Raw genomic sequence first — 57,671 nt, forward strand, 5'->3', positions numbered from 1 at the left:
GAGCTTGAATCACATCAGATCGATTTTCCAAACAGGCTCTAAGGATTATGATATATATAAGATTCTTATATAGAAACAATTCTCAAAATTGTCTCGATATTAAAGCGAATGCGTTCTGCCTGAGCTGTTTCGGACATTAGTTCCCGTTCGAAAATGATTGAACCCGTGTACTGGTTGGTGAAGTAATAGTAACTGACAGCTGCGATGGTGATATTGAGCTGTACCGGGTCAACACCGTCTCGGAAGAGTCCTTGTGTCACCCCGCGCTTCAAAATTTTGTCGACCAGACCAACAAACCGTCGGCTAACAATTTTGACAGGTTCTGAGGTCTTGAGATGTCGGGCCTGAGCCAGGTTTTCGCTGTTCACCAGTGAAATGAATTCTGGATTCTGGATGTAATAGTTCCAAGTGAAGCGAACGAGTCTTTCAAGAGCGTCTCTTGGGTCCAGACTATCCAGATCCAGCTTTTTTTCGGATTCCCGAATGTCGAAATAGGCGTTTTCCAGCACCGTCTGGAAGAGTTTCTCTTTGCTTTCAAAATAGTGGTAAATCATGCGCTTGTTGGCATTGGCTTCCAGCGCAATCGCATCGACGCGCGCGCCCTCGAGGCCGTTGCGTGCAAATTCCTTCTTTGCAGCATCAAGGATACGGCCCTTGGTGGCTTCGGCATCCCGGATACGGGGACGGGCGGGCTGTGTGTCTGTGGGCTGTGCGCTCAACGGAGGGTCTCGCTTTTGCTGGAACGGGCCGGAAGTTTTCCCGCTTTATGGCGAGAAATGATCAGACGTCAAAACATCACATAAAAAATCACATAGAAAAGCGATTTATATATCACTATAACGTGATTTATGAGATTTTCCGTTATGCGCTACCAAAGTAACCAGTCGGTGCAAAAGGGAGTTTCCCTTCCAGGAGCGAGAAGGAGGAATTCGACGGGCAAGATGGAAGCAATATCCCAGAGCAGAAGTTTTTTCTGAAACATTCTGGGTTGAACGGCTTTCCTCTGGAGAGGCCCGTTTCCGGATATCGCCCGTCAATGAAGCGTCCCTTTTTGAAGCCGTTGGTGTGAAGAACGTTCAAGAGAATCTGTAGCGTTAAAGATTTTGAGCTGATGACCGTCTTCTCACAGCAGAAACTGAAACGGCGATGTGTCTGCACAATCGCCAGAAAGACAGGGAGAAGCCGTCCATGAACAAGATGGCACAGAAACTGGCTCCATCCGGAGTTGCTCGTGACTTTGGATTTTTCATCGATGGTGAGTGGCGCCACGGACGTGAGATGTTCGAGCGCAAATCTCCCAGTCATGATGTTGTAGTCACGCGGATTGCACGTTGCACGGAAGAGGATCTGAACGACGCAGTGGCTGCTGCCCGCCGTGCGTTTGAAAACGGCACATGGGCTGGTCTGGCAAGTTCGGAACGTAGTGCGATCCTGTTGAAGACGGCAGAACTGCTGAAGCAGCGCCGCGACGATATTGCCTTCTGGGAAGTGCTGGAAAACGGCAAGCCGATCTCACAGGCCAAGGCCGAGATCGACAACTGTATTTCCTGTTTCGAGATGGCTGCGGGTGCCGCACGTCTTCTGCATGGAGACAGCTTTAACAATCTTGGCGAGAGCCTGTTCGGCATGGTTCTGCGGGAGCCGGTCGGGGTTGTTGGCCTCATTACGCCCTGGAACTTCCCGTTCATGATCCTGTGTGAGCGCGTGCCATTCATTCTGGCATCCGGCTGCACAGTTGTTGTGAAGCCAGCGGAAGTGACCAGCGCCACCACGCTGATGCTCGCCGATATTCTGACAGAAGCTGGCCTGCCAAAGGGCGTCTATAACGTCGTAACCGGCACGGGCAAAAGCGTTGGGCAGGCCCTGACGCAGCATCCGGATGTAGACATGCTCTCCTTCACCGGCTCCACCGGGGTTGGCCGGTCCTGCATTCATGCGTCCGCAGACAGCAACCTCAAGAAGCTTGGCCTGGAGCTTGGTGGCAAGAACCCGATCGTCGTCTTCGCGGATAGTGATCTGGAAGATGCGGCCGATGCGGTGGCCTTCGGGATCAGCTTCAACACCGGGCAGTGCTGCGTCTCGTCCAGCCGCTTGATTGTCGAAGAGTCCGTGGCCGACAAGTTTGAGAAGCTGGTTGTCGCCAAGATGGAAAAGATCCGCGTGGGTGACCCGTTCGACCCGGAAACGCAGATTGGCGCCATCACAACGGATGCGCAGAACAAAACCATTCTTGATTATATTGAGAAGGGTAAGGCCGAAGGCGCGCGCGTTCTGTGTGGTGGCAACAAGGTCGATCTGGGTCGTGGGCAGTACATCGCGCCAACGCTCTTCACGAATGTGAAGCCGGACATGTCGATTGCGACAGACGAAATCTTTGGTCCTGTGCTGTCAGTCTTCCGGTTCGGCACCCTTGAAGAAGCGATCTCCCTGGCCAATGACACGGCTTATGGTCTGGCGGCGTCTGTCTGGACGAAGGACATCAGCAAGGCCCTGAAGGTGACACGCAAGGTTCAGGCCGGGCGCTTCTGGGTCAACACGATCATGGCTGGCGGCCCCGAAATGCCGCTGGGTGGTTTCAAGCAGTCCGGCTGGGGCCGTGAAGCGGGGATGTACGGAGTGGAGGAATACACCCAGATCAAATCCGTTCACGTCGATCTCGGTAAACGGACGCACTGGATCTCCTGATATGACTGGTTTCGATTACGTTGTCGTTGGTGGCGGCTCGGCAGGATGTGTTCTTGCCGCCCGTCTTTCCCGAAACCCGGCGGTGCGCGTCTGCCTGATTGAAGCAGGCAAGCGTGACACCAATCCGCTCATTCACATGCCGGTTGGTTTTGCGAAAATGACGACAGGTCCCCTGACATGGGGGCTTGTCACCACACCGCAGAAACACGCCAACAATCGCCAGATTCCGTATGTGCAGGCGCGTGTTCTGGGTGGTGGGTCTTCCATCAATGCCGAGGTCTTCACGCGTGGTCACCCGTCCGATTTCGATCGGTGGGAAGAGGAGGGGGCAGACGGCTGGGGATTCAAAAACATCCAGAAGTACTTCATTCGCTCCGAAGGAAATTCTATTCTTGCCGGATCATGGCACGGAACGGATGGTCCACTTGGCGTGTCGAACCTGGATTGCCCGAACCCCGTCAGCCGCGCCTTCGTGCAGAGCTGTCAGGAAATCGGTATTCCGTACAACCCTGACTTTAACGGTCCAGTTCAGCAGGGCGCTGGTATTTATCAGCTCACTGTTCGCAATAACCGCCGCTGCTCCACGGCCGTTGGCTATTTGCGTCCAGCCCTGAAGCGGAAAAATCTGACGGTCATTACTGGCGCAACGGTTCTGAAGATTGTCTTTGAAGGCAAGCGGGCCGTTGGCGTTCAGTACGTGGCTGACAGGCAGGTTCATACCGCCCGTGCAGAGCAGGAAGTGCTTGTCACGTCCGGTGCAGTCGGAACGCCAAAGCTGATGATGCTGTCTGGTGTTGGTCCCGCTGCGCACCTGAAAGAACACGGGATTCCGGTTGTTCATGATCTGCCAGGTGTCGGCCAGAACCTTCAGGACCACTTTGGTGTCGATATCGTCGCCGAGCTGAAAGGCCATGACAGTTTCGACAAGTACAACCAGTTCAAGTGGATGATGTGGGCTGGTCTGCAATATTCGCTGTTCGCAAGTGGCCCCGTTGCCTCGAACGTCGTGGAAGGGGGAGCCTTCTGGTACGGCGATCCGGCTGCAAGTTGCCCGGATCTTCAGTTCCATTTCCTTGCAGGTGCAGGCGCGGAAGCGGGTGTGGCCTCCGTGCCAAAAGGAACGTCAGGTATTACGCTCAACAGCTATACGCTCCGTCCAAAAGCGCGCGGGTCCGTCACGCTGCGTTCATCAGATCCGCGGGAAGCGCCGATTGTGGATCCGAACTTCCTTGGACATCCGGATGACCTGCGGACCACGGCAGAAGGCGTTCGCCTGAGCTATGAGATGTTCGGCAGTCATTCGCTGCAGAAATACATCCGTAAAGTCTGCCTGCCAGAAGGTGGTGGCCGCACGATCAAAGCTTATGAGGAGTATGCCCGACAGCAGGGGCGCACATCCTATCATCCGACCTGTACCTGCAAGATGGGCCGGGACGAGATGGCTGTGGTTGACCCGCGACTGCATGTGCACGGTCTGGAAGGCATCCGGATTTGTGACAGTTCGGTCATGCCCTCGTTGCTCGGGTCCAACACCAATGCGGCAACAGTCATGATTGGTGAACGAGCGGCGGATTTCATTCTGGGGAATGCCTGAAGACAATGTTTTCAGGCGCTTCCTCGCAAACGACATATTTTTACGCGACCAAAAGTAACTAATAAGATAGTTATATTGGATCAGAGGCAATGACCAAGACCAGAACCGCAGCAGAAGCCGTCAGTCTCATCAAGGACGGGGTCACCATCGCAATCAACGCGTCGTCCGGCCTCCTGTGCCCCGATGACGTTTTGAAAGCTCTTGGTGAGCGTTTCGAAAAAGAAGCCGCGCCGAAAAACCTGACGACAATCCATCCGATTGCGACGGGGGACATGTTCGGAACAAAGGGCGTGGATCACCTTGCCCAGCCTGGCATGATCCGGAAGATCATTGGTGGGTCTTACCCGTCTGGTCCGAGCAATGCGGAGCCACCGCTCATCTGGCAGCGCATTCTGGCCGAAGACGTGGCGGCTTATAATCTCCCATCCGGCGTTATTTTCGACATGCTGCGAGAAGGTGCGGCACTACGTCCCGGTGTGCTGACGAAGGTTGGCCTCGATACGTTTGTAGACCCGAAACGGGAAGGCGGTGCGATGAATGCGTCCGCACGGGCTAACCCGATCGTGCGTCACATGGACTTCGAGGGCGAAGACTGGCTGTATTTTCCGGCGCTGAAACCGGATGTGGCAATCATTCGCGCTTCGACAGCGGACGAAAATGGCAACCTGACATTCGAGCAGGAAGGCGCCACGCTGGGCGCGATGGAAATGGCATTGGCGGCTCATAATAACGGCGGCCTAGTCATCGCGCAGGTTCGCTGCGTAGCAGAGCAGGGCACGCTGAAACCGCATGATGTCAAGGTACCGGGTATTCTCGTGGACGTTGTCGTGGAAGCCCCCGATCAGCTTCAGACGACTGCCACGCCTTACGACCCTGCAATTTCCGGCGAGATTTTCCGGCCTCTATCGTCCTTCGCCATTCCGGACTTCAACCCGGGCAAGGTCATTGCACGACGAGTAGCGCAGGAACTGAAGGATGGCTGGGCCGTCAATATCGGGTTCGGTATTTCCGCGAATGTGCCGCGCATCCTGCTGGAGGAAGGCCTGCATGGCAGCGTGACGTGGGTCATCGAGCAGGGACCTGTCGGTGGTGTTCCACTGCTGGACTTCAAGTTCGGCTGTGCGAGTAATGCCGAGGCGTTCGTCGCCTCTCCCCATCAGTTCAGCTACTTCCAGGCTGGCGGCTTTGACTGCTCCCTGCTGTCCTTCCTTGAGATCGGGGCTGATGGATCGGTCAATGTCAGCCGCCTTGCTGCCACGCCGCATCGCACCGCGGGCGCAGGCGGGTTTGTGGACATTACGGCACGCGCCAAGCGCATCATCTTCTCAGGCAATTTTAATGCCGGTGCCAAGATGTATATCGAGGACGGTCGGCTGGTGATTGATCGGGAAGGCAAGATTTCCAAGATCGTGCCGGAAGTGGATCAGGTCAGCTTCTCGGGGCCTAGAGCGACTGAAACAGGGCAGGACGTGACGTATGTGACGGAACGCTGTGTTCTCAAGCTTCTGAATGGTGAACTGACGGTTACGGAAATCGCACCGGGCATTGATCTGCAGAAAGACGTGCTCGATCAGGCTTCTACGCCGCTGAAGGTTTCTCCTGAACTGAAGGAAATGGATGCCGTTCTGTTCAGGGATGCCGTGATGGGTCTCCGGCTCTGAACGCGCCGGGCCGCATTTTCCGTGAGTGGAGTCTGAAAGAAGTCATGACAGTCGACGATCACAGTTTCCTGACAGGTCTGTTCAATGCAGCCATTACCGCCGCGGATGCAGACCTTATACTGGCTGCCAATCTGCCAGAACGCCCAAAGGGCAAGACGGTGGTGGTTGGAGCCGGAAAGGGCGCAGCCCAGCTCGCCGCAGCGTTCGAGCGCGTATGGGGTGGTCCGCTGGAGGGGGTGGTCGTCACCCGTTATGGCTATGGCTACCCCACGAAACAGATCCGTGTTCTGGAGGCCGCTCACCCCGTCCCGGATGAAGCTGGTCTGGCTGCGACGGCTGCCCTGTTCGAAGCTGTGCGGGGACTGGGTCCGGATGATCTGGTCGTCGCTCTGATCTGCGGTGGTGGGTCGGCGTTGCTGCCGAGCCCACCAGAAGGCTTTACGCTGGAAGATGAAGCAGAACTCAGCCGGGTTCTTCTGTCATCTGGCGCGCCGATCTCCGTCATGAACATCATTCGAAAGCAGTTTTCGGGCATTAAGGGCGGCCGTCTGGCTGCTGTCGCTGCCCCGGCAAAAGTGGTCTCACTCGTGGTTTCGGATGTCCCGTTCGATGATCCGGCGCAGGTTGCGTCCGGCCCAACAGTGCCCGACACAAAGACCCGTGAAGATGCAAGGCATATGGCCAAGGCCTGGAAGCTGGCTCTTCCGCCAAAGGTGCAGGCCTGGCTTGACGGGGACCTCGGACAGGCGCCCCGGCCTGATGATCCGGCATTCGCCGGGCATGAAGTCCGGATCGTGGCGTCGGCTCATCTGTCTCTGGAAGCAGCGGCAGCGGCGTCCCGGAATCTCGGCATTCCCGCCGTTATCCTGTCCGATGCGATCGAAGGGGAAGCGCGGGATGTCGGGAAGGTTCATGCGGCGATTGCCCGTGAGGTCAGTATCCGCAATCAGCCTTTTCAGAAGCCGGTCGTCATCCTGTCGGGTGGCGAAACAACGGTGACCCTGCGTGGGCGCGGGCGCGGCGGACGCAATACAGAGTTTCTTCTGTCCTTTGCGCTCGCGGCTGAAGGCCTGCCTGTTTCCGCGCTTGCGGCGGATACGGACGGAATTGACGGGTCTGAGGATAACGCCGGGGCCTTTGCAGATGGGGAGAGCATGGGGCGGCTAAGGGAGCGTGGGATCAACCCGTCCGTCCTGCTGGCGGAAAACGATGCCTATACTGCTTTTGAGGCCTTGGATGATCTGTTTGTTCCAGGTCCAACGGGAACAAACATCAATGATTTTCGCGCTATTCTGCTGAGGTAGAAAAAGATGGCGAAGTAAAAACTGTTGTTGAGCGAGAACGAATTCATTCTGGTTATTACGACTATCAAGTTCTTTTGATTTCATAATGCAGAATGGCCTTGAAAACAGATTAGCCAACATACTAACTAACCGGTTAGTTATCAATTAAGGGAATCGGGTTATGTTTCTCAATGAAATTCAGGAGCAGGTTCGCGAAACCACGCGGTCTTTCGTGGATGAAGTCATTCGTCCTGCTGCTGAGGCCCTCGACCGCGAAGAGCGTTTCCCGGCCGAAATCTATGAAGAAATGGGCCGTCTGGGCCTGTTCGGCATTGCTGTTCCGGAAGAGCTGGGTGGGCCTGGTTTCGATACCCTGACCTATGCCGTCGTGATGGAAGAACTGTCCCGCGGCTACGCCAGCGTTGCCGACCAGTGCGGTCTGGTGGAACTGATTTCCACACTGCTGGTGCGTCACGGCACGGATGAGCAGAAAGCCCTTTTGCCAGACATTCTCTCCATGAAGCGCAAAGTCGCTTACTGCATCACCGAGCCGGAAGCTGGCACAGATGTGTCCGGTATCCGCACCACCGTAGAGCGGGATGGAGATGGCTGGGTTCTGAATGGCGGCAAAATCTGGATCCATAATGCTCCGGTAGCGGATCTCGGGTTCGTTCTGGCTCGGACCGACAAGGAAGCCGGCAACCGTGGCATGTCCATCTTCATTGTGGACCTGCACGCCAAGGGTGTTGAGCGCGGCCCGAAGGAACACAAGATGGGCCAGCGCGCGAGCCAGGTCGGTGCGCTTGATTTCACCAATGTGCGTCTGGGTTCTAACGCCCTTCTGGGCGAGATGAACCGTGGCTTTCACATGATGATGAGCGTGCTGGACAAGGGGCGCGTTGGTATTGCAGCGCTCGCCGTTGGTATTGCACAGGCTGGGCTGGAAGCTGCTGTGGATTATGCCGGAACGCGTAAGCAGTTTGGCAAGCACATCTCGGAATTCCAAGGCGTTCAGTGGCTTCTGGCCGATATGGCCAAGGACATCGAAGCTGCCCGTCTGCTGGTCCATTCCGCAGCTGTGAAAATTGACAACGGGCAGGATGCTACACGCTCCTGCTCCATGGCGAAGTGCTTTGCCGGTGACATGGCGGTGGCCCGTACGGCCGATGCGGTGCAGGTTTTCGGCGGGTCTGGCTATATCCGTGGCTTTGAAGTCGAGCGCCTGTATCGCGACGCCAAGATCACGCAGATCTACGAAGGCACGAACCAGATCCAGCGCATGATCATCGCGCGTGAACTGCTCAAGAAGGGCGCCCGTGCATGAAACAGGTCGCTCTCGTCACCGGCTCTTCACGCGGGATCGGCCTGGCCGCTGCGGAAGCGCTCGCTAAAGAAGGCTTTTCTTTAGCGGTCAACGGTCCGGTTGATGATGCAGAACTGCGTGCCGCTGTCGCCCGTCTGGAAGGGCTTGGCGCAAAGGTTGTGGCTGCCCCGTTCGACGTCTCCGACATCAGCGCCCATGAGGGTGTTCTGGCGCGGATCGAAGACGAACTCGGCCCGCTGACAACGCTGGTGAACAATGCGGGCGTCGGCGTCCTCCAGCGGGGCGACCTGCTGGATGTGTCGGAAGCAAGCTGGGACCGGTGCCTGACGATCAATGCGAAGGCGATGTTCTTTCTGTCGCAGGCTTTCGCCAAGCGTCTTTTGGGGCGGGAACGGTCAGCGGATGCGTTCCATTCGATCGTCAATGTCACATCGTCGAACGCGACGGCTGTGGCAGTGCAACGGTCTGAATACTGCGCGTCAAAGGCTGCGGCGGCCATGGTGTCCAAGGCTCTGGCCGTTCGGCTCGGGATCGAGAATATCGCGGTCTATGACGTTCAGCCTGGCCTGATCGCTACAGAAATGACGGCTGCCGTGATCCAGCACTACCGCCAGCGCGCGGAAGAGGGACTGACCCTGCTTCCCCGTGTTGGAGAGCCCTCGGACATGGGGCGCATCATCGCGGCCCTTGCCACCGGGAAACTGCCTTACACCACAGGCCAAGTCATTTCGGCGGATGCCGGAATGCTTGTGCCGCGCTTCTGAGAAACGGTTATGAAGATCATCCTGCCCGACGAAACCGGCCGGAAGATGGATTACCATCTGATCGGTACTCCTGTTCCTCGCAGTGTCCTTCCTGCCAATCCGGCCCGGATCGTCTACTCGGCGGCCCATGTCGTCGCAGATCCGTTTACGGATAATGCACCCTCCGGCCGCGCCACGATTGACTGGAAGAAGACGCTTGAGTTCCGTCGCTATCTCGTCGGTATGGGCCTTGGAATTGCGGAAGCCATGGATACGGCCCAGCGCGGCATGGGGCTGGACTGGCCCGGCGCGCTGGATCTGATCCGTCGCACCAAGGCCGAACTGCCGGATGCGATGGTCGTGAACGGCGCGGGGACAGACCATCTGGACCCGAAGGATGCACGGTCCGTCGATCAGGTGCTCGCAGCCTATCTGGAACAGGTCGAGGCGATCCAGAAGGTTGGCGCACGGGTCATCCTGATGGCCAGCCGTGCCCTCGTTCGCGTGGCGTCCAGTGCTGAGGACTATAAGCGGGTCTACCGCGAAGTGCTCTCTGCCTGTGATGAGCCTGTCGTTCTGCACTGGCTGGGCAAGGATTTCGATCCGGCTCTGGCAGGCTATTGGGGCACGGATGACTTCAGTGAGGCGCTGGAAACAGTGCTGAGCATCATTGAAGAAAACGTCTCGAAGGTGGACGGCATCAAGATTTCCCTTCTCGACAAGGAGAAGGAAATCATCATGCGTCGACGCCTGCCCAAGGGCGTGCGGATGTATACGGGTGATGACTTCAATTACCCGGAACTGATCGCCGGTGACGAGCAGGGCTACAGCCACGCGCTTCTCGGAATCTTCGATCCGATCGCGCCACTGGCGGCACGGGGGGTAAAACTGCTGGGTGAAGGCAATGTGAAAGGGTTTCACGACGCGCTTGATCCGACTGTTCCGCTGGCTCGCGTGATCTTTCAGGCTCCCACGCAGTACTACAAGACGGGTGTGGTGTTTCTGGCCTGGCTGAATGGCTTTCAGGATCACTTCGTCATGCTGAATGGTGCGCAGTCCATGCGGTCCCTCCAGCATTTCACGGAGATTTTCCGTCTGGCGGATGGCTGCGGCCTGCTGCGGAATCCAGATCTGGCCGTGCACCGCATGAAGTCGCTTCTGACGATGTACGGGGCCTGATCATGCGGGACTTTCGCCACGATCATTCGGCTCTCGCCCTCAATACCGCAACGCTTGGCCATAATGTACCGGGTGTCGGGGCAGGGTGGTCACCGGAACAGACGATCGACGCCTGTGCCGAACATGGCATTGGCGGGATCGTGTTCTGGCGGCGGGAGATCGAAGGCCGGGCTGCGGAAATCGGAGACCGGGCGCGCCAGGCTGGCGTGAAGGTTGTCGGCCTGTGCCGGACGCCGTTTCTGGTCGGGCCGCTGGGTCTTCAGAGCGAAGAGGCGATCCTGTCGGACTTTCATTTGTCCATCGACCAGACGGCTGCGCTTGGAACGGATGTTCTGACCATCGTTGTCGGTGGAGTGGAAACTGGCACGAAGGGCGTAACCCGCAGCCTGGACATCGTGGCGGACCGGATGGCGAAAGCCATTCTTTATGCTGAGGCCTGTGGCGTGAAACTCGCGCTGGAGCCGTTGCATCCGGCTTATGCCGGAGACCGATCCTGCCTCACGACTACCCGTGACGCCCTGGATCTGTGCGACCTTCTGGCGTCGGACAGCGTGGGTGTGGCGATCGATATCTACCATGTGTGGTGGGACACGGACCTGCCACGCCAGCTCGCTCGTGCGGGAAACCGCATTCTGGGCTTTCACCTCTGTGACTGGCTCGTTCCCACAACCGACATCCTGCTTGATCGCGGGATGATGGGGGACGGCGTTGCAGACCTGCGGGGGATCCGCAGGGAGGTGGAAGCCGCCGGATATTCCGGCTTCTGCGAGGTGGAAATCTTTTCCGCGAATAACTGGTGGAAGCGCCACCCGGCTGACGTGCTGGACACGATGGTCGAACGCTTCCGCACTGTCTGCTGACCCATCGGAGGGCATCATGAAGATCCTCGTCCCTGTCAAACGTGTCGTCGATTACAACGTCCGCATCCGCGTAAAGGGTGACGGCTCTGGGGTCGAGCTTGCGAACGTCAAGATGTCGGTCAATCCGTTTGACGAAATCGCCATCGAAGAAGCGGTCCGTCTCAAGGAAAAAGGCATCGCCACGGAAGTGGTCGCTGTCTCTATCGGTGTGCCGCAGGCGAAGGAAACACTGCGAACCGTGCTCGCCATGGGCGCGGACCGCGCCATTTTCGTTGAAGCCACGACGGATGTGAATGTGGATATCGAGCCTCTCGCCGTCGCCAAACTGCTGGCAAAGGTGATCGAGGAAGAGAAACCGAACCTCGTCATCGCGGGCAAGCAGGCCATTGATAACGACATGAACGCGACCGGTCAGATGCTCGCCGCCCTGCTGGGCTGGGGGCAGGCCACGTTCGCGTCGTCTGTCGAGATTGAAAACGACAGTGCAACCGTCAGCCGTGAGGTTGATGGTGGCCTTCAGACCATCCGCGTGAAGTTGCCTGCGATCATCACGTCAGACCTGCGCCTGAACGAACCGCGCTATGTCGCGCTGCCCAACATCATGAAGGCCAAGAAGAAGCCGCTCGAAGAACGCAAGGCGTCTGACCTTGGCGTGGATATTGCGCCCCGTCTGAAGGTCATCCGTACGGCTGAACCGCCTCAGCGTCAGGCCGGTGTGAAGGTCAGTTCCGTTGATGAGCTGGTTTCGAAACTCAAGACTGAAGCAGGAGTGATCTGATGTCTGTTCTGCTGCTCGCTGAAGTGGCCAATGGCCACCTCGCTACCGATACCGTTGCCAAGGCCCTTTCCGCTGTCAAAGCGCTGGGTGATGTAACGGTTCTCATTGCCACCCAGAACGGTGCGGATGCTGCTGCTGAAGCTGCAAAGCTCGATGGTGTGTCCAAGGTTCTGCTGGCGGATGACGCGTCTCTGGCCCATGAACTGGCTGAACCTGTCGCCGCCCTCATCGTGTCTTTGGCATCCGGCTATAGCCATATCGCTGCGGGCTCGACGGCGTTCTCCAAGAACGTTCTGCCACGCGTTGCGGCTCTGCTGGATGTCATGATCCTGTCAGACGTAACGGCCGTGAAGGATGCCGAGACGTTCGATCGCCCGGTTTACGCCGGCAATGCGATCCAGACCGTTCAGTCTTCCGATCCGGTGAAGGTTTTCACCATTCGTACGGCGGCTTTCTCGGCTGTTGGGGAAGGTGGTTCTGCCAATGTGGAAAATGTCTCCGTTCCGGCTGATCCGGGTCTGTCGTCCTGGGTGGAAGACAAGGCAGTTGAATCCGAACGTCCGGAACTGACGGCAGCCAAGAACATCGTCTCAGGTGGCCGTGGCGTCGGATCGAAAGAGAACTTCGACACCATCGCCCGGCTTGCGGACAAGCTGAATGCCGCCATCGGCGCCAGCCGTGCTGCTGTGGATGCCGGATATGCGCCGAATGACTGGCAGGTCGGGCAGACGGGCAAGATCGTGGCGCCTGATCTGTATATCGCGGTCGGTATCTCCGGGGCGATCCAGCATCTGGCGGGCATGAAGGATTCCCGGGTGATCGTTGCCATCAACAAGGACGAAGACGCTCCGATTTTCCAGGTCGCGGATTACGGACTGGTGGGAGACCTCTTCACCATCCTTCCCGAACTGACGGCAAAACTCTGACAGGCCAGCGGCCTGCAGGGAGGAGAAAGACCATGACTACGATCGAACGGGAAAGCATGGACTATGACATTGTCATCGTCGGCGCTGGCCCTGCCGGTCTCTCCGCGGCGATCCGGCTCAAACAGAACGAGCCAGACCTCTCCGTGGTCGTACTGGATAAAGGGTCTGAAGTCGGGGCGCATATCCTGTCAGGCGCGGTCATTGATCCGTGCGCGCTGGATGTGCTGCTCCCTGACTGGCGGACCATGGACGCGCCCATCACCGTGCCGGTGAGGGAAGACAATTTCTTCCTGCTGACGGAAAAGAGCCAGATCCGCCTGCCGAACAGCATGATGCCAAAACTCATGGACAACCATGGGAATTACATCGTCTCGCTCGGGAACGTCTGCCGCTGGCTGGCACAGGTTGCGGAAGGTCTGGAGGTGGAAATCTTCCCCGGCATGGCGGCGAGCGAGATCGTTTATGACGATCAGGGTCGGGTCGCGGGGGTTGTGGCCGGAGAGTTCGGCAAGAACCCGGATGGAACGCCGGGTAATGCCTATGAACCGGGTATGGAGCTTCGCGGGAAATACGTATTCTTCGCGGAAGGGGCACGGGGGTCACTGGCCCGTCAGTTGATGGACCGGTTCGCGCTTTCCGAAGGTAAAGACCCGCAGAAATTCGGGCTGGGCCTCAAGGAAATCTGGGAAATCGATCCCGCCAAGCATCATGAAGGCACGGTCACGCACACCATGGGCTGGCCGCTGAACAGCAAAGCCGGTGGCGGGTCCTTCATCTACCATCTCGACAACAATCAGGTCTGCGTCGGGTTCGTCGTCCATCTCGGCTATGAAAACCCGTATCTGGACCCGTATCGCGAGTTCCAGGAGTTCAAGCATCATCCGATGGTGGCCGAACTGCTGAAGGGTGGAAAGCGTGTGGCCTATGGGGCTCGTGCGCTTTCGGAAGGCGGTTGGCAGTCCATCCCCAGGGTGACTTTCCCTGGTGGCGTCCTGCTTGGCTGTTCCGCCGGGCTGGTGAATGTCCCGCGCATCAAGGGAAGCCACAACGCCATTTTCTCCGGCATCGCGGCTGCCGATGCCGCGCGGTCTGCTCTGGCTGCGGGTAGGGCACAGGATGAACTGACGGCTTATGAAGACGAACTCCGCAACGGCCCTGTTGGCGCGGACCTCAAACCTGTTCGCAACGTCAAACCGCTGTGGGAGCGTTTCGGGCTGATCGGGGGCGTCGCACTCGGTGGCCTTGATGTGTGGGTGACCAGCCTGATCGGGTATTCCCCGTTCCGGACCCTTCACCATGGCAAATCCGATGCCGCAGCAACGGGGCTGGCCTCACAGTTCAAGCGGATCGACTATCGCAAACCGGACGGCGAACTCAGCTTCGACCGGACGACCAACGTGGCGTTCTCCTTTACGAACCATGAAGAACGCCAGCCATGTCATCTGCCACTGCGTGATCCTTCTGTCCCGGTAACGGTCAATCTGCCGCTCTATGACGAACCGGCCCAGCGATATTGCCCGGCGGGTGTTTACGAAGTTCTGCGGCCGGAGGGCGAGCAGCCACGCTTTCAGATCAACTTCCAGAATTGCGTGCACTGTAAAACCTGCGACATCAAAGACCCGAGTCAAAATATCGTCTGGACAACGCCGCAGGGTGGTGATGGTCCGAACTATCCGAACATGTAAAAATTAAATAAAGAGAAATATAAATAGTCTCTTTTATTTGATTTTACCTGTTAGGATAACACTAGAACATGAATAATTAAAGGCTGTTCCCCTAATTGGAACCTGAAGAAGAGGAACAAGGCAATGAGTGGCATCGACCTTTCGGCATCGCCGCCAGTGTCCCTGAATGGTAAAAGTGTTCTGACCGCAATTCTGGCTGCGGTCGCGGGGCTGATGTTCGGCCTCGATCTCGGTGTGATTTCAGGCGCCCTGAAATTCATCGGTCAGGAATTCAACGTGACGGATTTCGGCAAGGAGTGCATCGTCTCGGCCATGATGGTCGGGGCGGCGCTGGGCGCAGTCTCCGGCGGGCGGCTCTCTTTCCTCTTCGGCCGCAAACGCCTGCTGCTGTCTTCCGCTTTTCTGTTCGTTTTAGGCTCGCTGCTCTGCGCGCTGGCAACGTCCGTCACGTTTCTCATCATCGGACGAATGGTGCTGGGTGTGTCTGTTGGCATCGCCAGCTTTACCGCTCCACTTTACATCTCCGAAATCGCCCATCAGCACTACCGTGGGTCCCTGATCTCGGTTTATCAGCTCATGATCACGGTCGGGATTTTCGTAGCGTTCATCTCCGATGCGCTGCTGGCTTACTCCGGTTCCTGGCGCTGGATGCTGGGTATCGTGGCCATTCCCGGCGTGGTCTTCCTCCTGGGCGTGCTCCTGCTGCCGGACAGCCCGCGCTGGCTGGTTCTGCGCGGCCGTAAGGACGAAGCCTTCACGGTCCTGCATGAACTCCGTGGACATGAGGGAGAAGCACGCTCTGAAATTGCAGACATTGAGGAGCAGCTCGCACAGATCGAAGGCGGTTACGGTCTTTTCAAGGCCAATGCCAACTTCCGTCGTTCCGTGTTCCTCGGGATTCTGCTTCAGACCATGCAGCAGTTCACTGGCATCATCGTGGTCATGTACTACGCACCGCGCATCTTCGAAGTCGCAGGCTTCGGCGATAATGCGGCCATGTGGGGTACGGCGATCGTTGGACTGGTGAATGTGCTCTCCACGTTCATTGCCATTGGCTTCGTGGACAAATGGGGCCGCCGTCCGATGCTGATCGCCGGTTTTATCATCATGACGATCGGCATGTTCACGGTTGGCACGCTCCTCTACTTCGGAACGGGTGACAGCGAACTGGCCCGTTATGGGGCGGTTACGATGCTTCTGGCCTTCATCGTGGGATTCGCGTTCTCCGCCGGGCCGCTGGTGTGGATCCTGTGCTCGGAAGTGCAGCCCATCAAGGGACGTGACTTCGGCATTGCCTGCTCCACCTTCACCAACTGGGTCACGAACATGATCGTTGGCCTGACGTTCCTGACGCTCCTGAACACGATCGGCAACGCTCAGACCTTCTGGATGTACGCCGCCTTCAATGCCTTCTTCATCTACCTGACCCTGAAATTCGTGCCTGAAACACGCGGCGTGACGCTCGAGCAGATCGAGCGGAATCTCATGGCCGGCAAGCCCCTTAACCGGATCGGCCTGTGACACCGCGTTCTGACATCACTTCTGGCAAGACGGTCCCGGCGCTCTCACGCCTGCCGGGACAATCCGCTGCCGTGGCTTCTTCCCAGCAGTGGTTTTCCCTCACGGAGACCCAAGACAATGACAGTAAAGATCGCCATTAACGGCTTCGGCCGTATTGGCAGACTGGCCCTTCGCAGCATTGTGGAAAGCGGTCGGAGCGATGTGATCCCCGTGGCCATTAATGGGCCAGGCTCCATCGAAGACAAGGTTCACATGCTGGTCTATGACAGTGTACATGGACGGATGCCGGGAGATGTTCACCTGGAGGGTGACATGTTGACCATTACCCATAATGGCCACACCTACGGCCCGATCCGGATTTCTTCAGAACGTGATCCGTCCAAAGTTCCGTTTGCTGGTGTGGACGTAGCAATGGAATGTTCGGGTCTTTTCACGACCAAGGAAAAAGCCTCCACCCTGCTGGAAGCCGGAGCCAGAAAGGTTCTGATTTCTGCTCCGGGAACGGACGTCGATGCGACTATCGTTTACGGCGTGAACAACGACATGCTGACGCCTGACATGACCGTAATTTCCAACGCGTCCTGCACCACAAACTGCCTCGCCCCATTGGTGAAGGTGCTTGATGACAATTACGGTATCGAGTGCGGTTATATGGTTACGATCCATTCCTATACGGGGGATCAGCAGATCGTGGACCGTCGTCACCGGGATCTGCGACGCGCACGCTCCGCTGCCCTGAACATGGTCCCGACCTCCACAGGAGCTGCCAAGGCGATTGGTTTGGTGCTGCCTCATCTGAAGGGCCGTCTGGATGGAACGTCCATCCGCGTCCCGACACCGAATGTCTCGCTGGTTTCGCTGGATTTCCTGTCGAAGCGACCTCCCGAGACGGCGAAAGAGATCAATCGCGTCATACAGGAAGCCGCGACAGGATCCCTCAAGGGGGTTCTTGCCTATAGTGATGCGCCTCTGGTCAGTAGCGATTTCAATCATTCTCCTGCGTCATCCAATTTCGACGCCACGCAGACGGCCATCATGGAATGTGGCCGAATGGTCCGGGTCTGCTCATGGTATGACAATGAATGGGGCTTCTCGAACCGGATGATTGATACTGCCGTGCTCTTTGGGTCTCTCTAACGTGCTGACAAGTTTGTTTCGCTCTGTGAATCGGAGCATAAAAGCACTTTCCTGACTGGAGAGTGCTTTTCATGATGTCCCGTCTGAGACTTCTGGCCGCAATGGCGTGTTTTGCCGCCCCTGTTTCGGCACTCGCGCAAGTTTCTGCGCCTATGCCCGCGACCTGCGACAATTCCAGATTCCTGAACGACCAGCAGACGTTTGAACAGCGTGGTGCAACACGTACAGACCTTCCCGAACATATCTGCGGACGTGTTATCGCCGTGGCACAGCGGGCGCAAAGGACACGCAGCGGCTGGCATGGTTATTTCTACGTTGATGTCGGGCAGGGTGTCTCGATCCGGATCGTCTCCGGGCTGGACGAGATGAGTGCTCCTCAATGGCCATGGGTCCAAAAGGGCGACACTGTTGAGGTGCAGGGCCGGTATTACTACGACAGCCTGCGCAAGCAGGGCATCGACTGGACGCATCATGGCACGAGCCGCAAATGGCCCTGGGCCGGGTACGTAACTGTCAACGGACATCGCTACGAATAAAAAAAGCCCCGGAGGATCGTCCTCCGGGGCTTTCTCCTGACGAGACGACTCAGTTCGTCGCTTCGTCTTTTTTCTCGGTAGCGTCTTCGCTTTTGACGTCCGAGCCTTCGATGATCTCGAAGTCCAGCGCGTCGTTTTTCAAACCGATCTTCACAGCGCCACCCTTTGCCAGTCGGCCGAAGAGCAGCTCTTCCGCCAGTGGCTTCTTGATGTGCTCCTGAATGACGCGGCCCAGAGGACGTGCGCCATACAGGCGATCGTAACCCTTCTCGGCCAGCCATTCCTTGGCGGCAGAGGAGATTTCGATCGTGACGTGACGGTCCGCCAACTGGGCTTCGAGCTGGAGAATGAACTTCTCCACCACGCGACCCACGGTTTCCGGCGTCAGGTTGGCGAACGGAATAACCGCGTCCAGACGGTTACGGAACTCAGGAGTGAAGGTGCGCTTGATCGCCTCTTCATCCTCGCCCGAACGGCTGGTGCGACCAAAGCCGATCGCTTCCTTGGACAGGTCCGCCGCACCCGCATTCGTGGTCATGATCAGGATCACGTTGCGGAAATCGACAGTTTTGCCGTTGTGATCCGTCAGACGGCCATGATCCATGACCTGAAGCAGGACGTTGTAAAGGTCCGGATGGGCCTTTTCGATTTCGTCCAGCAGCAGGACCGCATGGGGATGCTGGTCAATCGCATCCGTCAGCAATCCGCCCTGATCAAACCCGACATACCCCGGAGGTGCACCGATCAGACGGGAGATCGAATGACGCTCCATGTACTCGGACATGTCGAACCGGATCAGCTCAATGCCCAGAGACGAGGCAAGCTGCTTGGCCACTTCCGTCTTGCCGACGCCCGTAGGGCCGGAGAACAGGTAGTTGCCAATCGGTTTCTCCGCATCACGCAGACCCGCACGAGACAGCTTGATCGCTGCGGCAAGCGCATCAATCGCCTTGTCCTGACCGAACACCATGTTCCGCAGATCCCGCTCCAGATGGCGCAGGGTCTCGCGATCATCCGCCGTGACAGCCTTGGGCGGAATACGCGCAATCTTGGCGATGGCGTCTTCCACATCCTTCAGTGTCACGGTCTTGCGGCGCTTGTTCTCGGGAACCAGCATCCGGGCTGCACCGACTTCATCAATCACGTCGATGGCTTTGTCCGGCAGCTTGCGGTCATGCACGTAACGGGCTGCCAGTTCGACGGCGCCACGCAGGGCCTCGTCGGTGTAGCGAACCTTGTGGTGCTTCTCGTAACTGCCTTTCAGGCCACGCAGGATCTTGATGGCGTCTTCGACAGAAGGTTCCGGCACGTCGATCTTCTGGAAGCGCCGAACCAGAGCACGGTCCTTCTCGAAGTGCTGACGGAACTCCTTGTACGTCGTGGACCCGATGCAGCGCAGCGTTCCCGCCGCCAGAGCAGGTTTCAGGAGGTTGGACGCATCCATTGCTCCACCCGATGTTGCGCCTGCACCAATGACAGTGTGGATCTCGTCGATGAACAGGATTGCACCCGGCGTCTGATCAAGTTCCGTCACGACAGCCTTGAGGCGTTCCTCAAAGTCACCGCGATAGCGCGTGCCAGCCAGAAGCGAGCCCATGTCGAGGGAGAAGATCGTGCTGTCCTGCAGGACTTCAGGCACGTCCTTCTCAACGATGCGCTTGGCCAGACCTTCCGCAATGGCAGTCTTGCCCACACCTGGATCGCCCACATAAAGCGGGTTGTTCTTCGTGCGGCGGCACAGGATCTGGATTGTGCGTTCGATCTCCTGATCACGGCCGATCAGCGGATCAATCCGTCCCTCACGGGCACGATCGTTCAGATTGACGCAATAGGTCGCCAGTGCGCCGTCCTTGGCCGCTTCCTTACGCTCCTCGCGTTCGGACGTCTCCTTGGACGCCGCGGCAGCCTTCCGGCCCGCACCACGGTCCGGAGCCTTTGCAATACCATGTGAGATGAAGTTGACGGCGTCGAGTCGCGTCATGTCCTGCAATTGCAGGAAGTACACGGCGTGGCTCTCCCGCTCGGCAAAAAGTGCAACCAGCACGTTCGCGCCCGTGACTTCATCGCGGCCTGTGCTCTGCACATGGATGGCCGCGCGCTGGATCACGCGCTGGAAAGCCGCAGTCGGTTTCGGCTCTGTCGGACGGTCTGACGCCAGTCCTGCCAGATCCTTGTCGAGGAAGTCCGTCAGGTCGGAACGCAGTTTCTCAAGGTCGATTCCGCAGGCGCGGAAAACCGTCAGTGCTTCGGCATCTTCCGTGAGGGCCAGCAGCAGATGTTCGAGGGTGGCATACTCATGACGGCGATCTCCCGCGAATGTCAGGGCGCGGTGGAGCGTCTGTTCGAGCGTACGGGACAGCATAGGGTGGCGCTCCTCTCGACCTCTCGTGGAAGAGGTATCTTGTCGTGGTGCAACACGTAACGCCAGTCAGAAACGCAAGGCTGAACAAGAAATTGTCCAGTACCTGCATTTCTCAGGCAGGAAAGTCAGTCTTTTTCGATCGTACACTGAAGCGGATGCTGGTTCTGACGTGCCAGATCCATGACCTGAGCCACCTTGCTCTCCGCGACTTCGTAAGTGAAGACGCCGCAGACGCCCACACCCCGCTGATGAACGTGCAGCATGATGGCGGTGGCTTCTTCCCTGTTCTTGGAGAAGAAACGCTCCAACACATGCACGACGAATTCCATCGGCGTGTAGTCGTCGTTGAGCATCAGCACCTTGTACATGGACGGCTTGCGCGTCCGTGTCCGCGGGCGCACGACAACGCTGATCTCCAGATCGTCGTCATCGGGCATGCGTGGACCCGTCGGCTCCTTGGGGGCCGACGGGCCTGGTCCCATCACGGTCGATCCGCAAGCGGACTCGGCTGTCAGACGGGCGGTGGCAGGTGAAAGAAAATCGTAAGAAGACATGACTGGTATGATATGGGACGCTTCCCCCGACTTGAGAAGGGGGTAAGAAGCAGTACATTTCGTGAATATCGCCATGTTCCTGACATGATCTGGTCAGCTTTGCGTCATGCTTACGAAAAATTAAGCAAACTCCCGCAAACCCTGTGGACGGGCGCTTTTTGTTGCGCCTAATGTACTGGGATTACGGACTGTCCTGAGCAGTCTGACCGTCCCCGGCGATAATGTTTGTTCAGAGGCTGCCACATAATGCGCTTACCCTTCCGCAAGGCCCTTCTGTTATGCGCTCTCACGGCAGTGGGTATGGGATCTGCCCGAGCGCAGTATGCGGGCCATATTTCCAGCTTCGTGATGGATGCCCGGACGGGGGCCGTTCTCTCGCAGTCTGATGCGGATCTGCAACGCTATCCGGCATCCCTGACCAAACTCATGACACTCTATCTGACGTTCCGTGCGCTGGAAGCCCACCAGATCACGCTCGATCAGGAAGTGCCAGTATCCATTCACGCGTCCATGCAGGCGCCATCCAAGCTTGGACTGGTGCCGGGAACGCGTCTGACGGTCGAGGAGGGGATTCTCGCACTCGTGACGAAGTCGGCCAATGACGCCGCCTGCTCTCTGGGTGAATTTCTGGGTGGAGGCGATGAAGTCCGCTTCGCTCAGCTCATGACGCAGCAGGCCCGTGCTCTTGGCATGACCAACACAACGTTCCGCAACGCATCCGGTCTGCCAGACCCGGATCAGGTGACAACGGCGCATGATCTCGGAATTCTGGCCCAGCACCTGATCAACGATTTCCCGCAGTATTATCACTATTTCGGTGTGCCTTCCTTCTATTTCCATCGTCATCTGGTTCCGAACCATGATCCGATGCTGAAGATCTATGCCGGCGCTGATGGCATGAAGACGGGTTACACCGATGCTGCCGGCCGCAATCTCGTGACGTCCGCCATTCGTGGCAATGTCCGGCTGATCGGTGTCGTGCTCGGATCGTCTTCCAATGCTCGCCGTTCGATGGAAATGGCGTCCATTCTGGATGATGGCTTCGCCTCAGAAGGTATTGCACCGCAGCCGCTGATGCATCCGGTCGCACCGCGGACAATGATGATCGCCTCGGCCCGCCATGGCGGGCGCTTCGCGCATAGCCGGACGCTGGTTGCGTCCAGCCGCCCGATGGAAGTGGCTGACGCACCGACCAGCCCCCGCCGCTTTGGCCGTATCACGCGCCATGGAGCGTCGGTTCGTATGGTCAGCGCCCATCATGTTGCTACCCATCACAAGGCAGGCCGTCACTCGCGAGGCTGAAAAACTCGCGCCCCTGCCTTGCGGTTAGCGCAGGACAGTCGCATTTTGTCCCGACCTGTAAAAGATTGAGGATCGGGCGGCAGACATGGGTGATAATTCGCGTGGGATTGTTCTTTACGACAGTGAAGACTTCAAACACCTGAGAACGGTCGGGAAGCTGGCCGCAGAAACGCTGGACATGATCACGGAGCATGTTCAGCCAGGTGTCACCACGGAAGAGCTGAACAGACTCATCCATGAATTCACGCTGGCCCGCGGTGCTACGCCTGCGCCTTTGAACTATCATGGCTTCCCGAAGTCCTGCTGCATCTCCATCAACCATGTCGTCTGCCACGGCATTCCTGGTGAGAAGAAGCTTTCCAACGGCGATATCGTCAATATTGACGTGACGTCCATTCTGGATGGCTGGTACGGCGACAGTTCCCGTATGTACATTGTCGGCAAAGCCCCGAAGAAGGCCGAGAAGCTGGTTGAGGTGACGTATGAGTCCCTCATGCTCGGGATCGAGCAGGTCAAGCCAGGCAATACGCTTGGAGACATCGGCCATGCGATTCAGGTCTATGCGGAAAAGAACCGTTTCTCCATCGTGCGTGACTTCTGTGGTCACGGAATTGGTCGTGACTTCCATGCGGCTCCGAACGTGCTGCACTACGGAAAGCCGGGGCAGGGCGTGAAGCTGGTGCCAGGCATGGTCTTCACGATTGAGCCCATGCTCAATATCGGCAAGCCAGACGTGAAAATTCTTGATGACGGCTGGACAGCCGTTACCCGTGACCGCACGCTCTCAGCTCAGTTCGAGCACATGATCGGGGTCACGGAAGATGGTTGCGAAATCTTTACCCTGTCCCCGAAAGGTTACAACAAGCCCCCATACGGAGCTGGCGCATGAAAAAAATCTTTGCCCTGATTGTTGCAGGTCTGACAGGGGGCACGGCGCTGGCTGCCCCCGCATCGACCACCCTGAGTTCCGCTCATGATCCTCTGGCCTTCGGGCCGGATCAGATGTCACCGGGCGTTCTGGCTTCGGGCAAGCACGGTATGGTCGTTTCCGCGCAGCATCTTGCGTCGGAAGCAGGAGCAAAAATTCTTGCACAGGGCGGTAACGCCATCGATGCGGCTGTTGCTGTGGGCTATGCGCTGGCAGTTGTTTATCCGGCAGCGGGCAATATCGGCGGCGGCGGTTTCATGACCATCCGCCTGAAATCCGGGCAGACAGTATTCGTGGACTTCCGCGAACATGCGCCGGGTGCCGCAACGGCAACCATGTATCAGGATGCGTCGGGCAAGGTCATTCCGGATATGTCCACCGAGGGCTGGAAGGCCGTTGCAGTTCCGGGAACGGTCGCCGGACTGGATACGATCCTGCAGAAATGGGGACATCTCTCGCGAGAAAAGGTCATGGCCCCAGCGATTGCTCTGGCGCGTGAGGGTTTCATCCTGAATGAAGGGGACGTTCAGCTTCTGAACACGTCCACGAAGTATTTCCGTCAGGACCCGTATGCCCGACCGGTCTTCCTTCGTCCGGACGGTTCTTCCTTTGAACCGGGCGACCGGCTGGTCCAGAAGAATCTTGCCACTTCTCTTGAACTGATCGCCAGGAATGGCCCCAAAGCCTTCTACGACGGGCCAATCTCTGCTGAAATCGTTCGCGCCAGCAAAGAGGGCGGCGGTCTTCTGGAGCCTGCGGATTTCACGAACTACCATATCCGTTTCATGGAGCCGATCCGCTGCACCTATCGCGGCTACACGATCGACACGGCTCCACCGCCAAGTGGCGGCGGTGTGGCACTCTGCGAGATCCTGAACATCCTGTCCGGCTATGACATGCACGCGCTTGGCCTGCACACGGCGGCTTCTGCACAGCGTGAAATCGAAGCCATGCGTCATGCCTATTCAGACCGGCGCGATCTTGGCGATCCGGCGTTTGTCAAAAATCCGATCGAGCACCTGAATGATCCCGCTTATGCCGCGCAGGTGCGGGCTGGCATTCCGTTGGATCATGCTCTGCCATCCAGCACGCTGCGGGCAGGCGAAGCCCTTCCGGTCAAGGCCGCAGAAGCCGCGCCGGATACGCAGGAAAAGCACGAGACGACCCAGTTCTCCGTGCTGGACAAGAGTGGGATGGCGGTTTCGGCCACTTATACCCTCAATGGCTGGTTCGGCTCGGGCGTGATGGGCGGCAACACCGGCATCTGGCTTAATGACGAAATGGATGATTTCTCGTCCAAGCCGGGGGCGCCGAACATGTTCGGAATTGTCGGGTCCGAGGCCAATGCCATTGCTCCGGGCAAGACGCCGCTTTCCTCCATGTCGCCGTCGATTGTCTCGAAGGATGGCAAGGTGATCATGGTCATTGGCAGCCCAGGTGGCTCCCGTATCCCGACGATTACGCTGTCCGCCATTCTGGGTGTGCTCGATTACGGTCTGGATATCCGGCAGGCCGTGGATCTGCCCCGAATCCACGAACAGTGGGAGCCGTCTGCCGTGGAACTGGAGCCGGGTGCGCTGACGGATGACGTCATGAACACGCTGAAATCCGAAGGATATGCGCTGTCCCTGCACCGTCCATGGGGTGTGGCTGAGGGTATTCTGGCGGATCGTCCAAGCCTGTCCGCGCCCAGGACCGGCCTCCTTTATGGTGCTGCAGATCCGCGTCATGCCGGGGGTGAAGCGGCGGGTGAATGATAGGGGGTTGTCAGACACCCCCATCTCCGTGTTAGGAGAGCGCCGGGAGGTCGGCTTTGGACGGATACCTTGCCAACCCGGTCAGGTCCGGAAGGAAGCAGCCGCAGTGAGTTTTATCCGGGTCAAATGTCCGGCCTCCTACCAAGTGCAGCCTGTGGGCGCGACAGGTTTCCTGTTCTGCGCCCCGGCACAAGGCCGACAGAGAGCGGTCTTTATGTCCCGCTCTGACGGTTTTCCAGTTTCATGACTGACGATAACGACGATCTTCCCCTACCGCCTGAAAGCGGTGGCGGCTTTTTCGGCGATGCGCCTGCGGAGCCTGCTCAGGTTCCCGCGCTCCAAGAAAACAACACGCCCTATCGCGTTCTTGCCCGAAAATACCGGCCTCAGACTTTTGAAGATCTGATTGGTCAGGACTCGCTGGTCCGTATCCTGCGGCGCGCGTTCGAACTGAAGCGTGTGGCCCATGCCTTCATGCTGACGGGTGTGCGCGGTGTGGGGAAGACCACAACAGCCCGTATCATCGCACGCGCCCTGAACTGTGTCGGCCCGGACGGGAAGGGTGGCCCGACGGCTGAACCCTGTGGTGTCTGCGCAAACTGCACTGCCATTCTTGCAGACCGGCACCCCGACGTTCTGGAAATGGATGCGGCCTCCCGCACCGGCGTCGATGACGTCCGTGAAATCATTGAGGCGACCCGTTTCCGCCCGATGCAGGCCCGCATGAAAGTCTTCATCATCGATGAAGTGCACATGCTGTCCCGCAATGCATTCAATGCGCTGCTGAAAACGCTTGAAGAACCCCCGCCGCAGGTCACATTCATTTTCGCAACGACAGAACTGCGGAAGGTGCCGGTTACGGTCCTGTCCCGCTGTCAGCGTTTTGATCTGCGCCGTGTGCCGCAATCCCTGCTGATCGAGCATTTTGGCCGCATTGCGCAGAAAGAAGGTGCGAGCCTGTCCGACGATGCGCTGGCCCTGATTGCCCGCGCGGCCGATGGCTCAGTGCGTGATGGTCTCTCCCTTCTGGATCAGGCGATTGCCCAGGGCGCCAGCGATGCGGATGCCGTGTCCGACATGTTGGGTCTGGCGGATCGTGGACTGGTCTTTGACCTGCTTGAAGCTCTCATGGCGGGTAAGGCGGCAGAGGCTCTGGACCTGACGGATCAGGCCTATGCAAGAGGCGCTGATCTCGGCGTCCTTCTGGCTGACCTGCTGGATCTTCTGCATCTCGTGTCCCGCCTCAAGGCCATGCCGTCTCTGCGGGAAGGCCGGGATCTGCCGGAAGCAGAGCGGACGCGCGGCGGTATGCTGGCGGATCGTCTGTCCACCAGTGTTCTGGGACGTGCATGGCAGATCTTGCTTAAAGGTGTTGGTGAAGTCGAGTCAGCCCCTGACCGTCGTCAGGCCGCTGAGATGGTCCTGATCCGTCTGTGTCATGCCAGCCTCCTGCCGACGCCGGACCGTCTGATCCGCCAGTTGACGGAGGGGGGCGTAGACCTCTCGCTGCCGTCTGGTCCGTCTGGTCCGTCTGGTCCGTCTGGTGGCTCGGCGCAGGCAGGCCCCGCAGAGGGAGCGGGCGTTCAGGCACGTGCCACCCAGCAGGTTTCGACATCCATGGATCCGGGCGGCCCACGGGCACATGTGCGTCTGGTCGCCAATGGCGGGGAAATCATTGAGCCGGGCTACGCGGAGGCAGAAGCTGAACAGGCGCCAGAGCCTGAGCCTCTGACACCACCACGCACATGGCGGGAAATGGTGGCCCTCACATGGGACAAGGTTCCCCAGCTTCACGGTACTCTTCGTAATTCCGTGCATCTGGTGCGTTTTTCGCCACCGGACGTGCAGATCCGGCTGGAAGATAGCCACACCAAGGCTGACAGGCTGCTCCAGAATTTTCTGGAAGAGCACTTCCCTGGACAATGGCGTATCAGCCTCTCAACAGCCGAAGGCCAACCCACGCTTGATGAGCAGGGGGCCGAGGTCGTGCAGCTCAACCGGGCCGAAGTTGAGGCTCACCCTCTGGTCAAAGCCATTCTAGAAGCTTTTCCCGGTGCGAAAATCGGGGATGTGCAGGATCATTCCCTTGATGAATACGGTCTGCCACCCGAAATAACCGCACCATTGACGGAGGATGCTCCTCCCGACCTGGAATTCGCGCCTCTCGACGCCGATTTCCTTGATGAAGACGATCTACTGAAAGACCAGGAGCCGTTATGAAGAACCTCGCCGGACTGATGAAGCAGGCCAGCCAGATGCAGTCCAAGATGGAAGAAGCCCAGAAGAATCTGGCGAATCTGACTGTGGATGGCGCGGCTGGTGCAGGCCTTGTAACGCTTCAGCTTACGGGTAAGGGCGAAATGCGCAGCCTGAAGATCGACCCGAAGCTGGCTGATCCGAATGAAATGGAAATGCTTCAGGACCTGATCGTTGCAGCTTACACGGACGCGAAGAACAAGGCTGAAGCAGCCAGTTCCGAAGCCATGCGTGACGTGACGGGTGGTCTGGATCTGCCACCGGGTCTGAAGCTTCCGTTCTGATCCTTTTACCTGCGGACGTGACGCCATGATGATCAGCAATGACATCGAACAGCTGATTTCCATGCTGTCCCGTCTGCCGGGACTTGGGCCACGTTCCGCGCGGCGGGCTGCCCTCAGCCTGCTGCGCCAGCCAGAGGCCAGGATGCTGCCTCTGGCGCATCTCATGGAGCGGGCGGCAACAAGTGTGCGGACCTGCTCGCTCTGCGGCAATCTCGATACGGTCGATCCCTGTCATATCTGCACGGATGCTCACCGTGATCGCGGTCTGGTCTGTGTTGTTGAGACTGTCGGTGATCTCTGGGCGCTGGAGCGGGCCGGAGTGCATCGGGGCGTCTATCAGGTTCTGGGAGGCACGCTTTCGGCGCTCGCAGGGCTTGGGCCGGATGATCTGAATGTCGCGTCTTTGCTGGATCGTATTGCCGAAGGTGGCGTGCGGGAGGTCATTCTGGCCCTTGGCGCGACTGTTGAAGGTGCAACAACGGCGCACTGGCTTCAGGAAAAACTTGCTCCGACGGATGTGACGGTCAGCCGTGTCGGTCATGGTGTTCCGATGGGTGGGGCGCTGGATGTGCTGGATGATGGCACGCTCGCCGCTGCCCTGATTGCACGACGGGCCTTATGATCTCTCCGCACGTTCCCCGTACGGCCCTTGTGACGGGAGGAGCCCGGCGCATTGGGCGTGCGCTGGTCGAAATGCTAGTGCAGCAGGGCTTCACGGTGGCCATCCATTATCGTGACAGCGAGGCGGATGCTCAGGCGCTTCTCCGGCAGATCGGCGGTCGCGGCTGTCTTCTGAAAGCGGATCTGGCTTCTGAAAAAGACGTTGAGGCACTCGTTGCCGACGCCACGAACAAGCTGGGGCCGATCGGAATCCTCATCAACAACGCTTCGGCGTTTACGCGCGATGAGATCGAGACGGCGACCCGCGAAAGCTGGGACCGGCATATTGAGCCGAATCTGAGAGCACCGTTTGTTCTCTCGCAGGCCATGGCAAAGGCTTTGCCTGAAGATGCGGAAGGTCTGATTCTGAACATGCTGGATCAGCGTGTCTGGAATCTCACGCCGCATTTCGTCAGCTACACGGTCTCCAAGGCGGGTTTATGGACCCTGACGCAGACGCTCGCTCTCGCGCTGGCACCACGGATTCGCGTCAATGCCATCGGGCCAGGGCCTGTTCTGCCGGCTGTAGGACAGTCTCAGGAACATTTTGATCGGATGTGTGCAGGAACGCCCCTGAAGCGTGGTGCCTCGCCTGAGGAGATTGCTCAGGCTGCTCTGGCCTTGTTCTCGCTGCCATCCGTAACGGGGCAGATGCTGGCCATGGATGGCGGTCAGCACCTGAACTGGTCACCCGCCCGATAAATTCCCCGATAAATTCAGGGCTGAGGTTTCAGAGCCGCTGGAAGATAATCTTCCACAACCAGAGAAATAGGGGCGTTGTCAGAGGCGCGTCGAAGCATCGCTCTGTTTTCCAGAACGATTCCCGTAGCGGGATCAGGAAAATGCGATTCGAGTCGCTGTCGATGGAAATGCGTGTCCGCAACGGCCTTGCCGAATGGCGTGTCCGTCGTTTCCAGAACATGGTTCATGTCTGCGGTCAGTCGTTCCGGAACATACCAGTTCCACGCGTCTGACAGCGGAATATCCCCACAGAGAAGCTGAACATGCCGAGTACGGATCTGATCGGCCTTCTGCACATCCAGCAGAAGAAGAATATCTCCGGACGGCTGTTCCTGGGCTGGAAGGCGCACCACCCGGATAGGGAGGCCGCAATGTTCCTGAAGGACCGCTGTTGCGCTTGGATGGCGCTCCAGCCGGTCGTTCAATGCACGAACGGCCGCGCCATCCGGGGACGAAGCGTCTCCCGGACCGGCGCAGCCGCTCAATGCTGCTGCAAAGGAAAGAGCACGGACAACCTTAGTGGTCGTCCCGGTCGTCCTTGTCAGTCGTGACTTCGATGTCATTCGAAAGATCATCGTCATCGTCCAGATCATCGTCTGCCGCGATGACATCGTCATCGGCATCATCATCCGTGTCCAGATCGACGTCGACATCATCTTCGTTCTCCTCGGGCTGAGCCTTCGGATCTTTCTCTTCCGGCAGCGGGCCTTCGCTGCGCTTGAGACGGCCGATGTCATTCGGCTGGGTGGTGCCACATTTAGGGCACACGGTAGGGACGCGGTTCAGGTCATAGAAGCGGGCGCCGCACTCAACGCACGTCCGTTTTAGACCGAGTTCGGGTTTTGCCATGTTGTGCAAGCCTGCCAATGCCTCGGATAAGGAACGCGGCCATGCCAGCTTGTTTCCGCCATGTCAAACCCGAAGTGTCCCAAAAACTGCATGAGCGGACAGTTTTGAAGGTGATTGACAGGCAGGAATGACCCTCGCATGAACAGGGCTATGCAAGCGCGACCTCTGACAGTTTCCGCGTCCCCGAAGGGACTTTCCGGCCGTACCCGCGTACCGGGTGACAAATCCATCAGCCACCGTTCGCTGATGCTGGCCTCTCTCGCACATGGCCGTACGCATGTTTACGGCCTTCTGGAGGGCGAAGACGTCCTGCGGACCGCCGACGCCATGCGCGCGCTGGGTGCGACCATCACCCGCGATGGTGCCGTCTGGACCATCGACGGCCGGGGCGTTGGCGAACTGATCGAGCCAGCCGATGTGCTGGATATGGGCAACTCCGGAACGGCCGCGCGCCTTCTGTCCGGTATTCTCTCGTCCCACAAAATGAACAGTGTCATGACCGGGGATGCGTCCCTGCGTTCCCGCCCGATGCGTCGTGTCATGGATCCACTGTCAAAGAATGGCTCCGAATTTCTGGCCCGTGAAGGTGGGCGTCTGCCGATGGCTGTCCGCGGTGATGGTCAGGCCAAGCCGCTTGAATACCGCCTTCCGGTTGCATCAGCGCAGGTCAAATCCGCTGTTCTGCTGGCCGGTCTGAATGCGGTCGGCAAGACGGTTGTGGAAGAGCCTGTCGCGACCCGTGATCACACCGAAAACATGTTGCGTCATTTTGGTGTCGAAGTTGATGTCTCTGTTCTCGATGCGGGTGGACGTCGAATCGAACTGACCGGTCCGGTGAAGCTGACAGCCCGTGACGTGACGGTGCCGGGCGATCCGTCCTCATCAGCTTTCCCCCTGGTGGCCGCCCTTCTGGTGCCGGGCTCTGATCTGCTGATCGAGAATGTGGGACTGAACCCCCTGCGGACAGGTCTTTTCACGACGCTGCTCGAAATGGGTGCCGATCTGACGATTGAGAACGAGCGTGTCGAAGGTGGCGAGCCTGTGGGCGACCTTCGCGTTCGTCATAGCAAGCTCAAGGGTGTGGATGTACCGCCTGAGCGTGCGCCTTCGATGATTGATGAATATCCGGTTCTGGCCGTGGCCTGTGCCTTCGCGGAAGGTTCCTCCCGTCTGCGGGGTCTGGAAGAACTGCGCGTGAAGGAAAGCGACCGTCTGGCCGCCACGGTTTCGCTGCTCAACGTCAATGGTGCGGAAACCGAAGTCGTGGGCGATGACCTGATCGTTCAGGGCTTCAAGGGACCGTTGGGTGGTGGCACCGTGACGACGCACATGGATCACCGTTTGGCCATGAGCGGCATTGTGTTCGGTCTTGCCGCGCAGAAGCCGGTTCATATCGACGACACGGCTTTCATCGAGACCAGCTTTCCCGGCTTTGTTGACCTGATGAACGCACTGGGCGCGGATATCCGGGCATGAGCCATCCGCTCATCATTGCCGTGGATGGGCCAGCCGCAGCCGGGAAGGGAACGCTGGCCAAGGCGCTCGCGGCCCGGCTGGGTCTGCCGTATCTGGATACGGGGTTGCTGTACCGCGCTGTTGCGCGCCGGATGGTGAATGCGGGTCTGGACCCGGCGGGAGATGCGTCTGCCCAGGCGCAGGCACTCCAGCCGGAAGATCTTGCCCGAACGGATCTCCGTGTTCCGGAAATCGACCGGGGGGCCTCTCTTGTGGCGGCCCAACCAGCGGTTCGTGCAGCTCTTCTTGATCGTCAGCGCGTGTTTGCCACGCAGAGCGGCGCGGTTGTGGATGGCCGTGACATCGGAACTGTCGTCTTTCCGGACGCAGACGTGAAGTTCTTCATCACGGCCTCTCCCAGAACTCGCGCTCTGCGTCGTCATCGTCAGGTTCATGGCGAGGCTGCTCTGGCCGAGGCTGAACTTGAAGCGGCTGTCGCCGAGATTGTCGCGCGGGACTCGCGGGATTCTTCGCGAGATACGGCACCACTTCTACAGGCTGTGGACGCTGTTCTGATTGAGACAGACGACCTTTCCGCAGAACAAGTGCTTGAAAAAGCCTGTGAAGAAGTCACACGCCGAAAGGGCCGCTCCTGATTGCCCGCAGAGAGCGGCCAAACACCCGTTTTTTTATTGACAGAGCGCCCACTGAGGGTGTTTTTGCGGGCTAGCACTGTGTCCGTAAGGGGCACGATGTCGTCTGTCGCGCGTATTTGCGCGCAGGCTTAACCTAACAGACCCGCCCTGACCTCTGATGGCAGCGGGGAGTCGTCACGACAGATCCTGATCCTCGTGGCGCAGACGTGGATGATCGGTTTCAGGCCGAAAATCCGGGAATATTGTATTTACATGGCTTCAGCCAATCAGACCCCTGCCGATCACGGCATGGAAGATTTTGCAGCCCTTCTCGAAGAGACCCTGGGCCGCGACACCGGTTTTGACGGCTCCGTCGTCACCGGTCGCGTGATCCGTCTGACCGACGAATTCGCTATCGTTGATGTCGGTCTCAAGAGCGAAGGCCGCGTTTCCCTTAAGGAATTCGGCCCGCCGGGTGTTGCTCCGGACGTAAAGCCGGGCGACGTTGTCGAGCTGTATGTCGAGCGTTACGAAGACCGTGACGGTTCCATCGTTCTTTCCCGCGAGAAGGCTCGCCGCGAAGAAGCATGGACCGCTCTGGAGCGTGCATTCGGCAACAACCAGCGCGTTAACGGCACGATCTATGGTCGCGTCAAGGGTGGCTTCACGGTTGATCTGGGCGGCGCAATGGCGTTCCTTCCGGGCAGCCAGGTTGACATCCGTCCGGTTCGTGACGTCGGCCCGCTGATGGGTCAGCCGCAGCCGTTCCAGATCCTGAAGATGGATCGCGCACGTGGCAACATCGTCGTGTCCCGTCGTGCCGTTCTTGAAGAAACCCGCGCAGAACAGCGTTCCGAGCTGATCCAGGGCCTGAAGGAAGGCATGATCCTTGACGGCGTCGTCAAGAACATCACCGACTACGGTGCGTTCGTTGACCTCGGCGGCGTTGACGGCCTCCTGCATGTCACGGACATCGCCTGGAAGCGCATCAACCACCCGTCCGAAGCTCTGCAGATCGGTCAGCCGGTTCGCGTGCAGGTCATCCGCTTCAACCCGGACACGCAGCGTATCTCCCTCGGCATGAAGCAGCTTGAAGCTGATCCGTGGGAAAATGTTGCACTCAAGTACCCGGCAAATGCCCGTTTCACGGGTCGCGTCACGAACATCACCGACTACGGTGCATTCGTCGAGCTGGAGCCTGGCGTCGAAGGTCTGGTGCACGTTTCCGAAATGTCCTGGACGAAGAAGAACGTCCATCCGGGCAAGATCGTCGCTACTTCCCAGGAAGTCGACGTCATGGTTCTGGACGTGGATAGCTCCAAGCGTCGTATTTCCCTTGGTCTCAAGCAGGTTCAGCGCAACCCTTGGGAGCAGTTCGAAGAAGAGCACAAGGTTGGCTCTGTCATCGAAGGCGAAATCCGCAACATCACCGAGTTTGGTCTGTTCATCGGCCTCTCCGCAGACATCGACGGCATGGTTCACATGTCCGACCTGTCCTGGGACGAAGCTGGCGAAGCAGCCATGGCGAACTACGAGAAGGGTCAGGTCGTCAAGGCCAAGGTCCTCGACGTGGATCCTGAGAAGGAGCGCATCTCCCTGGGCATCAAGCAGCTTCAGGAAGATCCGGCAGCCGACACGCTGGCTCGCATCCAGAAGGGCGCAGTTGTTACCTGTGTCGTGACGGCAGTTCAGACGAACGGTATCGAAGTGAAGGTCGACGATCTGCTGACCGGCTTCATCCGTCGTGCAGAGCTGGCTCGTGACAAGGCCGAGCAGCGCCCAGAGCGGTTCGCTGTTGGCGAAAAGGTCGATGCAAAGATCGTTTCCGTTGACCGTGCAGCTCGCAAGCTGGCCCTGACGATCCGTGGCCGTGAGGTCGAGGAAGATAAGGCAGCTATCAACGAGTACGGTTCTTCTGACTCGGGTGCTTCCCTGGGTGATATCCTTGGCGCGGCAATTCGTCGTCGCACCACGGACGTCTGAGACCAGAAAATTTTCTCAGCCTAGTTACTGTGAAGATTTTGGAAAAGAGCCGCGGAAGCGGCTCTTTTTTTGTCTGCACTTAAGAAAGCTTCTTTTTTTAGGGGGGTTTTGTTGAAGGAAACCTTCGGGTAAGAATTAAGGTACCGTGATAGCGGCAGTCTTTTGCGGCCTATCGCCTGAATGACTGATGGTTTCGGTTCGAGATGGGAGTGGGTGTCAAGCACCCAGGAGATTGATGGCGGTTATTTACAACACAAACTACACCCACAATCCCAATTCCTATCTGACGCTGGCGGTCGAACGGGCCGCCAAATCTTTATTTGGGAAAGATCAGGTCGTTGTTGCTGACAACATGTCACTTGGCAGTATTGCTGCTTCAGGTGAACATGATGTTCTGATCTGTCTGGATGCACAGCGCATTAATCTGGCGCTGATCCGGCGGGTTCGACCTGCTTTCAAGACGCTTATTCTCTGGACGTTTGAAGATCCGTTCATGCGGGATTTCAACGTTGAGAATGCAGGTCTTTTTGACTACGTCTTCACAAATGACCCATCCTGTGCCGAATATTATAACGGCAAGGGACATTACCTGCCGCTGGCCGCTAGTACGTCCATCCATGAGCGAAAGGTTCTTCCTGCCAGCGAGCTGGAATACGATATCTTCTTCGCAGGTACGATGTGGCCGAATCGCGTTCAGACATTGCGCCGGGTTATTGCGGCTTTCCCGGATGCGAAGCTCAAGCTGGTCTGCCCGGGTAACGAGTATCTACCACCACTTCCTGCTGATTTAGCCGCACTCGCCATTCAGCGGCCCATCAGCCATGAAGCCTTCATTGATTTTGCGAATGTCAGCGCCGTTACTCTGACAATGTTCCGTGATTATGCCAGCCATGGCGATGTCAGTCAGGCTACAGCTCCGGGTCCGCGCTTCTTCGAGCTTGCTTTGGCTGGTACGGCACAGGTGGTTGAAGCTCCTGAAAGTATGGCCAGCGAATATTTCGACACGGTTGAGGGCGTCAGCCTGGCCCGTGATCCGGATAGTGTGGTGGATGCTGTTGCGCGTATTCTGGGTAACAAGAGTACACGTCGCAAGGCGGCCCAGGCTGCTCAGAAGTCCGTTCTGGCTCATCATCTTTATGAGCATCGCCTTGAGCAGATGCGGGAAATTACCGGAGCGGATTTTGGGCGCCGGAAGGCGTCGGACGTTGTGCCAGTGGCGCGTCGCCGTCGTCTGCGCATTCTCATGTGCACCCACTCCACCATCCACGAACAGGCCTGGGGTGGCGTGGAGGTCTATCAGCAGGCTCTCTGTTCCCTGCTGGGGCGTGATATCGAGTTCTTCTACTGGCTGCGTCGTGGAACATTCTGCCGTCTGACAACTGCGAGCGGTCAGGAGCTGGAGCGTTTCGATGTGCCTGAAGTGGGCTGGCAGGACGCGATGTGTGATGCGCCAGAAGAGATGGCGTTCTCCAGTGTCATCAGCCAGTACAATATGGACATCGTGCATTTCCAGCACCTGGGCCATCATGCGCTGTCATTGCCCATCATTGCGAAGGCCAATGGTGCAGGCGTTGTCTTTTCAGCGCATGACTTCTGGCTTGTTTCCGCCCGCTACAACCTGCTCAACCATGAGTTGCGTTATGTAGAAGACGAGGTTCGGTCGGTTCTGTCGGCCGATATTACGCTCAAGGCTTCCGAGAATGTCGAGTATGGTGGCGAACAGACACGCCGTGCGTTCGTGGCCAAGATGCTGCGTTCTGTCGACGCGATCATGTTCGGAACACAGCATTCGCGTGATCTGACCCATGAGATCTACCCGATCCTCAACGAAAAGATCAGCCTGATCACAGGTATTCCGAGCCCGGAAAATACCGTATCCGTCAAGCCGAAAGGCTACGAGCCTCTGGGTGAAAAGCCGCTCAATATTGCGATTGTTGGAAACTTCCTGCGGACAAAGGGTGCGGACACGATCCTGTCCCTTATTGAGATCGCGCATCCGGATCACTTTGTTTTCCACATCTTCGGTTATGTGCACCCGGAGTATGAGGCCGTTCTGAATGCGGGACGTCGTTCCAATGTTAAGCTTTATGGCCGCTATGACATGGGTGACATCGAAGCCCTGAAGAAGGCGGATGTCGCTCTGAACCTGTCGATCTGGCCCGAAACCTATTGCATCTCGCTTTCGGAAGCCTGGCAGAACGGCCTGATTCCCATCGTGACAGATGTTGGTGCGCTGGGTGATCGCGTCGAAGACGGCGTCAATGGCTTCAAGGTGCCCATCAACCGCCCCAGCATGGTTCTGGAACGTCTTGAACTGCTGCGTTCTTCCGAGCCGCTTCGCAAGGCGATCATGGCCAATATCGGCCCGCATCTGTGGACGCATGCCCGCGAATATGCAGACGGCCTTCTTGCACTTTATCAAGAGGTTGCGCCGCGCCGTCCAATGGGTGTGTCCGATCTTCGTCTGGATGCAGGGCAGGTCCACCTTCTGCCGCATCCGTCATGGCGCCATCAGGCTCCGCCGCGTCATATTTTTGATCCTCCGACGACGCGTGATCTGTCTGTTGAACTTCCTCTCCCGGTTTCTGACTGGTTCTCCATTCAGGGTGCCGAATGTTACATCGACGATGTCTGCCATCATGTCTTCGCAACCGATGAGGACGAGGACTTCAAGGGATCGAACGAATTCCATATTCGTGGCTGGTTCCTGATCCCAGGCGTCACCACGGCAGGACGCATGCTTACGGTCCTGATCGGGGAAGACGCGGACAGCCCGTTGATTTTCCTCGAGTGTGAGCGTGAAATTCGCGGTGACATTGTTGAAATGTTCAATGGTGCCCCACGTCGTTCGGGCTTCTCTGGAAAAGCAGCTCTTCGTGGTAAGTGGTGTGAGGGACGGTTCCGGGTTGGACTGGTCAACGTCATCAATGGCCAGGCTGCATTCCAGCTGACGTCCATCCAGATTGAAGTCGAGGGTGGCAAAATCGAAACGATCCAGCGTTCGGCTCCTGCAAACGATGTGATCCTTGCCGATTTCAATCGTATTTCTCACAGTGACGGTTTGATGCGTGGTATCAAGCTCGCTGCGTTCCAGAAGGGGAAGCTGCACCCATATGGCAATGGGTTGCTGGAGCACTTTATTGATGAGTTCACGGGTGTTATCGGTGAGCCGGTCAAGGACGTTGAGCCTTTCGGGACCATTGCAATTCGTGGCTGGGCGTTCCTGAAGAGTCTGTCGCGTGCAGGGCAGATGTATGTCGGGCTGGTGCGCCCCGAGAAGGATGAACTGACGCTCTTCGGGATGGAGCGTAGTGCTCGTCAGGATGTGGCGACAGTGCATCGTGACGCTCCACTGTGTGCCGGTTTCTTCGGGGTTCTGAATCCGCTCCACGGCTATGCACGCCCACTGGATGGTGTTTACCGGGTGGCGCTGATCAATGTGGCCGGGGATGTGTTTGGAACGCATCTGACCGATCTTGTTGTAACCTTTGATGCCGGACGTATCGTTTCCACGGGCCGCGAAAGCCTGACGCTGGAGCAGGCCGAACGGGTAGAGTTCCTGCTGAATGAGAAAGCCATAGCCTGAGGCGGGAGCGTTACGATTCATGCCTGATCCAGTTCCGAACCAGCCTTCTGCTGGCCATCAGCCCCGCTGGCGCCAGTTTGATGAGCAGTGGTATCTTCTGCGATACCCGGAAGTCAGGGACTGGATGCATGAAGAAGGACATCAGGACCTTCATGCCTTCTATCTGGAGACAGGCCAGCGGTATGGCCACTCCCCAAACCGGTACTTTGATGAAATCTGGTATCGGGAAGCTTATCCGGACGTTCGTCGTGACCTGATTCAGGAGAAATGGCGATCAGGTTTCGAACATTATTGCGCCGAAGGTTATCGCCAGTATTCTCCGCACTGGCTATTTGATGAAGCCGGTTATCTCCGGCGCTATCCTGAACTGACCCGGCGCTTCCTGGATGAGCAGGGTTTCCTGAATGGCTACGACCATTATCTCGAAGTTGGTGAGGCGCGTTATTATAGCGGGCATCAGTTTTTCGATGATGAATTGTGCCGTCGGCTCGCCTTGCGTTTCCCGGACTATTTCGACAGTAGCATCGGGCTGTTTGCTTCATGGCTGAACCTCCCGGCCAGCATCGCAGATGCAGGGCGGGTGTCGTGGTATTTCGATCCGGTCTGGTATCTGGACCGCTATCCGGATGTACGCCGCGAAATTGCTGAAGGACGTTACAGCAGCGCGTTACACCATTATCTGACAAATGATACGGCGCGTCGTTTTGATCCGCAGGAGCTGTTCTCCGAGCAGTATTATGCAGACGCTCATCCGGATGTTGTCGCGTGTATTGATCTGGGGTCATTCCGAAACGGATACGAGCATTTTCTGCGCTTTGGCGCGCATGAAGCTCGGATGCCCAAGGAAGGTATAGACCTTCTTGCACATATGAGCCGTCCGCAGGTGCGCAATGACGTTCGTAACCATCTCTATGACAGCGCATTCGCGCATCTTGTTGCGGCAAGAACCGGCGAGGCCCAGCGGGCAGCGCTCGTTGAAACGCCTGAGATAGACGAAAACCAGTCCAGACAGCTATTCGAGCGTGAGGCCGAGGCGCTGCTGCCAGCGCTCGCACGACACCCGCTTGATTTTACGGTTTCCGGGGTGCCGGAAGTCAGCGTCATTGTGGTCGTCTATAATCGGCTCGCCCTGACAATGCAGGCGCTGTCATCGCTGCGGGCGAATTACGCTGGTGCGATACAGTTGATTGTTGTCGATTCAGGATCGCACGACCAGACACAACGTCTGGGAGAGCTGGTGCATGGTGCCAAAATCCTGCGCTTCAGGTACAATATCGGGTATCTGGAAGGCTGTAATGCGGCGTTGGCTGAAGTCGAGGCCCCCTTCGTTCTCTACCTTAATAATGACTTGCGTCTGTATCCCTGCAGTATCGCGCATGCCCTGGAGCGTTTGCGGTTTGATGATGGAGTTGCGGCAGTCGGCGCAAAACTGATCCGGACAAACATGCGGCTGCAGGAAGCTGGTTCCATCATCTGGCGTGATGGGTCCACTTACGGGTACCGGCGCGAAGACAGCCCCAATTTGCCGGAAGCCAACTTTGTCCGCGACGTGGATTACGTTTCAGCAGCATTTCTGATGATCCGGTCGTCCGTACTGAGGCGTCTGGGCGGGTACGATCTTCGTTATCGGCCTGCTTATTTTGAAGATACGGATCTGTGCGTTCGTATCCTCAAAATGGGTCTTCGGATTGTCTATGACCCGAATGTTGTCGTGGAACATCTGGAGTATGGAAGTTCCGGTTCGGCGGGTTCCCAGGCGCTGATGCACGCCAACCTGCGCATTTTCGCCCGGACGCATCAGGGTTTTCTGCGGTTCCAGCAACCCGCACATATCCGGAATGCCGTACAGGCCCGTGAACGTCGGTCAGATCGGAAGCACATCCTGTTTATTGAGGACAGGTTGCCTCTTCGTAGGCTCGGATCGGGCTACGTCCGTTCGAACGATGTCGTGCGTGCCATGGCGGCGCTTGGGTATCAGGTCACGGTTTTCCCGATGCTGCCGAGAGACCAGAGCGAACTTGAGCTTTTCGGGGATTTTCCTGAGACGGTTGAACTGATCGCAGATCAGCATCTTTCGACGTTCCCGGATTTCATTCAGGCGCGGGCGGGCTACTATGATCTCGTCTGGGTTGGGCGCACGCATAACATGGCGCGGTTGCTCCCGATCATGAATGAAGCCAGCCGTTATCTGCCGACGGGGGGAGCTGTTCTTGATACGGAGGTGATTTCCACGCCACGGACGCTGGAGCGGATCAAGGTTCTGGATCTGCCGCAACCAAAGCTGAGCTTTGACGAGATGCTGCGGCGTGAGCTGGACTGTGCGCATTACTGTCAGCAGATCGTAGCTGTTACCGAGCACGACGCTTCTCTTGTGCGGCGGGCGGGTTACGAGAATGTCTCGGTTCTCGGTCATGAAATGCGCATTCGCCCTACGGCGGCGTCTTTCGAGAGCAGGAAAGATATTCTGTTTCTTGGTGCGTTGCATGACGAAGGCGCGCCCAACCATGACAGTCTGGAATGGTTTGTGGGAGAGGTTCTGCCTTTCCTGGACGAACTGCTCCCGGAAGATGTTCGCTTTACGATTGCCGGATTTATTCATCCGTCGGTCGATGTGAGTGTATTCGCAAGGCACCCCCATGTGGATATTGTTGGTGCCGTGCATGATCTTGCACCTCTCTTTAATCGGCACCGCGTTTTCGTGGCACCAACCCGTTTTGCGGGAGGGTTGCCGTTCAAGGTGCAGGAGGCGGCGGCCTTTGGAGTTCCGATGGTGGTGACATCCCTTTTGGCCAGTCAGGTCGGCTGGAAGGATGATGTGGAACTGCTGTCGGCATCTGCGGAGGATGCCAAAGGATTTGCGTCCAGCGTTGCCCGTCTTTATCAGGACAGTGCACTCTGGATGCATTTGAGAAACGGGGCTCTGAAAGCAGTAGAACGGGATTGCGCTCCTGCGCGGTTCCGGCAGGATCTTTCGGCGATCCTGCAGGCCTGCATCGCGTAGAGGGGCCAGGTGACCGGATCATGAGAGTTTAAGGAAACAGGTGAGGCTATGACCACAGAAGTGAAAGAACATGCCGCTGAAGCAGAGCGGAACGTGTCTGGCCTGACCGGACGTGTTCTGGTGTGTAGTGGCGGGCGTTATGAAAGCCAGGCCAACGCGCAGATCCGTGAGTCAATCATGGATGGCTGGGCAGAATGCTTTGGCGAAGAAAACGTAACGGCCGTCCATATTTCTGCCGCTGCATCATCCGTCAAAATTCTGAAGCCCACGATCGTATTCGCCATTGGCTCCTATCTGCCGGAGAGCACTTATTTCGGTGAAGTCTGCCGGGAAGCGAAAAAGATCGGCGCCGTAACGGTCTTCTGGGCAACAGAGGATCCCTATGAGCAGGATGCGAACTACCGCATCGCTGATGACTTTGATGTTGTGTTCTCCTGTGATCGCTGGGGCCACAATTTCTACCAGCGTGACCGGGTATTTCATCTGCCGCTCGCAGCCAGCCCCAAGCTGCACTATATGCCGATCGAAGAGAACGTCGAAAAGACGATCGACGTTCTCTTCTGTGGTGTGGCATTTACGAGCCGTAAAGACATCGTCCGCAATCTTCTGCCGGTTCTGCGCAATCTGAATATCAAGATTGTCGGTCCGGGCTGGGGTGAACTCGGGATCGGTTTCTCGGACGCTCGTATCGAGAAGTCCCAGCTTGTGGAGCTGTATCGTCGTTCGAAGCTTGTTCTCAATCTTGGCCGTTCGCTGCATTTCGAGAACAAGCGTTTCGTGATTGCGCCTTCCACGCCAGGTCCGCGGACATTCGAAGCGGCTTTGGCTGGCGCGTTCCAGGTCTTCCACGAAGATACGCATGAAATCCGTCGCTATTTCGACGCGGACGAAATCCCTGTCTTCTCCAACCGGATCGACTTTGAAAATCTGATTGAGAAGTATCTGGGGGATGATGAAGCGCGTCTGGCCATGACCCGCAAGGCTCAGGCGCGGACACAGGCCGAGCATCTTTACAGCCACCGTATCAAGCAGGCTCTGGCTGTGCTGCAGTCAGAGGGTTTTCTCTGAACTCGGATGTTGCTGAGCAGGTGATTATGGAAAGCCGGGCTTTCTGTCCGGCTTTTTCTTTTGCAGGTGTAGTGTTGATGCAGACTGTCTGGCTCGCCGTTCTCTTGATTCTGGCTGCTTTTCTGGAAGTCGGAGGCGACGCCCTTGTGCGATCAGGGTTGCATACGGTTGGACTGGGCAGAGTAGGATACATTGCAGCCGGGGGCGCCGTGCTGCTGGTTTATGGCATGACCGTTAATCTGCCGGACTGGGATTTCGGGCGGCTTATGGGCGTGTATGTCGCTCTGTTTTTTGTCGCTGCACAGAGTGTCGCTTATTTTGCTTTTGGCCAGACTTTGACGCTTCCGGTTTGTATCGGAGGTGCATTGATCGTGAGCGGGGGCGTCGTGATGACGGTCTGGCGCTAGGTGTTTAGCCCCGGGATTTGTCCATAAAGGTAGAAATGCCCGACGCGATGAGTCTCCGTCACACCTTCGGACGGATCAGACGCAGGGGAATAAAAACATTCGGGCATAACTGTTTCAAAGGTTCCTGTTCCAGGGCCGGAAGACAAGTCTTCCGACCTTGGGAAAGCATTTGTTCACTTAGGCTGTGGACCCAGAACGATCTGGGCGAGGTCTTCAGGGCGAACCCACTTGCTGAAAGCAGCCTGTACCTGAGCGGGCGTCATGTCATAGATGGCTTTGGCTGCCTCTGCCGGGGAGTTCAGGGGCAGGCCAAGGTCGATTAGATCCAGATAACTTCCAGCCAGCGCGCCGAAGCTGGCGCGGGTCATGGGCTGCCGGCGGAGCAGGGAGGCCTTGGCGAGGTCGAGGCTTTCCTGCGAGACCGGCTGGGTCCGCATGTCCTGCACATCCTTGATGGCCAGCGTCCGGGCCTTGCTCACCTTGTCCGGGTCTGCGCCGAAACTGATGCCGAAGGAACTGCGTGTCCGGGAATAGCTGAAGCCGCTGCCCGCACCATAAACATAGCCCGTTCGAACGCGCAGATCCTGCATCAGACGGGACGAGAAGCCATTACCAAGGATCTCGTTGCCGACTGCCAGAGCGTGACGGTCAGGATCGGTGACCTTCATGCCAATGGTTTCCACCAGCTTCACATCATCCTGCGAGCGTCCCGGATCGGCGACGACAGCCTGTGACGCTTTGCTGAGCGGAATGGACGCCAGATCAACAACAGGAGCTGGACCCGTGGCTTTCCAACCGCCGAATGCCTTCTCAACCTGATTTTTGGCATCTTCCGGGCTGATGTCACCAACGACGACGATTGTCGTCAGATCCGGGCGATAGGTTGTCGCATAGTAGGACTTCACATCGTCCAGCGTGATCTTGCTTAGCGTGGCGGGTGTGGCTTCCCGAAGGGTTGGATCATTGACTGGGACAAGCGCATGACGCGTGGCACGCCCGAAGCGGTAGGCCGGGGACTGAAGCTCGCCTGCACGTGCCTGAATGGCTTCCATCTGCGTGACGTGGAATGCTTTTTCCGGGAAGGCGGGGTGAAGTTCGTGCTCTGCCAGCAGGGAAAGACCGGCACTGAAATTCTGCGTCAGGGTGCTGAGGCTGAAGCCAGGTCCCGCATTTTCATCTGCCGAAATGTCATCCAGGGCGCTGGCGAGGGCCAGACGGTCATGGCTTGTGCTGCCATACAGGAACATGTCTGAGGTCAGGCCAGCGACGCCTTCCTTCCCGGCAGGCTGCTGCAACGATGGATTCTGCCGGATGGACCCCACCAGCTCAACGGTATGGCTGACATGCTCTGGCTGAACCAGAAGGTGCAGACCATTCGGAAGCGTATAGGCTGTTGGTAGTGGGGCGGCAGCCGGAATGCTCAGACGTGCAAGAGCTTCCTCGGCCCAGGTCGGCAAGGCAACCTTTCCGGAAGGTGGTGTATTGAAGGATTCCGTTCCCCCGAAGCCTTTGCCGCCGATGGCCTTGCCATTTTCGCTTGGTGTCAGAGTGGCACTGATTGCGTGCTGCGGGTCCAGAAGGGCTTTGGCCAGATCATCCACCTGCGCCTTGGTGACGTTGCGGAAAGCCGCAATCATGTCGTCCGGGCTGTTCAGATGCTGGATGGCCACGGCCTGGGACCAGTTCTCAGCCAGCTCTGAAATGCTGTTGGTGTTGAATTCCAGTGAGGCGATTTCCTTGCGCCGAGCGGCTTCGATCAGATCGGCCGGAATGCCATTCTTGCGGAACCCGTCCATGAGGGAGGCGAGAGTATGGCGCAGTTCATCCGGGTTCGCTCCTTTGGGGAAACCGGCATAGGCCACGGCCAGACCGGCCTGTGCATCCGGATCGTACATGAAACCCGCATCCAGTGCCTTGCCATCCGGAACCAGTCCGAAGAGGGCACCACGCTGGCTTGCAATCGCATCTGCCAGCAGCGTAACAGCCGCATAATTCGGGTCACGCTGCCCCGGCATCCGCCATGCCATGGTCACGAGACCGATGGGTAGATCCGTATCCAGCGCAAGGGACTGAGCCTTGGCAGGTGTAGGGGTCACAGTCGGGCGTTCTGGGAGCTTGGCAGCCGGAATGTCGCCAAATGCAGCCTCGACTTTCTTCAGTGTCTCCTGTGCGTCCACGTCCCCGGTAATGACGAGGATGGCATTGTTCGGGGCATACCAGGATTCGTAAAATTGCTTCAGCAATGGAGCTGTCGTTGCATCAAAAGATGGACGCGTTCCGAGGGCATCGTGCTCGTATGGAGTGCCAGCGTACAGCGCTCCGCGAACCTGCGAGAGGTAGCGATAGATCGGGCTGGAAAGGTCTCGGGAGACTTCCTGTTCGATCGCGCCGCGCTCATGCGCCCATTCTTTCTCGGTGATGTTCAGGCCGCGCATCCGGCCTGCTTCGATCCGCAGAAGAACATCCAGATCGGCTGCCGGGGCTTTGAAATAATATTGTGTGACGTCGGACGTGGTGTCCGCATTGTCGTTGTTGCCGAGTTGGGCGCTGATCGTGGAAAGCTGATCACGGGAGAGGGTCTGTGAACCGTTGAACATCATGTGCTCAAGAGCATGTGCCGTCCCCGGAAAGCCCTTCGGTGCGTTGACGGAGCCGACTTCATAATTGAGCATCGTCTGGACGACGGGGGCCAGTGTGTCTCTCACGATTACGACCCGCAGACCATTTGGCAGCGTGGCGCGTGTGACCGTTGCCAGGGCTGCCGTGCTGGCCTGTGGGACTGCGGGCGCGGCCTGTGCGGGCGCCAGAAAGGGCGGGGCCAGCATGGAAGCTGCAAGCAGTGTCATACGGGTCAGGCGGGAGAAACCGGGCATAGAATGTTAACTTCCTGCGGGTAAAATGGTCTGTCAGACAGTAAATCGACTGTCGGGGATGCTGTCTACGGGAGCGGGATTGCTGAAGGATGAATAAAAAATCATGTGACGTGCTGGAGCGGTGCCCGCTAAGAACGGAAGTATTATGACGTCTTCCAATTTTATCGTTCGCTGTGATGACTGGCTGATTGACCGGATTTTTCAGCCCGTGGCCAATCGATTGCCTTCAGGGCTGTCGGCAGTTCAGCTTGGTCTGAGCTTTCAGCTGGGTTCACTGATGCTGACTGGTGCCGCCCTGCTGCTGCCGATCATCCTGTTTGGCGTGACGCTGGGAGGACTGATTGATACGTCTCTCATCTGGTTCATGAACCTGGCCTTCTTTCTGGGGATGAAAAAGACGGTCCCGCTGATCCGGCCGGGCATGATGAACCCTCTGCGGCCGATGATGCTCAGCATGCGTATGATCGCCATTGCGTTTCTGATCTATCAGCTCTTCCGCGGGCTGGATGGGGTCGGGATTGGCTGGGTCCTGTCGCAGCTCATGACGCTTTCGCAGCTGACATTCGTGATGGGGCTGTATTTTGTGTCCTGCCAGCCGCAGCTACCCCGTCAGCGGATGTCTTCCCGGACTGGCCCGATCATTGAAGGTGCGTGGTCCACTGGCGGCCGTATTCATTGACGGAGGCAGGCAGTGAAAATTCTTCACTGTCTTTCAACACGGGAGTTTGCCGGAACCGAGCGACATGTCGCTGAACTGACGGCGTTTCAGGCACGCTCCCATGATGTCACTCTCCTTCTGGAAAGCCAGACCGCAGACTTCAGAACTGGCGGTGATATTGCACATCATATCGCTTCTGCCGTTCGGATCGTCCGGGCGGACTGGCGTGGGTATCTGGGTTGTCTGGCCCGGCTGATGTACGGCGGCTCATTTGATGTTGTTCATACGCATCTGGGGCAGGCATCCATCCGGGCTGGTGCACTGAAGAAAGCTGGGCTTACGGGTAAAACACCCGTCGTTGGTACGCTTCATAATGCTTACCGCGGCCGGAGTTATGGCGGCCATGACGGGCTGATCTGTATTGCGCGATGGCAGCAGGCCGACTTACCGACACAATGGGCAGAGCGACATGCCCTGATCTCGAACTGGACCATTCCTTCCCGACTGGATGCACAGCAGCGGGCCGTTGTTCGCAGCACCTTCCGGCAGAAGCATGATATTCCTCAGGATGCTTTCGTCATCTGCACGATGGGACGACTGGTCCCGGAAAAGCGGTTTGATCTGTTACTGCGCGCCTGGAAGCAGGCTGCACTCCCCGTCGATACCTACCTTGTTCTGATTGGGGACGGACCACAGCGATCATGCCTGGAGCGGGGGTATGTGGTGCAGGACCGCATCATCTTCGCCGGTTACAGTACGGATGCCCCCGCTGTGTTTGCTGCATTCGATGGTTTTGTTCTTTCCTCAACCCGGGAACCGTTCGGGTTGGTTCTTCTGGAGGCCATGGCCGCTGGTCTGCCTGTTTGTGCCACTGCGGCTGGAGGTGCGCTGGATATTCTGGGACATGATCCAGCCTGCCTTGTGCGGCCCGATGATGTAGACGCATTATCAGCCGGGCTGAGACGCCTCAGGCGGCAATCTGCGCAGGTCTGGGATCTGTCCTCGTACGATCTTGCAGAGCAGGCTCGAAAGACCGAGCAGTTTTACCACCGTTTCTTATGACCGTTGGTCACAGCTCGTAATGACGCGAGACATAACTGGAAAAACCGCCCGGATGGCGGACGAGGTCCCAGCTTTCCGAAAATGACGGAACGAACTGGAACAGGAACACCAGCATGGACAGGAAGAACAGGAGCATCCCGCGACCGACGAACCGGATGCGCCGCCAGAAATAAAGCGGTGGGATCAGAATCCAGAGCGGAGAGCCGGGGCGGAAACCTGCGGCCATCAGAGCCCGCCGGTCGGTCAGCATGGATGTAAAGATAATGGCAAAGCTGAGAATGACAGCGATGATCCCGGCCTGCCGGTCGGGCATGCCGCTGAACCATGCCAGCACATTGACAATCATGCTGCTGACAAAGGGGCCAAGAATACTCAGCCACGCCCATCGGTTGGAAACCCGGCTGGCAGGGAGTGCCGGTGGCACGCCTTCTGGCTGAGGCGGCCAGAAGGGACAGCTTCCCGCCGGGTGCCACTCTGCCCCGAATGACTCCGTCCAGCAGAGGGTGGAATGCTCGATCGTGCCTGTCTTCATCAGGGCCCGCATGCCATCTTCGGAGACCGGGCCTTTGCGGCTACCGTGTTCTTCGTAAAACCAGCTCACAGTCCGTCCTTGCTCGGGGAAAGTTGTCATCATCCTGAAAGGATGGGCGCCCAATCTGGCTGAAAGATGCGTCCCAGGCAATGGTAGAGACGTTATCCTCTCAGGGAGGATCAAGTGATGAAGAAATATTCAATCGGTCTGCTGTCTTTTTTCTGTCTGGCAACGGATATGGCTATGGCTGCTTCGGCGAACAGCCTGCAGATCAAGCTGCTTTCAGGAACAAAGGTAGACCGCCAGACGGCAGTCTATACTTGCAGTGCGAAGGACAGGAATGCGACAGACCTTCTTGCAGCACTTCCTGAAAATCGTGTGACCGTGCAGTACCTCAATGCGGGTGACATTAGCCTGGCGGTTCTGCAGGTTGGTGGTCAGACACAGGTGTTTTCGAATGTCATAGCAGCCGATGGCGCAAAGTATGCGGCCGCTCAGTATATCTGGTGGAGTAAAGGCGATGATGCGCTCTTTTCCAGTGCGACGGACGACAAGGCGCTTGTGACCTGCCGACCTGCTTCAAAAGGTTGATGCCGTATCGGAACCGTTCCAATTTTCCATCAGCCATGCATGATGGTTTCCGGCCCCGATCGGTAAGGAAAATACGTCATGTCTGCTGTCTCCATGCAGGAGTTTCTGGAAAAGCTGCCCAAGGCTGAACTTCATGTTCATCTGGAAGGGACTTTGGAGGCAGACCTGAAGATCAGGCTGGCGGAGCGTAACAACCACTCCTTGAAATCCAGTACTGCGGAAGACATTCGGCAGGGCTATGTTTATCATGACCTGCCATCTTTCCTTGCGCTCTACTATGAGGGTGTTGAGCTGCTACAGACAGAGCAGGATTTTCATGATCTCTGTTACGCCTATCTGGCAAAAGTCGCGCAGCAGAACGTGCTCTATACCGAGATGTTCTTTGACCCGCAGCTTCATATCCGTCGTGGGCTGGATTTTGGGACCGTCATCCGGGGCTTCAATGCCGCGCAGGAGGAAGCTGAACGCGATTTCGGCATCCGCTCCAGCCTCATTATGTGTTTCATCCGGGAAATGAGCGCAGAATCGGCTGAGGACACCTTCACTCAGGCGCTGCCCTATCTGGAGCAACCGGACCGTAGTCGCATCATTGGAGTGGGGCTGGACTCAGACGAGAAGGGCAACCCTCCTGCAAAGTTCGCGAAAACCTTCGCCCGTGCCAAAGCGATGGGACTTCATCTGACCATGCATTGTGATCTTGATCAGGAGAACACGCATGAGCACATTCGGCAGGCTCTTCAGGACCTTGGGAGCGAACGGCTGGATCACGGGCTGAACGTGTTGGAAAAGCCTGACCTGATTGCAATGGCGCGCGACAGGGGCGTGACGTTTACACTCTGCCCATCTCCGAATGATGTGATCCGTCCCGGTCGGTCCCGTCAGGACATCCGCGATATGCTGGCGGCAGGTCTGAAAATCACCATCAACTCCGATGATCCTGGCTACATGCAGAGCGTGTATATGACGGAAAGTCTTGCCAAAGCGCAGAGCGCGGCGGATCTGACGCCGGAAGAGCTTGTTCAGATCAGCAGAAATGCCTTTGAGGCTGCCTGGATTTCTGATGCAGAGCGCGAGACCTATCTGGCGGCTCTTGAGGGTTTTGCGCAGACCTACAGGATTGCAGTTCCGGTTTGACGAAGACGTTAACCTTTCCTGCCGCTTCAAAAAAGGGGGGGGCAGGAAAGGTCTTTTTGAAAATAATTTCAGGAACAAATTCATATTCTTAGAAATAAATCATGTTTTTTTGTGTCTGTATTATTTCTGTGTAAATATAATTCAGGTATATCCGTATTCTTTGGATACAAAACATAAATTGATTATATTATTTCTGTGGCGATTATCTGCGCATGGCTTTAATCGTCCCGGCTCTGCGTCGCCTCTCCCATTACATGCAATCTGCTGCGCTGTGGAGCGTGATCGGCATCCTGCGCGGTGTGGGTCCAGAGCGTGCGTCTAACGCCGGTGGTTGGCTGATGCGCAGGGTGGGGATGAAACTCCCTGCGACCCGGGTCGCTGATCAGAACCTGCAACGTGCTCTTCCGGAACTTGCGGCGGATGCGCGCCAACAGATTATTCGGGATGTCTGGACCAATCTTGGCAGAAACGTCACGGAACTCCCGCATCTGGCATCGTTCACGCAGAGTGAGATTGGACCGGGTTGGGAGATTGAAGGGGAAGAACATATCGCCGCTCTTCAGGCACAAGGGAGGCAGGCTCTTTTCTTTTCCGGCCATTTGGGGAACTGGGAACTGATCCTGCCGATTGCGGCCAGTCTGGGTGTGCCGGTTGCCGGTTTTTATCGGGCTTCCTCCAATCCGGCTGTTGAAGGCGCCACGCAGAAGATGCGTCAGAAAGCTTTGGGCTCAACCGGCACGATGTTCCCCAAAGGTCCCAAGGGGGCCCGGCAGGCTCTGACCCATTTGCAGAATGGTGGATCACTGGGGTTTCTGGTGGATCAAAAGATGAATGACGGGCTTGCCATTCCATTTCTGGGGCGGGACGCCATGACGGCTCCAGCCGTGGCTCAACTGGCCTTGCGCTTCAACCTCCCCATTATTCCCGTGTATATCGTGCGTCTGGGGGCAGGGCGGTTCCGGATGGTATGTGAAGCGCCATTACAGGCTGAGCGCACCGGCGATCGTCATGCGGATATCCGATCCATCTGCGTGGCCATGAATGAGACGCTGGAACGCTGGGTCCGTGAGCGACCCGGAGCGTGGCTTTGGCTGCACCGGCGCTGGCCGAAAGAGCCGGCAGCACTTCCGGTAATATGAAAAAAGCCCCGCTGCATGATGCAACGGGGCTTTGTCGTTCAGGGTAGAGGGCGACCGCTGACAGGAGCCTGCGGGCTGCCGATCAGATCAAGGATCTGCTTTTCAAGTTTGGGTACATTGACGCGTAGGACGACTTCGTTTTTTCGCTCGCCCAGACCCGGCTCATAACCCGGTGTCCAGGAGACAACGTCCCCATAGCCCGGACCGAACTGGTTGTTCACATCCACGAACAGGTCCTGCTTCTCCATGATGATGCTCGGGTCCAGCCAGACGGATGCTGCGATCTCATCCCAAAGCGGGAAGCCACTCAGATGCCACTTCATGACATGCCCGATGGGCGTACCGGTTGCTTCCAGCTTTTTCAGGAATTCCGGCGTGAGTTCCGTATCCGTTGAAGGGTCGGCCGGAACCATCACGATGTGCTTCCACGGCGCACGGAGGGCTGCACTTGCGCTTTCCGGGTCCAGACGGAAATTGAATTCACGGCGGGGACTGTTCAGAAACTCACGTGCAAACTGATGCGCCACCACGCCGGGCCGTGTCTGGCGCGGGTTCAGGCCACCGCCCATGTAAACCAGTTCTTTCGCGAGCCCGGCAAATTCCGGATCAAGCGTCTGCGCCAGTGCAATATTGGTCATCGGACCCGTTGCGATGATGCTGACCTGTCCTGGATACTGATGAACCATGCGGATCAGGAAATCAGCCGCACGCTCGTTTTCCGGCTTCTTGACCGGGTTGCCGTAAGGCAGATCGGGCACGACATCGGGGCCATGATAGTAGGGCAGGGGCTGCTCGGTCTTCTCGACCCATTTCTTCATCCAGACACCCTTCCAGATCAGCTTGCCATAAAGGGCTTCCCACCGATCTGTCAGCTTTTCGGAATTCAGGAACGGGTATGTCGCGCCGGGAACGACGGGGATATCGGCCCTGCCTGCCACTTCCACGCCACGAAGCGCATCATTCGTCGCTTCTTTCTGCCACACGTCTCCCGTGACAGTCGTGATGCCCAGCACGCGCACGTTGGGAGCCTTGATGATCATCCACTGTGCGATGCTGAAACCGTCATCATCAAAAATGACGAGGCGAGGGTCAGCCTTGGCCTGCGTCGCCCCTGCCAGAAGGCTGCCAACTGTCAGGCTGAGAGCCAGGGTCTGGCAAAGCCGTTTATGGATCTTTGTGAAACGTTCCGTTTTACGGACGGTTGGGAAAAGAGGCATGGGAGACGGGGTCCATGGCTGTTGGCGGAGAAACGCGAAACCATACCTCAAAGGGATGGTTTGCACATCGTACATGCATCGCCCGCATCACTTTGGAACAACCGCGTCTATCAGGCTCCAGGTGGGTATGTCTGAACCGTTTAGGGAATAAGAGCGTCGATTTTATCGAGGAAGCTGCGAAGATCGTCTTCGGTACAGCCGACCTGAAATTCGTTCTTTTCCGGAGTGGGCCACTGGCAGCTTTTGGTCAGATAGACGTTTTGATGACCCATCAGATACCCAATGTTCAACTGGACGGAATTCCAGAAGCCAAGGCAGCCTACAACCGTGCCGGGACTGGAAAAAAGCGTGCTGTGCATGCCTGATCCATGTTCTCCGATGACTGCCGCTGCCTCGGAAAAAATCTGGATCTGTTCTTCCAGAGAAAGCTTCTCGGGCTGGATAATCTCATAGCCGCGTTCTGCTGCCATGGTCTCAAAAGCAGCCCGGTTGGGAAATGCGCGATTGCTATGGGAGAAGTCTGACCGTGACACCAGAATCTTGCGGGATTTCTTTTCAATACTGATGTTCGGTTTCAGGGAATTGTAAAAATCCCTGACAAAACTGTGGAAGGAAAATTCTTCCGTGTAGCAGTACGAGGGAAGAATGGCCTCTTTGCATAAAATGATGTCGGAGCCGGGATTATATCCGATGATATTGTCTCTCTTGACGCCGCACGCCAGAGCCAGAAAGCGGTAAATCCATTCGGGTGACGAATGCGGCAGAAGAATTTTCAGTTCCGAAAACTGCTCACCCTTCAGGGCTTTTACGACGCCAAACCGGGGCAGATAATCAATCAGCCAGTGTCCCCAGATATCAAAAGAAACACCATCGGCGACAATGACTGTTTCTTCGATGACGATCTTGTTTCTGGAAGACTGGGAAAAATAGTCGTCTTCGTGTGGGATGCTGCGCTGGTTGTCCTGCCCTGTGGCGCAGTCAAAGGCCAGATGCGTGTTGAGGGTTGTACTTCCCGGCCGGGTCACAATGAGGTCTTTGACTGTGTAAAAACCAACGGGATTGAGGTCTTCGGCTGGTCTTTTCCAGTGATATTCGTAAACCCATCCCCGATGATCCGTCAGTTCCCAGATATTGAAAGGTCCAACGGATTTTTCAGCAGGTCTGCATTCCTGAAATTCCGAAATCCCGCAATCGGCAGTTTTCGTTCCTCGGGAAAGATCGGAAAATCTCATGACATCAGGACCTTTGGTTCTACTGTGCTGAGAACAATAGAAGCCTTTTTGTGCATGTTCCAGACGCTGGATTGATTTGAGGTTTAGAAATCCAGTGGTGCGTTGTCTTTCACTTCCTTGATGACGAAAAACGTCCTTGCCTGACGAACACCAGGAAAGGCGATCAGCTTTTCTGCATGAAGACGGTTGAAATCGGCCATGTCATCCACGCGGATCTTGAGAAGATAATCAAAATCGCCCGCTACCAGATGGCAGTCCAGAACCATGGGCATGTCTTTCACGGCGGCTTCCAGTTCTGCAAAACTTTCGGGCGTGGACCGATCCAGCACGACGCCAACCAGCGCAATCGTGCCCAGCCCGACCTTCACGGGGTCAATGTCTGCCCGGACGCCGCGAATATAGCCTTCCTGAAACAGTCGCTGCGTTCTGCGATGGCAGGTTGCGGCACTGACATTCACACGTTCCGCTAGCTCTGCGTTGGACATGCGTCCGTTGCCTTGCAGGAGCTGAAGAATCCGGCGGTCAATCGCGTCCAGATCTGGGGTGGAAGACTCTTTCATATTTATCCTGACAAATCATAATATCTTCAACAATAATGACTAAAAACGAATATATGGAATAAATTCCACCTTAAATTAGAAAGCACCTTCGGAAATAAATTTATTACCCATCATGGCCTGTCATTCTTTCAAGGGCGCAGACCATGAAGCTGGAAAAATTCGAGCGTTATCCCCTGACATTCGGCAAGACTGCCATTGAGCATCTGTCGCGGCTGAGTGAAGCGCTGGGTGGTAAGGTGCAGATCTATGCCAAGCGTGAAGACTGTAATTCCGGCATGGCGATGGGTGGGAACAAACTTCGCAAGCTGGAATATATCGTCCCGGATATTCTGGCTTCTGGTGCGGATACGCTGGTCTCCATCGGCGGCGTGCAGTCCAATCATACCCGCATGGTCGCAGCGACAGCCGCCAAGCTGGGTATGAAATGTGTTGTCGTGCAGGAAAAATGGGTTCCGCATTATGACGCTGTTTATGACCGCGTCGGAAATATCCTCATGACGCGCCTCATGGGTGCTGAATCCCGCATTGTGGAAGACGGTTTTGACATCGGCATCCGCCAGAGCTGGGAAGACGCCATCCAATCCGTGAAGGATGCTGGTGGCAAGCCTTACGCCATTCCGGCCGGTGCGTCCGTTCATCAATATGGTGGCATCGGTTATGCCGCTTTTGCGGAAGAGGTTGCGGAGCAGGAAAAGGAACTCGGCTTCACGTTCGATTACATCATCGTCTGTGTGGTGACGGGTTCGACGCAGGCGGGAATGATCGTCGGGTTCGCAGCGCAGGATCGGGCCGATCGGGTCATTGGCATTGATGCTTCCGGCACGCCAGAGCAGACGCGCGAGCAGGTGCGGGAGATCGTGGACCGTACAGCAGAACTGGTGGAACTCGGGCGGACAGTGCGGGACGATGAGATCGTGATCCTCGAAGACTATGCCTATCCCGCCTATGGCGTTCCCTCCGAAGAAACGAACGAAGCCATCCGGTTGGCTGCCCGCACAGAGGCCATGATGACGGACCCTGTCTATGAAGGGAAATCCATGCAGGGTCTGATTGATCTGACGAAGAAGGGATATTTCCCGGACGGGTCAAAGGTTCTGTACGTCCATCTGGGCGGCGCGCCAGCCTTGAATGGTTACAGCTATTATTACCGCAACGGCTGATGCAGCCATAAAAAAACGCCGCGTCCCGGTTCGGGCGCGGCGTTTCTGTTTCAAGGCGATAAAGCCGGGCTTTAGCTGTTGTGACCGTTCAGTTCCCGCAGCACGTCCGCCGGACGCATCGGAAGATGACGCAGACGGACACCCGCGGCATTAAACACCGCATTGCCGATGGCAGGCGCCACAACCGTCACGCCCGGCTCACCAAGGCCTGTAGGCTTCTCGGTATTCTGGACGAACTCGATGTCCATATCCGGCACGTCCGGAATACGGACTGGCGTGTAAGTGTTGAGGTTGCTGTCCTTGATCGTACCGTTGACGATCTCGGTGCCTTCGAAGAGCGCCATGCTCAGGCCCCATAGCGCCGCACCTTCTGTCTGTGCCAGTGCGCCGCCCGGATCAACAATCGTGCCGGCATCCAGAACCAGCCAGAGCTTCTGGCAGGTAATCACGCCGGTCTTGCGATCAACGTGAACCTGAGCCGCACCAGCCGTCCAGGTCGGCATGCCGCGTTCCTGACCGAAGCTGGTGGCGATACCGATGGCCGTGTCTGCCGGAAGTTGCGTCTTGCCATAGTTGATCTTCTCGGCAAGGCGCTGAAGGGCGGCAGCCTGACGTTTTGCGCCACCAACCGCATTCGGAGAGTCACCCGCGTTACGGCCTGTGCCCGTGAACATGGACAGGCGGAACTCCAGCGGGTCCTGCTTCGTCTGGTGAGCGACTTCGTCGAGGAAGGATTCCAGAGCCCATGGCGTCCAGCCAGCAGACACGGAACGGAGCCAGCCCGGACGGAAGGTCTTGTTGGCCAGATCGTTCGTGATGGCGCGAACCCGGGTTGGGCCGGTGTCGTACCAGTGATCCGCACCGGCAATGGCGAACTGGTCGTAAGACTTGCCGTCTTCGCCCTTTGCCATGAAGGCAGGTGCCATGATGAGCGTTGGCCAGCCAGCGGTCGCGGCATAATCCATTGCCGTGATCTTCTTCTGGTCCGCATCGAGCGCGACGCGGATCGTCTGAAGCGACGGAGAGCGGATGGAGTCAAACGCCATGTCGTCAGAACGGGTCAGGATCAGCTTGACCGGTGCGCCACCGATGGCCTTGGACGCAAGAGCTGCCGGGATGGAGTAATCACCGTTCAGACGACGACCAAATCCGCCACCGAGCAGATAGGTGCGCATGACGATCTGCTCTTCCGGGACCTGAAGCGCCTTGGAGAGCTGCGGCAGAACGAGGGACTGCCACTGGTTGCCGGTATGGATTTCCCACATGCCGTCAACATGACGGGCCACGGCATTGACCGGCTCAAGCTGATAATGCGCAACGGATGCACAGGTGTAGCTGCGCTCGAAGCTGTGTGCCGGATGGGCCAGAGCCTCATCCACGCCCTTGTCGTTGAAGACGCGGGCCCCTGTGCTCGGGTCCGCAATCAGCTTGCGGCCGTGCTCGATGATGTCTGTTTCCGAGACATTGATCGTCGGGCCAGGGTTCCACTGAACATTCAGAAGGTCCGCAGCCTTGATGGCGGCTGGATAGGTCTTCGCCAGAGCCACAACCCAGCCCGGCACGATACCGGACGGATCATCCAGAACAACATAGCGGAGGAAGCCGGGGACTTTCTTCGCTTCGCTGTCATCGACGGACTGCACCTTCGCGGCATAACGCGTCGGCGGCATCTTCGGGCGGCCATAGACCATCCCGTCGAGCTTTACGTCGATGCCATAAATGGCCTTGCCGGTCGTCTTGTCCGGAATATCCAGAGCGGGAACCGGCTTGCTGATGAGGCGCCGTTCGCTGGCGGGCTTGAGCGGCAGCTTGGCCATCTCATCCGCCGTGAAGCTGCGCGTCGGCATGGCTTTCGAGACGATCTCGCCATAGGAGACGCTCTTGCTGCCAGCCGTGACCGTGCTGTTGCGGGCAATGCACTTGTCCGGCGTTGTGCCGAGGAGCTTTGCGCCTTCTTCCAGCATGATCGTGCGGGCAGCGGCGCCAGCCTGACGGAACGTGTCCCACGTATCCCAGACGGACCAGGACCCGCCGGTCACGAACTTGCCAGCCCATTTTGGAGCGGTGTCCACTTCCGTGATCTTGATGTGATCCCAGTCGGCTTCCATTTCGTCCGCAATGATACGGGCGAGGGCGGTTCCGACGTGCTGACCCATCTCGGCACGGACGACATTGACGTTAATGGAGCCGTCCGGCGCGATGGCGCACCACATGTTCGGCTCGAACGCGGCTTCCGGCGGCATGGCGGACGGGTAGGTCTGGGACGCTTCGGCCTTGCGGGCGAAGCCGAACATCAGACCGGCTCCGGCTGCCGTCATCAGGAAGCTGCGGCGTGAAAGACGGGCTTTGTCCGACTTGCGGGCAATCTGCTCGATTTTAGCCATTGTTGGCGCCTCCCTGCTGTGCGGCAGCTGCTTCCTTGATGGCCTTGCGGATGCGGATATAGGTCATGCAGCGGCAGAGGCTGCCGCCCATGACGCCGTCAATCTCGGCATCCGTTGGGGTCGGATAGTCCTTCAGAAGGCTCGCAGCCTGCATGATCTGGCCGGACTGGCAGTAACCGCATTGCGGCACCTGCTGGTCACGCCAGGCCACCTGCACGACGTGGTTGCCTTCCGGATCAAGGCCTTCGATCGTCGTGATCGAGGCGCCTTCGATGGAGGCAAGCGGCGTGATGCAGGAGCGTGTGGCGCGGCCCCCGACATGCACGGTGCAGGCTCCACATTCGCCAATGCCGCAACCAAACTTGGTGCCGGTCAGGTTCAGCTCGTCACGCAGGACCCACAGCAGGGGGGTATCATCCGGTGCATCGACCGAAACGGGCTGTCCGTTGAGTTCAAATTTCGTGGTCATCTTCGTGTTTCCCTGTCCTGCCCGGATCAGTGCGAGGCGTTAACGGGCGGTGCGGACAGTGTGGCGCGGGCAGCCGCGGCCTTCTTTTCCAGATCCGTCCAGGGGGGGAGGGTGGTGCGTGTGCGGCGCAGATACGCGGCGATACGGGCCATGTCATGGTCCGAAAGGGCCGTGTAGAAGCTTGGCATGGCGATGTTGTCCTGACCTTCGGCAGCGCCGATGCCATGGAGCATCACCTGGAAGAGATTGTTCGGCTCATCCAGCCACAGCGCGTTGTTCAGAGCCAGTTCCGGACGGCCGGAGACAGGCTGCGGGCCAGCGTTGTAATGGCAGGCGCCACAGGCACCCTGATACAGGCGGGCATCGGCATCCAGCGTCTGCGGGCCAACCAGATCCTTGCCGGACATCTGCATGGCACGGGCAATGGCAGCCTGATCGCCCTGGGAGCGCTGGGCAGCCTTGGCGACGTCAGCATAATAATGTGCGATGGCGTGCACATCTTCTTCCGGGATCTTGGACAGGAAGCGATGCGGCACTGGCGACATCGGGCCAGCAGCGGAGCCGTGGAGCGGGGCTACACCAAAGCGCAGGTACTGGAAGAATTCGTCTTCCGTCCAGACCACCGGCGTTGGGTTGTGTTCGTTCAGCGGTGGCGCAATCCAGCCATCAATGACGGCACCGTCATAGGCGTGGCTCGTCTTTTCCGCACCCAGAAGGTTACGCGGCGTATGACAGGCGCCACAATGGGCGTTGCCTTCGGCCAGATAGGCACCACGGTTCCACTGTGCATCATGCTTCGGGTCGTTCTGGTAGCGGCCCGGCGTGAAGAACAGGAGCTTCCAGAAGCCCTGACCGATCAGGCGGATGTTGATCGGAAACGGGACCGTGTTGTCACGAGGCTTCAGATGCACGGCCGGGCG

At 57.6% G+C, this 57,671-nt stretch carries 48 protein-coding genes and 1 other RNA gene (1 of these 49 running past the window's edge); 36 read left to right on the forward strand and 13 right to left on the reverse strand.

What is annotated here, in order from left to right; genetic code table 11:
* Window positions 1-65 precede the first annotated feature (65 nt).
* Window positions 66-719, reverse strand: coding sequence for a TetR/AcrR family transcriptional regulator (locus B7444_RS10765; RefSeq protein WP_007283197.1), 654 nt, complete (start codon window positions 717-719; stop codon window positions 66-68).
* Window positions 720-1,188: 469 nt separating this feature from the next.
* On the opposite strand from B7444_RS10765, the gene B7444_RS10770 reads away from it, so the two are divergent.
* The 15 genes from B7444_RS10770 to B7444_RS10835 all read left to right on the forward strand — a co-directional run bounded on the left by B7444_RS10770 (window position 1,189) and on the right by B7444_RS10835 (window position 17,912).
* Complete coding sequence (locus B7444_RS10770; protein WP_029495794.1) at window positions 1,189-2,685, forward strand: aldehyde dehydrogenase family protein; 1,497 nt, start codon at window positions 1,189-1,191, stop codon at window positions 2,683-2,685.
* Between the two features lies 1 nt (window position 2,686).
* The gene (locus tag B7444_RS10775) at window positions 2,687-4,279 is read left to right on the forward strand and encodes a GMC family oxidoreductase (protein WP_007283199.1); all 1,593 of its coding nucleotides are present in this window, start codon (window positions 2,687-2,689) and stop codon (window positions 4,277-4,279) included.
* A gap of 89 nt (window positions 4,280-4,368) precedes the next feature.
* Window positions 4,369-5,940 carry an acyl CoA:acetate/3-ketoacid CoA transferase gene (locus tag B7444_RS10780; RefSeq protein WP_007283200.1) on the forward strand — a complete coding sequence of 524 codons (1,572 nt, stop codon included), beginning with the start codon at window positions 4,369-4,371 and terminating at the stop codon, window positions 5,938-5,940.
* A gap of 44 nt (window positions 5,941-5,984) precedes the next feature.
* Window positions 5,985-7,244 (forward strand): glycerate kinase type-2 family protein, encoded by a 1,260-nt coding sequence (locus B7444_RS10785; protein ID WP_007283201.1) that lies wholly within the window; start codon window positions 5,985-5,987, stop codon window positions 7,242-7,244.
* A gap of 160 nt (window positions 7,245-7,404) precedes the next feature.
* Window positions 7,405-8,547, forward strand: a complete 1,143-nt coding sequence (locus B7444_RS10790) for an acyl-CoA dehydrogenase family protein (protein ID WP_007283202.1) — start codon at window positions 7,405-7,407, stop codon at window positions 8,545-8,547.
* On the forward strand, window positions 8,544-9,311 hold the full coding sequence (locus B7444_RS10795) for a 3-ketoacyl-ACP reductase (RefSeq protein ID WP_007283203.1): 768 nt from the start codon (window positions 8,544-8,546) through the stop codon (window positions 9,309-9,311). The genes B7444_RS10790 and B7444_RS10795 overlap by 4 nt, the downstream gene beginning before the upstream one ends.
* A gap of 9 nt (window positions 9,312-9,320) precedes the next feature.
* Entirely contained in the window at window positions 9,321-10,469 is a 1,149-nt protein-coding gene (locus tag B7444_RS10800) for a dihydrodipicolinate synthase family protein (protein ID WP_007283204.1), read from the forward strand.
* 2 nt (window positions 10,470-10,471) lie between these two features.
* Window positions 10,472-11,329, forward strand: a complete 858-nt coding sequence (locus B7444_RS10805; protein WP_007283205.1) for a sugar phosphate isomerase/epimerase family protein — start codon at window positions 10,472-10,474, stop codon at window positions 11,327-11,329.
* Window positions 11,330-11,345: 16 nt separating this feature from the next.
* Window positions 11,346-12,107, forward strand: a complete 762-nt coding sequence (locus B7444_RS10810) for an electron transfer flavoprotein subunit beta/FixA family protein (RefSeq protein WP_007283206.1) — start codon at window positions 11,346-11,348, stop codon at window positions 12,105-12,107.
* Complete coding sequence (locus tag B7444_RS10815; protein ID WP_007283207.1) at window positions 12,107-13,033, forward strand: electron transfer flavoprotein subunit alpha/FixB family protein; 927 nt, start codon at window positions 12,107-12,109, stop codon at window positions 13,031-13,033. Before B7444_RS10810 ends, B7444_RS10815 begins: the two co-directional genes overlap by 1 nt.
* A 32-nt stretch (window positions 13,034-13,065) precedes the next feature.
* Window positions 13,066-14,718 carry an electron transfer flavoprotein-ubiquinone oxidoreductase gene (locus B7444_RS10820; protein ID WP_007283208.1) on the forward strand — a complete coding sequence of 551 codons (1,653 nt, stop codon included), beginning with the start codon at window positions 13,066-13,068 and terminating at the stop codon, window positions 14,716-14,718.
* A 123-nt stretch (window positions 14,719-14,841) separates the two neighbouring features.
* The gene (locus B7444_RS10825; protein WP_007283209.1) at window positions 14,842-16,239 is read left to right on the forward strand and encodes a sugar porter family MFS transporter; all 1,398 of its coding nucleotides are present in this window, start codon (window positions 14,842-14,844) and stop codon (window positions 16,237-16,239) included.
* Window positions 16,236-16,379, forward strand: a complete 144-nt coding sequence (locus B7444_RS16800; RefSeq protein ID WP_007283210.1) for a hypothetical protein — start codon at window positions 16,236-16,238, stop codon at window positions 16,377-16,379. The genes B7444_RS10825 and B7444_RS16800 overlap by 4 nt, the downstream gene beginning before the upstream one ends.
* The gene (gene gap, locus B7444_RS10830) at window positions 16,357-17,376 is read left to right on the forward strand and encodes a type I glyceraldehyde-3-phosphate dehydrogenase (protein WP_007283211.1); all 1,020 of its coding nucleotides are present in this window, start codon (window positions 16,357-16,359) and stop codon (window positions 17,374-17,376) included. Before B7444_RS16800 ends, gap begins: the two co-directional genes overlap by 23 nt.
* A gap of 71 nt (window positions 17,377-17,447) precedes the next feature.
* The gene (locus tag B7444_RS10835; protein ID WP_035729327.1) at window positions 17,448-17,912 is read left to right on the forward strand and encodes a DUF3465 domain-containing protein; all 465 of its coding nucleotides are present in this window, start codon (window positions 17,448-17,450) and stop codon (window positions 17,910-17,912) included.
* A 49-nt stretch (window positions 17,913-17,961) separates the two neighbouring features.
* Here B7444_RS10835 and clpA read toward each other — a convergent pair whose 3' ends face one another.
* Window positions 17,962-20,274: an ATP-dependent Clp protease ATP-binding subunit ClpA gene (gene clpA / locus B7444_RS10840; RefSeq protein WP_007283213.1), complete on the reverse strand. Its 2,313-nt coding sequence runs from the start codon at window positions 20,272-20,274 to the stop codon at window positions 17,962-17,964.
* A gap of 125 nt (window positions 20,275-20,399) precedes the next feature.
* Complete coding sequence (gene clpS / locus B7444_RS10845; protein ID WP_224777861.1) at window positions 20,400-20,828, reverse strand: ATP-dependent Clp protease adapter ClpS; 429 nt, start codon at window positions 20,826-20,828, stop codon at window positions 20,400-20,402.
* A gap of 246 nt (window positions 20,829-21,074) precedes the next feature.
* On the opposite strand from clpS, the gene B7444_RS10850 reads away from it, so the two are divergent.
* From B7444_RS10850 to B7444_RS10885, 8 genes are all read left to right on the forward strand, one after another.
* Window positions 21,075-22,130 (forward strand): D-alanyl-D-alanine carboxypeptidase family protein, encoded by a 1,056-nt coding sequence (locus B7444_RS10850; RefSeq protein WP_007283215.1) that lies wholly within the window; start codon window positions 21,075-21,077, stop codon window positions 22,128-22,130.
* A gap of 85 nt (window positions 22,131-22,215) precedes the next feature.
* Entirely contained in the window at window positions 22,216-23,019 is an 804-nt protein-coding gene (map, locus tag B7444_RS10855) for a type I methionyl aminopeptidase (protein ID WP_007283216.1), read from the forward strand.
* Window positions 23,016-24,815: a gamma-glutamyltransferase gene (gene ggt / locus B7444_RS10860; protein WP_007283217.1), complete on the forward strand. Its 1,800-nt coding sequence runs from the start codon at window positions 23,016-23,018 to the stop codon at window positions 24,813-24,815. Before map ends, ggt begins: the two co-directional genes overlap by 4 nt.
* Window positions 24,816-24,860: 45 nt before the next feature.
* Window positions 24,861-24,957, forward strand: an RNA gene (gene ffs / locus B7444_RS10865) — signal recognition particle sRNA small type.
* 101 nt (window positions 24,958-25,058) lie between these two features.
* Window positions 25,059-27,035, forward strand: a complete 1,977-nt coding sequence (locus B7444_RS10870; protein ID WP_007283218.1) for a DNA polymerase III subunit gamma/tau — start codon at window positions 25,059-25,061, stop codon at window positions 27,033-27,035.
* Window positions 27,032-27,355 carry a YbaB/EbfC family nucleoid-associated protein gene (locus B7444_RS10875; RefSeq protein WP_007283219.1) on the forward strand — a complete coding sequence of 108 codons (324 nt, stop codon included), beginning with the start codon at window positions 27,032-27,034 and terminating at the stop codon, window positions 27,353-27,355. Before B7444_RS10870 ends, B7444_RS10875 begins: the two co-directional genes overlap by 4 nt.
* Before the next feature lie 28 nt (window positions 27,356-27,383).
* Window positions 27,384-27,977, forward strand: a complete 594-nt coding sequence (gene recR, locus B7444_RS10880) for a recombination mediator RecR (protein ID WP_029495795.1) — start codon at window positions 27,384-27,386, stop codon at window positions 27,975-27,977.
* Window positions 27,974-28,717, forward strand: a complete 744-nt coding sequence (locus B7444_RS10885; protein ID WP_007283221.1) for an SDR family oxidoreductase — start codon at window positions 27,974-27,976, stop codon at window positions 28,715-28,717. The genes recR and B7444_RS10885 overlap by 4 nt, the downstream gene beginning before the upstream one ends.
* A gap of 14 nt (window positions 28,718-28,731) precedes the next feature.
* Here B7444_RS10885 and B7444_RS10890 read toward each other — a convergent pair whose 3' ends face one another.
* Window positions 28,732-29,319 carry a chorismate--pyruvate lyase family protein gene (locus tag B7444_RS10890; protein WP_231502802.1) on the reverse strand — a complete coding sequence of 196 codons (588 nt, stop codon included), beginning with the start codon at window positions 29,317-29,319 and terminating at the stop codon, window positions 28,732-28,734.
* Window positions 29,273-29,605: a TIGR02300 family protein gene (locus B7444_RS10895; RefSeq protein ID WP_016738181.1), complete on the reverse strand. Its 333-nt coding sequence runs from the start codon at window positions 29,603-29,605 to the stop codon at window positions 29,273-29,275. Before B7444_RS10895 ends, B7444_RS10890 begins: the two co-directional genes overlap by 47 nt.
* Window positions 29,606-29,755: 150 nt before the next feature.
* Between B7444_RS10895 and aroA the strand changes: the two genes are divergently transcribed.
* The 7 genes from aroA (at window position 29,756) to B7444_RS10930 (ending at window position 41,740) form a co-directional block, all read left to right on the forward strand.
* Window positions 29,756-31,081: a 3-phosphoshikimate 1-carboxyvinyltransferase gene (gene aroA / locus B7444_RS10900; RefSeq protein ID WP_007283224.1), complete on the forward strand. Its 1,326-nt coding sequence runs from the start codon at window positions 29,756-29,758 to the stop codon at window positions 31,079-31,081.
* Window positions 31,078-31,716: a (d)CMP kinase gene (gene cmk / locus B7444_RS10905; RefSeq protein WP_007283225.1), complete on the forward strand. Its 639-nt coding sequence runs from the start codon at window positions 31,078-31,080 to the stop codon at window positions 31,714-31,716. The genes aroA and cmk overlap by 4 nt, the downstream gene beginning before the upstream one ends.
* 252 nt (window positions 31,717-31,968) lie before the next feature.
* Entirely contained in the window at window positions 31,969-33,678 is a 1,710-nt protein-coding gene (rpsA, locus tag B7444_RS10910; protein ID WP_035729318.1) for a 30S ribosomal protein S1, read from the forward strand.
* A 235-nt stretch (window positions 33,679-33,913) separates the two neighbouring features.
* Window positions 33,914-37,264, forward strand: coding sequence for a glycosyltransferase family protein (locus tag B7444_RS10915; RefSeq protein WP_007283227.1), 3,351 nt, complete (start codon window positions 33,914-33,916; stop codon window positions 37,262-37,264).
* Between the two features lie 19 nt (window positions 37,265-37,283).
* Complete coding sequence (locus B7444_RS10920; RefSeq protein ID WP_007283228.1) at window positions 37,284-40,265, forward strand: glycosyltransferase; 2,982 nt, start codon at window positions 37,284-37,286, stop codon at window positions 40,263-40,265.
* A gap of 48 nt (window positions 40,266-40,313) precedes the next feature.
* A complete protein-coding gene (locus tag B7444_RS10925) occupies window positions 40,314-41,333 on the forward strand; it encodes a CgeB family protein (RefSeq protein WP_007283229.1) in 1,020 nt (339 codons plus the stop codon).
* A gap of 26 nt (window positions 41,334-41,359) precedes the next feature.
* Window positions 41,360-41,740, forward strand: a complete 381-nt coding sequence (locus tag B7444_RS10930; protein ID WP_007283230.1) for a hypothetical protein — start codon at window positions 41,360-41,362, stop codon at window positions 41,738-41,740.
* A gap of 173 nt (window positions 41,741-41,913) precedes the next feature.
* Here B7444_RS10930 and B7444_RS10935 read toward each other — a convergent pair whose 3' ends face one another.
* Window positions 41,914-44,613: a M16 family metallopeptidase gene (locus B7444_RS10935; protein ID WP_007283231.1), complete on the reverse strand. Its 2,700-nt coding sequence runs from the start codon at window positions 44,611-44,613 to the stop codon at window positions 41,914-41,916.
* Window positions 44,614-44,758: 145 nt separating this feature from the next.
* Between B7444_RS10935 and B7444_RS10940 the strand changes: the two genes are divergently transcribed.
* Window positions 44,759-45,292, forward strand: a complete 534-nt coding sequence (locus B7444_RS10940; protein WP_007283232.1) for a hypothetical protein — start codon at window positions 44,759-44,761, stop codon at window positions 45,290-45,292.
* A gap of 12 nt (window positions 45,293-45,304) precedes the next feature.
* Entirely contained in the window at window positions 45,305-46,333 is a 1,029-nt protein-coding gene (locus tag B7444_RS10945; protein WP_007283233.1) for a glycosyltransferase, read from the forward strand.
* A 7-nt stretch (window positions 46,334-46,340) separates the two neighbouring features.
* Here the strand turns inward: B7444_RS10945 and B7444_RS10950 are convergent, their stop codons facing one another.
* Complete coding sequence (locus tag B7444_RS10950) at window positions 46,341-46,934, reverse strand: DUF4339 domain-containing protein (RefSeq protein WP_007283234.1); 594 nt, start codon at window positions 46,932-46,934, stop codon at window positions 46,341-46,343.
* A 117-nt stretch (window positions 46,935-47,051) separates the two neighbouring features.
* On the opposite strand from B7444_RS10950, the gene B7444_RS10955 reads away from it, so the two are divergent.
* The 3 genes from B7444_RS10955 (at window position 47,052) to B7444_RS10965 (ending at window position 49,729) form a co-directional block, all read left to right on the forward strand.
* Window positions 47,052-47,456 (forward strand): MliC family protein, encoded by a 405-nt coding sequence (locus tag B7444_RS10955; protein WP_231502800.1) that lies wholly within the window; start codon window positions 47,052-47,054, stop codon window positions 47,454-47,456.
* Between the two features lie 78 nt (window positions 47,457-47,534).
* Complete coding sequence (gene add / locus B7444_RS10960) at window positions 47,535-48,590, forward strand: adenosine deaminase (protein WP_007283236.1); 1,056 nt, start codon at window positions 47,535-47,537, stop codon at window positions 48,588-48,590.
* Between the two features lie 212 nt (window positions 48,591-48,802).
* Window positions 48,803-49,729 (forward strand): lysophospholipid acyltransferase family protein, encoded by a 927-nt coding sequence (locus B7444_RS10965; RefSeq protein WP_007283237.1) that lies wholly within the window; start codon window positions 48,803-48,805, stop codon window positions 49,727-49,729.
* A gap of 38 nt (window positions 49,730-49,767) precedes the next feature.
* Here the strand turns inward: B7444_RS10965 and B7444_RS10970 are convergent, their stop codons facing one another.
* The 3 genes from B7444_RS10970 to B7444_RS10980 form a co-directional block, all read right to left on the reverse strand.
* On the reverse strand, window positions 49,768-50,946 hold the full coding sequence (locus B7444_RS10970; protein WP_007283238.1) for a nucleoside hydrolase: 1,179 nt from the start codon (window positions 50,944-50,946) through the stop codon (window positions 49,768-49,770).
* 140 nt (window positions 50,947-51,086) lie between these two features.
* Window positions 51,087-52,178, reverse strand: a complete 1,092-nt coding sequence (locus tag B7444_RS10975; protein ID WP_007283240.1) for a glycosyltransferase family 61 protein — start codon at window positions 52,176-52,178, stop codon at window positions 51,087-51,089.
* A gap of 83 nt (window positions 52,179-52,261) precedes the next feature.
* Entirely contained in the window at window positions 52,262-52,738 is a 477-nt protein-coding gene (locus B7444_RS10980) for an Lrp/AsnC family transcriptional regulator (protein WP_007283241.1), read from the reverse strand.
* Window positions 52,739-52,881: 143 nt separating this feature from the next.
* Between B7444_RS10980 and B7444_RS10985 the strand changes: the two genes are divergently transcribed.
* Window positions 52,882-53,898, forward strand: a complete 1,017-nt coding sequence (locus B7444_RS10985) for a 1-aminocyclopropane-1-carboxylate deaminase (RefSeq protein WP_007283242.1) — start codon at window positions 52,882-52,884, stop codon at window positions 53,896-53,898.
* A gap of 71 nt (window positions 53,899-53,969) precedes the next feature.
* Here the strand turns inward: B7444_RS10985 and B7444_RS10990 are convergent, their stop codons facing one another.
* The 3 genes in view from B7444_RS10990 to B7444_RS11000 are tightly spaced (at most 26 nt apart) and all read right to left on the reverse strand, a layout consistent with a single transcriptional unit that may run on beyond the window.
* Complete coding sequence (locus B7444_RS10990; RefSeq protein ID WP_007283243.1) at window positions 53,970-56,282, reverse strand: xanthine dehydrogenase family protein molybdopterin-binding subunit; 2,313 nt, start codon at window positions 56,280-56,282, stop codon at window positions 53,970-53,972.
* Window positions 56,275-56,751 carry a (2Fe-2S)-binding protein gene (locus tag B7444_RS10995; protein WP_007283244.1) on the reverse strand — a complete coding sequence of 159 codons (477 nt, stop codon included), beginning with the start codon at window positions 56,749-56,751 and terminating at the stop codon, window positions 56,275-56,277. Before B7444_RS10995 ends, B7444_RS10990 begins: the two co-directional genes overlap by 8 nt.
* Before the next feature lie 26 nt (window positions 56,752-56,777).
* Window positions 56,778-57,671: the 3' portion of a c-type cytochrome gene (locus B7444_RS11000; RefSeq protein ID WP_007283245.1), read on the reverse strand. Its footprint extends 441 nt past the window's final position; 894 of the gene's 1,335 nt are visible here — the last part of the coding sequence; its start codon lies beyond the right edge, outside the window — the gene reads right to left on this strand; the stop codon is at window positions 56,778-56,780.

The organism is Gluconobacter thailandicus F149-1 = NBRC 100600 (genome assembly GCF_000964465.1).
Taxonomy (GTDB): Bacteria; Pseudomonadota; Alphaproteobacteria; order Acetobacterales; family Acetobacteraceae; genus Gluconobacter; species Gluconobacter thailandicus.

Coding starts and splice junctions, on each gene's coding strand:
- B7444_RS10770 (WP_029495794.1), top strand. CDS start 1,189: ATGAACAAGATGGCACAGAAACTGGCTCCATCCGGAGTTGCTCGTGAC.
- B7444_RS10775 (WP_007283199.1), top strand. CDS start 2,687: ATGACTGGTTTCGATTACGTTGTCGTTGGTGGCGGCTCGGCAGGATGT.
- B7444_RS10780 (WP_007283200.1), top strand. CDS start 4,369: ATGACCAAGACCAGAACCGCAGCAGAAGCCGTCAGTCTCATCAAGGAC.
- B7444_RS10785 (WP_007283201.1), top strand. CDS start 5,985: ATGACAGTCGACGATCACAGTTTCCTGACAGGTCTGTTCAATGCAGCC.
- B7444_RS10790 (WP_007283202.1), top strand. CDS start 7,405: ATGTTTCTCAATGAAATTCAGGAGCAGGTTCGCGAAACCACGCGGTCT.
- B7444_RS10795 (WP_007283203.1), top strand. CDS start 8,544: ATGAAACAGGTCGCTCTCGTCACCGGCTCTTCACGCGGGATCGGCCTG.
- B7444_RS10800 (WP_007283204.1), top strand. CDS start 9,321: ATGAAGATCATCCTGCCCGACGAAACCGGCCGGAAGATGGATTACCAT.
- B7444_RS10805 (WP_007283205.1), top strand. CDS start 10,472: ATGCGGGACTTTCGCCACGATCATTCGGCTCTCGCCCTCAATACCGCA.
- B7444_RS10810 (WP_007283206.1), top strand. CDS start 11,346: ATGAAGATCCTCGTCCCTGTCAAACGTGTCGTCGATTACAACGTCCGC.
- B7444_RS10815 (WP_007283207.1), top strand. CDS start 12,107: ATGTCTGTTCTGCTGCTCGCTGAAGTGGCCAATGGCCACCTCGCTACC.
- B7444_RS10820 (WP_007283208.1), top strand. CDS start 13,066: ATGACTACGATCGAACGGGAAAGCATGGACTATGACATTGTCATCGTC.
- B7444_RS10825 (WP_007283209.1), top strand. CDS start 14,842: ATGAGTGGCATCGACCTTTCGGCATCGCCGCCAGTGTCCCTGAATGGT.
- gap (WP_007283211.1), top strand. CDS start 16,357: ATGACAGTAAAGATCGCCATTAACGGCTTCGGCCGTATTGGCAGACTG.
- B7444_RS10835 (WP_035729327.1), top strand. CDS start 17,448: ATGATGTCCCGTCTGAGACTTCTGGCCGCAATGGCGTGTTTTGCCGCC.
- clpA (WP_007283213.1), bottom strand. CDS start 20,274: ATGCTGTCCCGTACGCTCGAACAGACGCTCCACCGCGCCCTGACATTC.
- clpS (WP_224777861.1), bottom strand. CDS start 20,828: ATGTCTTCTTACGATTTTCTTTCACCTGCCACCGCCCGTCTGACAGCC.
- B7444_RS10850 (WP_007283215.1), top strand. CDS start 21,075: ATGCGCTTACCCTTCCGCAAGGCCCTTCTGTTATGCGCTCTCACGGCA.
- map (WP_007283216.1), top strand. CDS start 22,216: ATGGGTGATAATTCGCGTGGGATTGTTCTTTACGACAGTGAAGACTTC.
- ggt (WP_007283217.1), top strand. CDS start 23,016: ATGAAAAAAATCTTTGCCCTGATTGTTGCAGGTCTGACAGGGGGCACG.
- B7444_RS10870 (WP_007283218.1), top strand. CDS start 25,059: ATGACTGACGATAACGACGATCTTCCCCTACCGCCTGAAAGCGGTGGC.
- B7444_RS10875 (WP_007283219.1), top strand. CDS start 27,032: ATGAAGAACCTCGCCGGACTGATGAAGCAGGCCAGCCAGATGCAGTCC.
- recR (WP_029495795.1), top strand. CDS start 27,384: ATGATCAGCAATGACATCGAACAGCTGATTTCCATGCTGTCCCGTCTG.
- B7444_RS10885 (WP_007283221.1), top strand. CDS start 27,974: ATGATCTCTCCGCACGTTCCCCGTACGGCCCTTGTGACGGGAGGAGCC.
- B7444_RS10890 (WP_231502802.1), bottom strand. CDS start 29,319: ATGACATCGAAGTCACGACTGACAAGGACGACCGGGACGACCACTAAG.
- B7444_RS10895 (WP_016738181.1), bottom strand. CDS start 29,605: ATGGCAAAACCCGAACTCGGTCTAAAACGGACGTGCGTTGAGTGCGGC.
- aroA (WP_007283224.1), top strand. CDS start 29,756: ATGCAAGCGCGACCTCTGACAGTTTCCGCGTCCCCGAAGGGACTTTCC.
- cmk (WP_007283225.1), top strand. CDS start 31,078: ATGAGCCATCCGCTCATCATTGCCGTGGATGGGCCAGCCGCAGCCGGG.
- rpsA (WP_035729318.1), top strand. CDS start 31,969: ATGGCTTCAGCCAATCAGACCCCTGCCGATCACGGCATGGAAGATTTT.
- B7444_RS10915 (WP_007283227.1), top strand. CDS start 33,914: ATGGCGGTTATTTACAACACAAACTACACCCACAATCCCAATTCCTAT.
- B7444_RS10920 (WP_007283228.1), top strand. CDS start 37,284: ATGCCTGATCCAGTTCCGAACCAGCCTTCTGCTGGCCATCAGCCCCGC.
- B7444_RS10925 (WP_007283229.1), top strand. CDS start 40,314: ATGACCACAGAAGTGAAAGAACATGCCGCTGAAGCAGAGCGGAACGTG.
- B7444_RS10930 (WP_007283230.1), top strand. CDS start 41,360: ATGGAAAGCCGGGCTTTCTGTCCGGCTTTTTCTTTTGCAGGTGTAGTG.
- B7444_RS10935 (WP_007283231.1), bottom strand. CDS start 44,613: ATGCCCGGTTTCTCCCGCCTGACCCGTATGACACTGCTTGCAGCTTCC.
- B7444_RS10940 (WP_007283232.1), top strand. CDS start 44,759: ATGACGTCTTCCAATTTTATCGTTCGCTGTGATGACTGGCTGATTGAC.
- B7444_RS10955 (WP_231502800.1), top strand. CDS start 47,052: ATGAAGAAATATTCAATCGGTCTGCTGTCTTTTTTCTGTCTGGCAACG.
- add (WP_007283236.1), top strand. CDS start 47,535: ATGTCTGCTGTCTCCATGCAGGAGTTTCTGGAAAAGCTGCCCAAGGCT.
- B7444_RS10965 (WP_007283237.1), top strand. CDS start 48,803: ATGGCTTTAATCGTCCCGGCTCTGCGTCGCCTCTCCCATTACATGCAA.
- B7444_RS10970 (WP_007283238.1), bottom strand. CDS start 50,946: ATGCCTCTTTTCCCAACCGTCCGTAAAACGGAACGTTTCACAAAGATC.
- B7444_RS10975 (WP_007283240.1), bottom strand. CDS start 52,178: ATGAGATTTTCCGATCTTTCCCGAGGAACGAAAACTGCCGATTGCGGG.
- B7444_RS10980 (WP_007283241.1), bottom strand. CDS start 52,738: ATGAAAGAGTCTTCCACCCCAGATCTGGACGCGATTGACCGCCGGATT.
- B7444_RS10985 (WP_007283242.1), top strand. CDS start 52,882: ATGAAGCTGGAAAAATTCGAGCGTTATCCCCTGACATTCGGCAAGACT.
- B7444_RS10990 (WP_007283243.1), bottom strand. CDS start 56,282: ATGGCTAAAATCGAGCAGATTGCCCGCAAGTCGGACAAAGCCCGTCTT.
- B7444_RS10995 (WP_007283244.1), bottom strand. CDS start 56,751: ATGACCACGAAATTTGAACTCAACGGACAGCCCGTTTCGGTCGATGCA.